Genomic DNA, 57671 nt, shown 5'->3' with positions numbered 1-57671 from the left:
CCAGGGTTCGAGTACCAGCTTTTTGGGCTGTCACCTGCCTTGCCAGAGCTGGAAAAACGCATCGCCTTGCGTGTGGAGCAGATGTTTCAGCAGGGTCTCATTCAAGAGGTTCAAACCGTGATGGCAAAACTGGGTCCAGCAGCACGCAGGCCCACCGCGTTGCAGGCCATTGGTTACAAAGAAGTTCTGGAAGGTCTGGAAGCCGGAGAGATCGAAAAAACCATGCAGGACAAGATCGCTCTGGCCACCAGACAGTACGCCAAGCGCCAGCTCACCTGGCTGAAAACCCAGTTGCACACAGAATGCCAGCCCTTTCCTGAAGTGGAAAAAGCTCTGGAATGGTTTTTGACAAGTTGGGTGTAAAACAGCAGTTTACAGGAGAAGACAGGGAACCCCTCTGGAATGGAGCAGAGGGGGTTCTCATTTTGGGATTCCTGATGCTGGGCGAGGCACGCCTCGCCCCTACATGTGTTTTTTTCACCAATGCAGATATGGTGTTGGTGCCCTCTCTTGACATGACCTGCTTTGGGCGCAGCACGCTGCGCCCCTACATGTGTTTTCCAGATTTCTCAACGCAGAGACGGTGTTTTTTGCCCTCGGCCCTCGGCTCTGGGCCCTCGGCAATGCCCATACCCTTCTGCCTTCTGCGCTACCCCACCTCCGCATGACCCAACCCTACTTGTGTCATTGTGTTATAGTTATGATACAATGACACAAGACAGGAGGTGATCCCCACAGCATGCTGCAACTCAGGGTGGACCCACACAGTGGCATCCCCATATACCTGCAAATCCTCAGCACCATCAAAGACCACATCGAGCATGGCATCCTGCGTCAGGGAGACACCCTCCCCACCGTGCGCCAGTTGGCCACCGAACACCGCATTGCCCCCAACACCGTCATGAAGGCGTACAGCGAACTGCAACGGGAAGGCATCATCGAATCCAGACCCGGTGTGGGCACCGTCATCACCGCATCCAGCAACCAGAGGCAAGACCTGCAACTGCAAAGCGCCAGACAGGCTTTTCAGGATGCTGCTTTGCGCCTCAAACGGCTCGGGGCCAGCCTTCCAGAGATCCATTCCCTGCTCACCCAAACCTTTTCGGAGGACGTATGACCCAACTTCTTTTGTCTGCCCGTGAATTTGAAACCCCATCCCAGAGCACGCAGGCATTCCTGGTCAGCCTTCAAGGGCTTTCGGTTCGGGACCGCAAACACCTGATTCTGGAAGACCTCTGGCTGGATTTGCCCGCCGGACAGACCACCGCTTTGCTGGGTCCCAACGGTGCAGGAAAAAGCACCCTGATGCACACCCTGATGGGCCTGATTCCTCCCAGTGCCGGGCAGGTTTCCCTGTTCGGGCATGACATCACCACACAAGGGATCGAAGCCCGCAAACGCACTTTCCTGATCAGTGACAGCATCGGATTGATGGAGACTTTCACCGCTCTGGAGCACTTCGATTATGGTCAGGATGTGCGCCCGACATGGGACCAGAGCCGGGCTCTGGAGGTGGCCAAGCAATTTGGTTTGCCGCTCCATCAACCTGCCCGCAAGCTCTCAAAAGGACAAAGGATGGGACTCAGGGCTGCATTTGCTTTTGGAGCACAGCCCGAGTTGCTGCTCCTTGATGAACCCACCAACGGCCTCGATCCAGAGAACCGCTCTAAATTTCTTTCCCTGATGGTGGATTTTGTTGCAGAGGGGGGCACCGTCCTGATTGCCACCCACATCCTCAGCGAAATAGAGACCATCGCAGACCGTCTGGTGATCATGAAACGCGGCACCCTCCTGATGCATTCGGAAATGGAAGACCTGCGCCAGCACCGCAATTTGCTGCACATCAACTTTGACCGGGAACTCGCGGAGCACGAACAGGTCCGTTTGCGCAACCTGCCCGGCGTGTACAAAACCACCCCCAGAGGTCGCAGCTTGACCCTGCACGTCCGTGGAGAGGTTTCCTTGCTGTGTCAGATGGTGGAGCAGGAATTTCCAGTCCTGAACCTGCACATTCAACCGCTCACTCTGGAACAGATTTACAGTGAAGCGATGGGAGGGCACCTGTGATTCGCATGAAACGCCACGAAATCAAACAAATACAACCTGTTCTGGTGATTGCTCTCGTGCTCATGGTCCTCGCGGGTCTGGGTGGATTCTGGACCATTGAGCCGTTTGGCACAACCCATTTGCAGCAACAGCAACAGGGATTCTGGATTCTGTCGATGCCGATCCTCTCCAATTGGTTTCATCAATTTGGACCCTTTTTGATGAACAGTCTGGCCATGGTTCTGGCTCTGGTTCTGAGTGCTCAAGTGGGTCAATTGCGTTTTCAGGTCATGCAACCCATTTCCAGAACGGATTTGTTGTGGGGTCAGGTGAAAACCATGGCTCTGGTGTTGGGGGTGATGGCCATCGTGGGGACATTGTGGTCGGTGATCGGTCAGGAGGGTCTCTTGAAATGGGGTCTGGTGCCTTTCAAGAGCATGGTTTTGTTGTGGATGACTTCTCTCACCTGGGGGGTTTTGACCCTCGGGGCTTTGGTTTCCTTGAAGTTCCCCCAATATGTGGGGTATGGCGTTTGCATGATGGGCATGGTGTTTTTTTACATGGTGGCCCAGAGCATGGATGAAATGTCCCTGTCTCCCATTTACCTGATGCAGGTGGTGGTGCCTCAAGAGGTGTATGGAGAGGGCCTCAAGCAAGAAGCCACCCTTGCCATTCTCGCGTCGGACGCATACAAACACAGCTTTGTGGGAGATGCGAAACTGTTGTGGGCTTTGCTTGCTCTGGGTGCAGCTTGTTTCATGGCCCAGTGGGGATTCAACCGCCGCAAACTGTTCTGAATGAAAGCATTTGACAGAGAAACAAGAGGTTGATGCTTGAGGTCGTGTTGTTTGAAATAGAAGGATTCTTTTGAATCCTTCTATTTCACTGTTCAACGCAGTAAAGCCTGTTGCCTATAACCAGAGGGGAATGGTCCCCTCTGGTTTTGATTTTGTTTTTCCATCTGTTTTCTGAGCAGAACAGAAATCTGTTATTGTGTTCTCAATGAAACAAATTCCAGACCCCGCATGGCTGTTCGGACGGGACCCCACACCCGGCATCGTCGGTGTGTGGGCAGACTGGAAAGGGCAGGCTCTGGTCTGGCAAAGGCATGCTCAGGGATTGCGTCTGGAAAGAACCACCTTCGCCCCATGGATTTATGCAGACCACTTGCAGGATTTGCAGCTCTCGGGTTTTCCCTTTGAAGAGGCCAGAGAAGAACGCCCACAAGGGCGAATCACTTTTGCAAAGCTGCCCGGTGCAGAAGGCAGCTCAAGGTTTTTGTTGCAGTGCACGGATGGTCGCACCTTGCGCAATGCCCTGTTGCAAGGGGCCTCCAGACGGCTCGGGCATGCGGTGCGTCACCTGTCCGACCTGCCCGATTATTACACCATGGCCCCTCTGGACCAGTACCTGATGCTCTCTGGGCGCACCTATTTCAAAGGGATGCAGTACTCGGACCTTCACCGCATGCAGATCGATCTGGAAACCACCAGCCTGAGTCCAGAGGACGGCCAGATTTTCCTGATTTCGGTCAAGGACACCAGAGGTCTGGAACAGGTGCTTGAACACCCCAACGAAAAAACCCTGATCGAGATGCTGAACCAGACCATCGTGCAGCACGATCCAGATGTCATCGAAAACCACAACCTGATGGGTTTTGATTTGCCTTTTTTGGTGCGCCGTGCAGAGAAACTCGGGGTGAAATTGCTGTGGGGCAGGGAAGGGGCACCTCCAGAGCTGTTTTCGTTCAGGCACATGGACAGCACCCGTTACAGTGTTCCGGGGCGTGAACTCATTGATACCCTTGATGCGGTGCGCAGGCATCAATTTGTGGCCCGAGACATGACCAGCCAGAGGCTCAAAGATGTGGCCAGGTATTTTGGGGTGGCTGGACCGGAACGGGTGTACATCGCTGGCGAGAAAATCCACCAGACCTACCTGACCGATCCAGAGCAGGTCCGCAAGTACGCTCTGGACGATGTGCGCGAAGTGGAGGCCATCTCCAGACACCTGATGCAGCCTGCTTTTGCCCTCAGCCAGATGGCCCCGAGGAGTTATGAAAGGGTGGCTTATGCCGGAACAGCCACTGGCATTCTGGAACCCATGATGGTCCGGGCTTACCTGCAAGAAAGCCGGGCGTTGCCCTGTGCAGGCCACGATCCCTCGGGTTCGTCCCATGAGGGAGGGGCTGTTTACCTGTTTCAGGCCGGTTTGGCCCGCAATGTGGTCAAGGCAGACATCTCTTCCCTGTACCCGTCCATCATGCGGCAGTTCAGGATTGGTCCACGTTGTGATGAATTGGAAGTGATGGCCTTTCTGGTGGATGAACTCACCCGCAGGCGTCTGGAGCACAAAGCCCTTTCCAGAGGGAATTCACCTGAGGCCCACAACCACCATGCTTTGCAGGCTGCCATGAAACTGGTGATCAATTCAGCTTATGGATACCTCGGGGCAGGGAAGATGGCCCGTTTTGCAGACCGTGAGGCCGCAGACCAGATCACCGCTCTGGGTCGGGAAATTCTGGGTCTGGTGCTGCAAGAACTCTCGGATCGGGGCATGGCCCTGATTGAAGCAGACACCGATGGGGTGTTTTTTTCCCTGCCAGAGCACTGGACCGAACAGGACGCAAGGGCTCTGGTCTCCAGCATCAGCGAAACCTTGCCAGAGATGATCCACCTGGATTTTGAGGGCTGGTATCCTGCCATGTTCAGCCATCAGGTGAAGAATTACGCTTTGCTCACAGCAAAAGAGGAGTTGGTGCTCAAGGGGGCCTCCCTGCATTCAGTGCGCTCTGAGGCTTACGGGTTTCATTTCTTGCAGCAGGCGCTCAGGGCGGTTTTGCAAGAAGATGTGCTGTCGGTGCATCAGGCGTACATGGATACCATCGAACAGTTGCGGGCCAGAAAAATCAAAACCCGCGATGTGGCCATGCGGGTGCGCCTCACCAAATCCGCCAAAGAGTACCTTCACAAACGCCATGAGCGCAAAGAATCCCCTTATGAAGCCATGCTGGCCTCTGGCCGGGAAAGCTGGAGCAAAGGAGAACGGATCCTGATGTACCAGAGTCAGGGCAAGGTGCCTCGGGTTTTGCTGCAAGACGATCCCCGAGATTACGACATCCCGCATTACACAGATGCTTTGCGCAAACATTACGCAGAAAGGCTGTCCAGTGCTTTCTCCAGAGAGGACTTCGAGGTGGTATTCCCCTCGGGCAGGCAGGGTCGGTTGTTTGAACGGGCTTTGCAGGATGTGACCGTTTTGCAGATTCCTTACGGATCTGTAACAGACGAATGAACCTGAATCAAAATGCACCTTCGCTTTTGTTTTTGCTGGTGGCCACAAAAGGATGCCTGAAAACCTTGTGAACAGTTCAACTTTTGATCGTGTTCGCTTTCCAAAAAGCAGGATGAGGCGCGAATATTCATGCACATCAATGGTCTTTTGTCCCCAGCAAACTCCTTGTACTTGGACCATGAAAACGCTATAATCCCTGCGATTGATGAAGAGAAGCCAGCGCACCATTCTGCTCACTGTCGGTGCACTTCTGGTCGGTGCAGGGGCGTATTATGCCATGAACACTGCACTGGACCTCTATGCACAGCGGCAGATTCAGGGCGACCTCTTCAACACCCTTGAGAAACAACGGATTTCCCTCGGGCAATTTCTGGTGCAGTGGGATGGCAGCAGCCTGAAAGTCACCCACGCTCTGGCCCCCGAGCGCACCCTGTTCTCCACCCTGCCCCATCAGGGCTTCATTGCTGCAGCCATCGGAGAGGAAACCGTCACCCATTCCAGAGGGTCTTTTTCCATCACCGACCAGCGGTTCAACACCTGCCGGGACCAGACCCTCAAGCAGGTGGTGCACAATGGCGGTTATGCCCTGTTTCAGGGGAAACTGCGCTGTGCTGGAGGCGGGCAGGTCCCCTACGAACTGGCCTTTGCATTAAAAAGCAACAGCCAGTTGGGATTCAGCATCAAAGTGCAGGACCCGAGGTACAACCGCCTGTATTTCACTTACGCATCAGAGCCAGACGAGCGGTTTTTTGGTTTCGGCGAGCAGTTCTCCAAACTGGACCTGAAAGGCTCAAGGCTGCCCATTTTTGTGCAGGAACAGGGCATCGGGCGCGGATTGCAGCCCCTCACTTTTGGGGCCAACACCGTGGCGGGTGCAGGTGGAACTTGGGATTCCACCTACATCAGCGTTCCGCACTACATCACCAGCAAAATGCGTTCCATGATGCTGGAAAACAGTGAATACATGGTGTTTGATCTGCGCAAAAAAGATCGGGTGCATGTGCAGCTTTTCTCTGGCGAGATGCACGGACAGATCCTGTATGGAGACACCCCCACCCAGTTGATCAAGGCCTACACGCATTTCATCGGTCACATGCGAGAGTTGCCTGCATGGCTCACCAAAGGGGCTGTGATCGGCATGCAGGGAGGCACCCAGAAAGTCCGTGAAGTCTGGGGCAAACTGAAAGCCATGGGCACCCCCATTTCTGCCTTCTGGTTGCAAGACTGGGTGGGCCAACGCAACACCAGTTTTGGCAAGCAACTCTGGTGGAACTGGGAGTTGGACCAGCAGCATTACCCGGACTTCAAATCCCTGACAGTGGACCTGAAAGCCTCTGGCATCCGCACCATGGGTTATTTGAACCCATTTCTGGTGGACACTTCCAGAAAACCGGGCGTGCAGCGCAACCTTTATCAGGAAGCCCTCGAAAAAGGTTATTTTGTGCGCAACGATGAAGGCGAGCCTTATTTGCTCCAACAAACCGACTTCAAAGCAGGTCTGATCGATTTCACCAATCAGGATGCCAACCGCTGGCTCATGGATGTGGTCCAGAAAAACCTGATCGATCAGGGCTTCTCAGGCTGGATGGCCGACTTTGGCGAAGGGTTGCCTTACGATGCCCGCATGTACTCGGGGTCCTCGGGCAAAGTGAACCACAACCTGTACCCCGTGATGTGGGCGGTGTTCAACCGTAACCTGATTGACCAGCAGAAAAACCCAGAGGAATATGTGTTTTTCACCCGCTCGGGCTTCACAGGCAGCCCTTACTTTTCTTCCCTGTTCTGGACCGGAGACCAACTGGTCAGTTGGGACGACAAAGACGGCATCAAAACCGCAGTGATGGGCCTCCTGAGCAGTGGATTCTCGGGTTTCAGTTTCAACCATCCAGACATCGGTGGATACACCACCATCAAAAATCCCCTCCAGAGCTACACCCGCAGCAAAGAACTGCTGTTGCGCTGGATGGAACTTTCGGCCTTCACCACGGTCTTTCGCACCCACGAGGGCAACCGTCCAGAGGACAACGTGCAGTTTTATTCTGATGATGAAACCCTCAAACAGTTTGACCGCATGGCCAAGGTGTACCGTGCATGGGGTTTTTACCGCAGCCAGTTGATTCTGGAAGCTTCCAGAACCGGGCTTCCAGTGGTGCGCCACATGTTTTTGCAGTTCCCTCAGGACCCCAAAGTGCTGGACATCACTTACCAGCAGTACATGGTGGGTCGGGATTTGCTGTTTGCTCCGGTCCTCAACCCCGGCCAGCAAGAAGTGGATGTGTACCTCCCTGCTGGAACCTGGACTGAAGTGTGGACCGGAGAGGTGTTCCAGTCTGCAGAAGGCCAGAAAGTGACCGTCAAAGCCCCACCCGGTTACCCTGCAGTGTTTTACCCTGCAGGTTCACGGGTGGGTGAAAAATTCCGGGCCAACCTGAGCAAGTTGAACCTGATGCCTCTGGAAGCCTTTCAGGACCCCTGTTTGTCGTCTACTCCGGTTTGCCTTCCCTGAGCCTTGCAATCTGGTAAGGGTTGGCCTCTTGAAGCTCTGGGGGCAAAAGGCTGTCCGGGAGGTCCTGAAAACAGCTCAGGCGCGTAAACCTCAAAATGGCCCGAGTGCCCACCGAAGTGCTTCTCGGGTCTGAAGTGGCGGGATGAGGCCCACCATGGACCATCGCAGCGCAGACCTCCACGCCCGTTGGGAAACCATTGACCACCACCCGTCCAGCCCGGTTTTGCAGTGCAGGCAAAAGGTGCTCCAGAGCAGGCAAATCTGCATCTGCAATGTGCGCCGTGGCGGTCAATTGGCCTTCCAGCCTATGCAGAATCTTTTCCACTTCAGCAAGATCCTGATAAACACACAGTACCGTGCTGGGACCAAAAACCTCGTTTTGCAGGCTGTCTTGCCAGTTTGCGGCCTCCACCAAAAACACCTGTGCAGCCACCTCACCTGCCCCTGAAGCCAGCACCTTCACGCCCTCCAATTGGCCATGGATTTGTGTGCCTTTCAGGTAATGGTCCTGAATACCAGAAGTCAGCAGATGATGGGCTCCAGAGCCTTCTACCAGCGTTTTCAGGGTGTCCAGAAACACCTGCGAACCTGCCGGAATGAACACCAGACCGGGATTGGTGCAAAACTGCCCAGACCCCAGCGTGAAAGATCCAAAAAGCCCCTGTGCCAGTTGCTCTGGCCGTTCATGCATGGCTTCAGGGAAAACCACCAGAGGGTTGATGCTGCTCATTTCGGCGTAGACCGGAATGGGTTCAGGGCGGCTCTGGGCCAGCTTCAAGAGGGAGAGTCCCCCTTGCCTTGATCCGGTAAAACCAATGGCCTTGACTGCAGGATGGGTGACCAGCTTTTCCCCGATCTGGTTGTCTGGTCCGTAAATCAGGCTGAAGACCCCCTCGGGCAGCTTGCATTTTTGCACTGCCCTTGAAATGGCCTGTCCGGCCAGAAATCCGGTTTTCGGATGGGCATTGTGGCCTTTGACAATCACCGGGCAACCTGCGGCCAGAGCACTTGCAGTGTCCCCACCGGCCACCGAAAAAGCCAGCGGAAAATTGCTCGCCCCAAACACCCCCACCACCCCGAGCGGCGTGTACATGCTGCGGATGTCCGGTCTGGGAGGATTGCGCTCTGGCAGGGCTGGATCAATGCGGGCATCCACCCAGCTTCCGTCTTGCACCAGATCGGCAAACATCTTCAGCTGGGTGGTGGTGCGGGTCAGTTCACCCTGCATGCGGGCCATGGGCAGGGCGGTTTCCAGATGCCCGCTGAGGGTGATTTCCTCGCGCAGGAGTTCCAGTTCTTCAGCAATTTGCCTCAGGAACTGGGCTTTCTGGTCTTTGTGCAGCTTTCCATAAGGCAGAACTGCGGCCCTGGCCCGTTCAAACACCTGTTCCAGTTCTGCTGCAGATGTGAAGGGAACCCCTTCCAGACGCTCCCCACTGACCGGGTTGATGCCGTGAATCACGCGCCCACCACAGGCCGGTTTTCCAGAGCGGTTTGCAACAGGCCTCTGGTGTATTCGGCCTCCTCTGGGGTGAGTTCCAGTCTTGGGGGGCGCACCCGGGCCGATCCCATGCCGACCTTCTCCTGCACAAACTTGATGTACTGCACGAATTTGAGCACGGTGTCCAGCCTCAGGAGGGGCAGAAACCATTCGTAGATTTTGCGGGCTTCCTCCCACTGGCCCTGCATCGAAAGGTCATACAGGCGCACGGATTCCTCTGGGAAAGCGTTGACCAGACCGGCAATCCATCCGGTGGCCCCTGCTGCGACTCCTTCCACCAAAAGGTCATCCACCCCCACCAAGATGGTCAAACGGTCTTGGAGCAGGGCACGGATGGCCGTCACCCGGCGCACATCTGCGCTTGACTCTTTGACCGCCACCAGATTGGGGTGGTCTGCACACAACTCCGCCATTTCTTCAGGCAGAAAGTCGGTTTTGTAGGCGATGGGGTTGTTGTACAGCATGCAGTCCAGAGAGGTCGCCCCAATCACGCTTGAAACGTGAAATTTCATCTCTTCCCACGAAGAGGAGTACACGTAAGGGGGAAGCACCATCAGGCCCTGACAGCCCACCCTTTCGGCTTCCTGCGCCAGTTGGACGGCTTCTCTGGTGGAGAGGGCCGCGATGCCTGCCACCACAGGTTTGTCTCCTGCAGCTTCCACACAGGCTTTGAGAATCTGCACTTTTTCATCAAAAGTCAGGGTGGCACTTTCCCCCAGAGAACCCAGAGCGGTGATGCCCGTGCAGCCTTTTTCCAGCATCCACTGGATGTGGGATTTCAGGAAATCAAAATCCACAGAGAGGTCTTCGTGAAAAGGGGTGGTGATGGCCGGAATGACGCCTTTGAAATTCATGGTTGTTCCTCCAGAAGCAAATCTTCAAGTGGGGTGGCGAAAAGGGGTGGGCGGATTTGCGGGGCATCGAAGCCCAGCAAGTGTTGGCAGATGGGTCCACAGGTGCGACCCTGACAGGCCCCCATCCCCAGACGGGTGTGAAGTTTGGCACTGCGCCAGTCGGTGTGTCCCTGCACTTCAGCAAGTCTTACATCCTCGCAGCGGCAAATGATGGTGTCTGAATCGGCCAGTTGTTGAAGCTCTGGCCTGAGGGCAAAAGCAGTTTTCAGGGTGCGAACAAAACGGTGTGAAGCTTGCAGCCTCGGGACCAGTGAAAAGATGGGCTGTCCAGTTGCAGCCAGACCTGCCACCTCACCTTCCAGAAGGGCTTTGTCCAGACCCCCAATCCCAGTGATTTCTCCTGCTGCGTGGATGTGGGCAACAGAGGTTTTTCCGGTGTCATCCACCTGCACGAAACCTTGATCCAGACGGCACCCGAGCTGCACAGCCAGTTCAAGATTGGGAACCAGGCCATATCCCACAGCCAGCAGGTCACACTCCAGTTCAAGGGTGCGTTCACCACTCTGGTATTGCACCTTCTCCAGTTTTTCAGTGCCCAGAGCGGCTTTCACGTAAGCATTGGAGGTGTACCTTGTGGCAGCAATTCGGCCCAGCCCGGCTGCCTGAAGCAGTTTGGAAGCGGTCAGGGACTTCAGGAAAGGGGCAAGCTGTTTTGGAGGTGCCTGCTCCAGAATCCGAACCACCTGTGCTCCTTTCTGAACGGCCAGAGCCGCAACCGCCAGCAGCAATGGCCCCGAGCCTGCAATCACAATGCGTTTTCCTGCCACATCCAGACCGCTTTTGATCATGGCCTGCAAGCCCCCTGCCCCGACCACTCCCGGCAAAGTCCAGCCCGGAAAGGGGAGAAGCAGTTCTCTGGCTCCAGTCGCCAGAATCAATCTCTCAAAATGCAGCTTTTGTCCTGCCACCAGCAGGGTTTTGTCATCCAATACACCTGTGATTGGAGCACCAGAGAGGACCTGAACGTTCTCTGGAAGCTTTAAGCCTTCCTTCTCGCGCCAGATCTGACCTCCAATTCGAGGATTGTCGTCCAGCAAGGTCACCTGACAGGCTCTGGAGGCGGCTCTTGCGGCAGCAATGCCAGCGGGTCCTGCGCCAATGATGAGGAGGGAATTTGTCGAGGGCAGAAGGCTGAAGGCAGAAGGGATAGAGCAGAAGGCAGAAGGCTGAAGGCCAAGGCCTTGCGGGAATTGCTTTGCTTGAGAAGAGGACCGGTTTTTTTCATGTGGCGAAAGCGTAAGCTCTTTTTTGCCTTCTGCCTTCTGCTCTCGGCCTTCTGCAACTTCCTCAAGCAATGTTTGGCTGCTCAGCGAATCTTTGCCTTCTGCTGTCTCCACCTCCATCCCTTCCTGCACTGTCACCTGACAGCTTTTCTGCACCCTCCCATCCACCAGACACCTGCACTCATAACAGACGCCCATGCCACACAAGGGGCCTCTGGGTTTTCCAGAGACACTGGTTCTGACGGTCCAGAGCCCCTGATTTTGCAGTGCCGCCAGCACAGAAATGCCAGCTCTGGAATGGATTTTATGACCATTCACACGCAGCTTAGGCATGGTGCACCTCTCGGGTCGGGAGGTAAGGGGCAGGGTTGATGGGGAAATTGGACTCGGTCACAAAGGCATGGACCAGTTCAGCGGTTCCCAGAGAAGTGGTGATGCCCAATCCTTCATGTCCTGTGGCCAGAATCAGTCCTTTTCTTGCAGGATATGGGCCGATCAAAGGAAGGCTGTCCGGGGTGGCTGCACGGTACCCGGTCCAGATGCGCGTCACCAGGGCTTGCCTGAGGTCAGGCATGAAGTGGGTGGCCCTTCGCAACATCCGGCCCAGAATGTCAAAATCCACCCGTTTGTCCGGGGCCTCAAACTGCCTGCTGGACCCGATCAACACCTGTCCGGTGCTTCTGGGCTGTACATTGAAAGCCACGCTGTCTCTGGAGACCCCGTGGGCACTTTTCAGGTAAGAAAGCTCGACCAGTTGATGGTGCACAAACCCTGACATCCGGTCGGTGATGGCCAGATGGCCCTTTCGGGGACGGATGGGCAATTCAGGAAACAGTTCAGCGCTTTTGACACCCGCAGCCAAAACCACATGACGAGCGTTCAGGGTTTCGCCAGAGGTCAATTTCACCCCATGGTCCAGCACTTCGGAGACTTCACAGGTTTTGACTTCTGCCCCCGACAGTTCCAGCAGGAAAGCGGCCATTCTGGGCGGATAGACCACGCTGTCGTTTTTCACCAGCAAGCCACCCTGAAGCCCAGAGCGCAGGTGGGGTTCGATGTTATGGAGCTGCTGGGCTCCAATCAAATCGGCCCTCAAACCCCGTTCCAGATAACCGGCCTGCTTGCGGGTTGCACCGTCCATTTCCTCATCGTCTTCGGCCACCCAGAGGGTTCCTGTGTGTACCCGCTCTGCGTCTTCAGGAAGGTCCAGACGGTCCCACAGCGTTTGCGAGAAATGGGTCAGGGCAAACTCGGGCACGTTGTCGTCCATCACCACAATGTGGCCCATTCCTGCAGCAGTGGCTCCGCCTCCCATGCAGGAGGCTTCCAGCACCAGCACTTTCAGGCCGCCTTGTGCCAGACGGTGGGCGCAGGCTGCACCCACGATGCCTCCTCCCACCACCAGAGCGTCCCACATCAGTTCAAAATCCCCCAGCAGAAAGGATCCAGTTCATCCAGCACCAGCACGCCTTTCATGTTCACAAAGGCGGTTCCGGTGATGGAGGGCATCACCTGACCGTCCTGCAAGCGGTAAGACCCTTCAAACACACTGCCGATGATGCTTTCCTGTTTCCAGATTTCTCCTTCTTGCAGTTTCCCATCGGCTTGCAAACAGGCCAGTTTGGCACTGGTTCCGGTCCCGCAAGGGCTGCGGTCATAGGCTTTTCCGGGGCACAGCACGAAGTTTCTGCTGTTGGCAAGATCGCTCGGGCCAAAAACTTCAATGTGGTCGATGGTGGCCCCATCCTTGCCAGAGATCCCGTGTTTTTCCAGAGCCTCACGGACTTTGCAGGTGAATTCGGTCAATTTTTCCAGATGTTGGAATTCCACTGCAACAGGGCTGTCAGAAATCAGGAAAAACCAGTTTCCACCGTAAGCCACATCACCAGTGATGGTTCCATGCCCTTCCACCTCCACTTGGACCTGTTTCTGGTGCCGATGTGCTGCAACGTTTTGCACGGTCACCCGTCCATCTTCATGCAGGATGGTGCGGACCTGCCCAACCGGGGTGTCCAACAGGTGGGTGCCCGGCCCAATTCTCCCCATGTGCTGCAAAGTGCGAATCACACCAATGGTCCCATGCCCGCACATCCCGAGCACCCCCACATTGTTGAAAAAGATCACACCTGCAACGGCTTTTTCATCTTCTGGAGGCAACAGCAAAGCCCCTACAAAAGTGTCAGAGGCTCGGGGCTCATTGCACACGGCACGCCGAAAGGGATCATGCTGGGTTTTGAACTGCTCGCGTTTCTCAAAAAGCGAACCTGTGCCCAGATCTAAAGGGGCATCCACAACCACCCGTGTGGGTTCGCCGCCTGTGTGGGAATCGATGAAAGCCACTTCCATTTGACCTGCCTCCTTGCTGTGCATGGATGTCGAGGACCATTGTAGGGGCGAGGCGTGCCTCGCCCTTGCCCAGAGTTCGCTGTCTGTTGTGAAATGTGAACCACCTGCTGACTGCTGATGGCTGACGGCTGCTTGAAGAACTGCTTCACATTAACCCTGCGATTGAGGTACTGTCTTGTAGAAAATGGACCCCAAAGTTCGTGGTTTGATACAAATCCCCCTCCCTGCACTTGAAGCGATTTTTGACCGCACGCCCGACACCGTGTTTTTCGTCAAAGATCCTCAGGGACGCTACCTGTCAGTCAACCAGACTTTGTTGGAACGGGTGGGATTTCGCTATCCGCATGAACTGATCGGCAAAACCCCCATCGAGGTGTTCCCGGCTTCTCTGGGTGCAGGTTTTGCAGAGCAGGACCAGCAAGTGCTCTCTGGCGAACCCCTGTTTGACCAGTTGGAACTCCACCTGTATGCATCAGGAGGAGCAGGATGGTGCATCACCCACAAGTTTCCCCTTCAGCATGAAACAGGGGAGGTTTGGGGAATGGTCGGGATTTCCAGAGACCTCGGGGTTCCAGACCTTTCAGGGAGTGTGTATGCAGAGGTGGCGAAGGCCGTGCAGCACATTCAGAACCAGTACATGGAGCCCCTGACCTTGCAAGACCTTGCCGATGTGGCAGGCATCACCGTGAACAAACTGGAACGCCAGATCAAAAAGATTTTTGGCATCGCCACCTATCAGCTTTTGTTGAAGGTCCGCATCGAACAGGCGGCCAGATTGCTCAAAACCACCAGAGACAGCACCGCACAGATTGCTTTGTTGTGTGGATTTTACGACCAGAGCGCATTTTCCAAGCAGTTCAAGGCAGCCCTCGGGATGACGCCCAGCCAATACCGTGCCCACCACGCCTGAAAGACTTTCTGAAACATTTGCAAAATCAAAACGCCTTGCGACCTCTGGAACAAGGTTGTATGATCTTTTAAGCTTTGTAACAAAATGGTGGGGGTAGACTCAAAACGTGGGCAAGAAACGCACCAACAAAGGACGCATCCGGGCGCATGTGTTCACCTTTCTCGGGATTTTCTCCGCACTGATTGGTGTGGGCATGCTGGTCACTGGTTATTACATTCAAGACGTGATGATGCTGTTTGGCGCAGCGTTTCTGGTGTGCTGTTATGGCATCATGCAATACCGCTCCTCAGATTACTGAGCCCAAATAAAACCAACATCAAAAAAACCGCTCTGGAAAATCCCAGAGCGGTTCTTGCTGATCAGGTGAATCAAGCTTTGATCACCGAGAGTTTGCCCCCTTCAACCTCGGCGACAAAGCCAGAGAGGTCGTCAGAGAAAGCCACGTCCACCGAGAGGGTTTCTTCTGAGATGGTGTCTTTGAAGGCTTGAGCAGCTTCCAGCATGTCTCCAGAGAAATTCAGGGTCAGTTTGATGCGGTCAGAGACTTCCAGCCCAGCGTCTTTGCGTGCGTTCTGTACACTCCGCACGATGTCACGCATCAGGCCTTCCAGTTCCAGTTCGCGGGAGATCTGGGTGTCAAATGCCACCAGATAGCCCTGATCTTCCAGAGCAGCGTAACCCTCTGGGGATTTGGCATCGACCAGAACCTCGTTGGGTTGCAGTTCAAAGCGCACCCCATCGGCCTCCACTTCAAAGGCGAGGTTGTCCCGGACCATGCGGGCCACGTAACTGGCGTCCGCCTGATCGAGGGCTTTTTTCAGCAGTGGCACCTGTTTGCCCACCTTCTTGCCCACCACAGGCAAGTTGGGTTTCAGGGTGTACTGCACGAGGTCGGCGTACTGGTCCAGCAACTCGACCTCTTTGACGTTCAGTTCTTCTTTGATCTGCTCGGCAAAACGGCCCAGAGAGGCGGTCTGGTCTTTGCTTCTGGCACGCAGCAGCACTTTGGGCAGGGGCTGGCGGTTCTTGATGTTGTTCTGACCCCGCACCGCACGGCCCAGAGCCACCACGCGGATCACAGCGTTCATTTCGTCCACGAGCTGGCTGTTCTTCAGGCCTGCATCGGCTTTGGGCCAGCTTGCAAGGTGCACGGACTCTGGAGCGTCACTGTTCACGGACAGCACAAGGTTCTGGTACAGCACCTCTGCGATGAAGGGGGTGAAGGGGGCGGTCAGGTGGGTCACGGTCACCAGAGCCTCATGCAAGGTGGCATAAGCGGCAAGGTCCACGCCGTCCGACTTCCAGAAACGGCGGCGGTTGCGGCGCACGTACCAGTTGGAGAGGTCCTCGACCACAAATTCCTGAATCAGGCGTCCAGCGGTGGTGGGGTCGTACCCGTCCAGAGACTGGGTGACCTTCTCGATCACCTCTTGCAGTTGCGCGATCATCCAGCGGTCCACCTCGGGGCGGTCCTGAACGGCAGGTGCATTTTTCAGGTCAGGCTGGTCCAGATTGGCGTACATCACAAAGAAGCTGTAGGTGTTCCAGAGGGTCAGCAGGTAATTGCGCAAGGCTTCTCCCACCAGACCCGGACCGAAACGGCGGGAAAGCTCGGGTGGGGCAGAGGTGTACATGTACCAGCGCACCGCGTCGGCACCAAAGCTGGAGAACATCTCCCACGGGTCCACGATGTTCCCTTTGCTCTTGGACATCTTGAAGCCCTTTTCATCGAGGATGTGGCCGCAGCAGATCACGTCCTTGTAGGTCACCGAATCAAACAGCATGGTGCCGATCTGGTGCAGGGTGTTGAACCAGCCACGGGTCTGGTCGATGGCCTCCGAGATGAAGTCTGCGGGGTAACGCTCATTGAAAACTTCTTTGTTCTCAAAAGGATAGTGGTACTGGGCAAAAGGCATGGCTCCAGAGTCGTACCACACATCAATCACGTAAGGGACGCGCTTCATGGGTTCGCCCGACTCGGGGTGGTACAGCACGATGTCGTCCACAAAAGGACGGTGGGGATCGAAGTCCGGGCTGTTGGGATCCACGGCACCTCTGGACAGTTCGGCCAATTCAGCGTAGCTGCCCACCACGTAATTCTTGCCGGATTCGGTTTCCCAGACCGGCAGGGGAGTGCCCCAGAAACGGTTTCTGGAGAGGTTCCAGTCCACGAGGTTTTCCAGCCATCCGCCGTAACGGCCATTTTTGATGTGCTCGGGGTGCCATCCGATGGTCTGGTTCAGCTCGATCAGGCGCTCACGGTACTTGGTGTTGGCGATGAACCAGCTTTCGGTGGCGTAGTACATCAGGGGCGTACCGCACCTCCAACAGTGGGGGTAACTGTGGTTGAAGTTCTGCAATTTCCACAGGAAGCCTTTCTCTTTCAGATCACGATTGATCTGGCTGTTGGCGTCCCGGAAGAACACCCCCTGCCATGGACCAAAGCGGTGTTTGCCTTCGTTGTCCACACCCACAATGACCGGGAATCCGTAGTTGCGGGCCAGACGCAAGTCGTCCTCACCGAACGCAGGTGCGGTGTGAACGATGCCGGTACCGTCGCTGTCTGAAACGTAGGTGTCCAGACCCGAGAACCACACAGGCTTGCCTTCTCCTTCTGCTTCGTAAGCTTCAGAGTAAGGTGCACTGTAAGCAATGCGCTCCAGTTCAGAACCTTTGAAGGTTTTGACCACTTCGGATTCTTCGCCCAGCACTTTGTTTTTCAGGCTGGCCGCCAGAATGACCACTTTTCCAGCCTCATCTTTGGCGGCCACATATTCAAACTCGGGGTGGATGGCCACGCCCACGTTGTAAGGAATGGTCCAAGGGGTGGTGGTCCAGACCAGAAAAGCCGAGCCCTCGGGCAGGCCCAGAGCATCGGGTTCTTTCAGGTCAAAAGTCAGGTAGATGGAGGGGTCCTGAATGTCTTTGTAGCCCTCGCTCACCTCGGCGTTGGAGAGGGTGGTGCCGTCTTTGGGGCAGTAGGGGGCCACACGGAAGCCCTTGTACAGCAGGCCCTTGCTGTTCAGTTCTTTTAAGGACCACCAGATCGACTCGATGTAGTCCTTGTTCAGGGTCATGTAGGGGTTGTCAAGGTCCAGCCAGTAACCCATCCGCTCGGTGAATTCGCGCCATTTGTCCTCGAAGACAAACACGCTGTCGCGGCATTCCTCATTGAATTTGGCGATGCCGTATTCTTCCACTTCGCGTTTGGAACCCAGACCGATGCGTTTTTCCACGCCCAACTCGACCGGCAGACCGTGGGTGTCCCATCCGGCTTTGCGGGGGACATGGTAGCCCTGCATGGTCTTGAACCGGGGAAACAGGTCCTTGTACGCCCGGGCCTGCACGTGGTGGATGCCGGGGGTGCCGTTTGCGGTGGGTGGCCCTTCAAAGAAGGAGTAAGTGGGCTTGCTGGGGTCTTCAACGGTTTTTTTGAAGACTTCTTTTTCCTGCCAGAACTTGAGGACACCTTCTTCAAGTCTGGGGAAACTGGGGTTGGATTCTACGGGTTTAAACATGTTGGGTTGCTCCTGTGAGGGGGAGATTTTGACCGAGGGCAGGCCTGAAAGGATTTGGTGCAACTGGGGGGTGAACAAAACAGCCAATGCTTGGACTTCTGAGGCTCTTGACTCTGGACCCTCGGCTAGTCCACGATGAACAATTTCGCTCCCTGTGGCGCTCGGGACTTGTGCGCTTCTGCCTGATCGGCCACCTGATAGCTCATGCCCGGGGTCAGGGTGAAGGTGCGACCATCTTCAAGCTCGGTGATGAGTTCACCTTCGATGACCAGCAAGATGTGGCCTTTTTTGCACCAGTGGTCAGAAACATAGCCGGGGGTGTATTCCACCATCCGCACGCGCACCTCTCCAAACATCTGGGTTCTCCAGAAGGCCTGGCCTGCCTCTGCAGAATGTTCGGTGGGGGAGAGGTCTTCCCATCTGGTGGTTTGAAAGGGCAAATTTTCGATTTTCACCTTGCCTCCTCTGGATGAACTGGAAGCCCGGAGCACAACAAAAATCCCGGCATTCCTGTCAAAGAAATGCCGGGACGCAAAGACAAACAAACCAATTGCGTGGTACCACCCGAGCTTCAAAAGTTGCTGTCAGCAAACTTTCCTCGTTGTTCCTCTGACGGGGGAGTTCCGTTCCGGTCTACTGAAAACCTTTGGGGCTTCTTTCTTCGGACAGCGTCACTGACAAGTGAAGTGAGGTGATTTTCGGCGGACCTCTGACCTGTCCGGCTTGCACCGTCCCGGACTCGCTTCAAGGAGAAAAACCGCGTACTCGTCTCACTGGCGCTTTTGGGTTGCAGGAAAATCCTTGAACCTCTGTTCAGGGCTTTTCACAAGGCTTATGGTAAAGGTCAACCCGCTGAAACGTCAATCCGCACAGTGGCTCAGCAGGGGAAAACGGTGCATTGCTCTGGGCAGGTTTCTGCGCTCCTGCCAGAAAAACGGTTCTTGCCTGAAAAACGAAACTGGCCGTCATTTCAAGGGGATGTGCCAGTTTGGGAGCAAACCATCCGCTTTCTGCTCTGGCTTCTTGCCTTTGTTTCTCCCATTGACGAACACCCGGCATCAGGTGATACCCTGAGATCAGCAATTCAAATCAAGCCATGTTGTTGTGCTGCAATTTGCAGTGTGACACTTGTCCATGCCCTTTCCTTTTGCAGGTCTTATGATAGACTCTGCATCAGGTGGCATGCATTGATGCCACAGAACCCCCATCAAATCGATCAACCCATGATCAGTCATCCACCACTGATTTCTTTTTGAAGCAGTTGAGGGTTGACTGAAGCAGAAGGAAACAATGAAAAAACAGCCCAAAACCGACGACAGCCTGAAATTCCAGGACCTCCAGAGCAAATTGCTGCCTGAATTGCACCTGCTTGCATCTCAGGTGGGCATCGACAATTACCGCAAGCTGAAAAAAGACGAGCTTGCCATCGCCATCCTTGAAAAGCAAGCCGAGCAGGATGGCTTCAAACTCGCCAGAGGCTTTCTGGAGATTTCGCCGGACGGGTACGGTTTTCTGCAGGACAACCTCCTGTCCACCGAATCCCGCAGTGTGATTGTCAGTGCTGGCCTGATCAAGCAATTTCAGCTTCGCACCGGAGACAAAATCCTCGGGCGTGCCCGTCCCCCCAGAGAAAACGAGCGTTACGGCACCCTGATGCGCGTGGAGGCCGTCAACGGTCTGGATCCCCTGACCGCTTCCCGCCGTCCCAAATTTGACGACCTGATCCCCACTTTCCCGGACCGACAGTTGGTGCTGGAAGACCCCACCATGGACGACAACCTTGCCCTCAGGGTGATTGACCTACTGGTGCCCATTGGTCTCGGTCAGCGTGGTCTGATTGTGGCTCCGCCCAAGGCCGGTAAAACCACCCTGATGAAGAAAATCGCCAACAGCATTGTGAAAAACTATCCGGAAATCACCGTGATGGTGTTGCTGGTCGATGAGCGCCCCGAGGAGGTCACCGACTTCCGTGAATCTGTGAAAGGTGCCCAGGTGGTGGCCTCCACCTTCGATGAGCCCCCACAAAACCACGTGCGGGTTGCAGAATTTGTTCATGAGCGTGCACGCCGCATTGTGGAAGAAGGCGGTCATGTGGTGATCTTGCTGGACTCCATCACCCGTCTCGCTCGCGCCAACAACCTGGTGACCCCACCCACCGGACGCACCCTCTCAGGGGGTCTGGATTCCAACGCTTTGCACTGGCCCAAACGTTTTCTGGGTGCAGCCCGCAACATCCGTGGAGGAGGCAGCCTGACCATTCTGGCCACCGCCCTTGTGGAAACCGGATCCCGCATGGACGATGTGATCTTCGAAGAGTTCAAAGGCACAGGCAACATGGAACTGGTGCTTTCCCGCCGTCTGGAAGAGCGCCGGATTTTCCCTGCTCTGGACATCCTCAAGTCCGGGACCCGCAAAGAAGAACTCCTGCTGGCCCCAGAGGTGCTCCACAAAATGTGGCTGCTCCGCAAAGTCATCAGCGACATGGACCCCGCCGAGGCCATGGACATGCTCCTCAACCGCATGTCCAAAACCCGCAACAATGCGGAATTCCTGTCCACTCTGGCCAGTGCAGGTTCCTGAAAACACCTTTTTACAGACCATGCCCCTGCAGTTTTTGATGTACTGCAGGGGTTGAATTTTGATGCTTTCTGCTTCATTCGCTTAAAAATTGAACCCAAATGGGCTGGAATTTTCCTGAAGCAAATCTGAAACAAATTTGTTGCCTGACAAAGCAAACAGCCACAGCCACACTTCAGTTCTTAAGGCATCCATTGAGATCCTCATGATGGATAAAATCTGTTCAGAACGATGTCGTTACAAAGTCGTGAAAAATGAAGCTCTCATGAGCTGTCATTGAAATTGCTTAACGCACAGCTTAGTATGGCTTCTGGGAGGAAGAGTTGAAGTCATTTTCGAACACCGCCCGTCGAATCACGGCGGCCGCGATAGCTTTACTGCTTCAGCAGGCGGTTGCAACACCTCTGGTGTTCCCCTATCACTTCCGCACTGCATCCAAAACCATCACCGTCAAATCTGTGGAATCCACGGTAGAACGTGGCTCTGCCATTGTGCGCATTCGCCCCGGAGATTCCCTCACCCAAATCGCAGACGACTATGGTGTGCGTGTCAAATCCATCATGTGGGCCACAGGCATCAAAAACGATCGCCTGAAACCTGGCATGCTGGTGCGCGTTCCCATTGTGGCTGTGGTCGAAAACAGCATCACCAAACTGCCGCCCGGCGTGACCGTGCATGAAGTGCAAGCAGGGGACACCCTGACCACCATCGCACAACGTTACGGGCTTTCGATCATTGAACTGATCAGTGCCAACCCCTACACCAGCAGTCTGGACCGCATGAAAGAAGGGGACCGCCTGATGATCCCCAGTGCCCAGAGGGGCCTGATTGTGCGGGTCAAACCCGGTCAGGATCTGGTGTCCATCTCTGAATTTTATGGTGTGGATGTGGGTCAGGTCGCCAAGGCTAACAACGTGACCCTGCCTTCTGATGTTGCAGAAGGGGATTACGTGCTGTTGCCCGGTGTGATGGCAGAAGGCACCTTGGAAGCGCTCAATGACCGCCGTCAGCGTGAAATCGAAAACCGCAAAAAGCGTGAAATGCTTGAACGTTACCAGCGTTATCTGGTTTTCGTGAAACGCAAAAAGCAGTTGCAATACGAGCGTTATCTGGCTTACCTCGAAGAGAAAAAAGAGCGCAAAGCCCGAGAAGCTGCCGAAGCTGCACGCCAGGAAATCATTGCCCGCGAACAGGCCAAAAAGTCTGCTGCTCTGGCAGCACGCCGTGCAGAACAGGAACGTCTGGAAGCCAAACAGGCCCAGCAAGCCCGAGCTGCACGCCGCACCACCGCCAGCAACAAAGTGGTTCGCACCTCATACGACTCCAAATCGGTGGCCAACACAGGTTTCCAGTGGCCCATGCGGGGTTTCACGATCACCAGTGGTTATGGCAGACGCGGTTTCTGGATCGGTTCCAGCAATTTCCACACTGGAATTGACCTCGGAGCCTCCACAGGAACGCCCATCTATGCTGCCTCATCTGGGCGGGTCACCGCTTCAGGTTGGGGAAGTTACGGCATCAATGTGTTTGTCTCAAATGGTAACATGAGGGTCATCTATGGTCACATGAGCCGCACTGCTGTCAGTGTCGGACAAACCGTGGACCGTGGAGATTTGCTCGGGTACGTGGGCTGTACGGGGATTTGCACCGGTCCTCACTTGCACTTCGAAGTTCAGGTGAATGGGCAGCACGTCAATCCTTACAACTACCTGCCCTGAGGTCTGCACCAAAACAATTCATGGGGTGACAATGCAACGCATTTTGCTGGTCGATGATGAAGAACAAATTTTACAACTGCTGGAAATGTTCCTGGAGATGAACGGGTACAAGCCAGCACTGGCCTTTTCAAGCCAAGACGCCTTGAAGCAGGTCTCTGGATCTGCGTTTGATCTTGCCATTCTGGATGTGTGTCTGGAAGATGGCAATGGTTTTGATCTGGCCCGCAAAATCAAGGCAGAACACCCCAAGCTGCCCATCGTCTTTCTGACCGGACTGAGTGCCGAATCCGACCGTGCAACCGGACTCAGCATTGGCAATGCCTATCTGGTCAAACCTTTCCAGCCGGATGTGCTTTTAAATGTCATCCAGCAACAGATCTCGGGCTCTCCAGCCTAAACTGGTACCTAAAAAAATACAAAACTGGTTCTTTTAGAGAACCAGTTTTTTCTTTATCATGCCAGACATGGAGAAAGGTACATTACCCATCAAAACCGGTTTCGCAGAAATGTTCAAAGGCGGCGTGATCATGGATGTGGTCACCCCCGAGCAGGCCATCATCGCCGAGCAGGCCGGAGCCACTGCCGTCATGGCCCTTGAGCGTGTTCCTGCAGACATTCGCGTGGCCGGAGGCGTGGCCCGCATGAGCGATCCCAAAATGATCAAAGGCATCATCGAAGCGGTGTCCATCCCTGTGATGGCCAAAGTGCGCATCGGTCATTTTGTGGAAGCCCAGATCCTGCAGGCCCTCGGTGTGGACTTCATCGACGAGTCTGAAGTGCTGACCCCTGCCGATGAGTCTTTCCACATCTTCAAGCACGACTTCAAAGTGCCTTTTGTGTGCGGAGCCAAAAACCTCGGTGAAGCCCTGCGCCGCATTGGTGAAGGTGCTGCCATGATCCGCACCAAAGGTGAAGCTGGAACCGGCAACGTGGTGGAAGCCGTGCGCCATGCCCGCACCGTGCTCGGAGAAATCCGCGCCATCCAGACCAAGCCCGTCGAAGAACTCATGACCGTGGCCCGAGACCTGCAAGCCCCTTACGAACTGGTGCGCTACATTCACGAGCACGGCAAACTGCCTGTGGTGAACTTCGCTGCCGGTGGAGTGGCCACCCCAGCAGATGCAGCCCTGATGATGCAACTGGGTCTGGACGGTGTGTTCGTGGGCTCTGGCATCTTCAAGTCTGACAACCCCGAGAAGCGCGCCAAAGCCATCGTGAAGTCGGTCACCCACTTCAATGATCCCGATGTGCTGGCCGAAGTCAGCGAAGACCTCGGTGCCCCCATGACCGGCATCGGCATTGATGAGCTGATCGAATCTGAAAAAATGGCCAAACGCGGCTGGTAAGACCCCTGCAGGCGCAGCACGCTGCGCCCCTACATCCGGGTGATCTTAATGTGAGGGCGCAGCACGCTGCGCCCTTGTTTGCTGGAGGAACCACATGAAAATTGGCGTGCTGGCCCTGCAAGGGGCATTCCGTGAACACAGACAGATGCTGGAAAAATTGGGCGCAGAGGTCACCGAAGTGCGCCTTCCCAAGCATCTGGAGGGTTTGCAAGGCTTGGTGATTCCCGGAGGGGAATCCACCACCATGGGCAAACTGATGATGGATTATGATCTCAAAGACCCCATCCAGAGGTTTCACCAGAACGGTGGAGCCCTTTTTGGCACCTGTGCCGGAGCCATCCTGTTGGCCACCGAAATTGAAGGTCAACCCAAGCACATGACGGGCAAACAGCCTTCTCTGGAGTTGCTGGATGTGACGGTGGCCCGCAATGCCTTTGGGCGGCAGGTGGACTCTTTCAAAGAGCCTCTGGACATTCAGGGTCTGGAAGGCCATTTTGATGCGGTGTTCATCCGTGCCCCCGTGATCACCCGGGTGGGAGAGGGCGTAGAGGTGCTTTGTGAGCATCAAGGACAGGTGGTGCTGGTGCGCTCGGGCCGTCTGATGGCTGCCAGTTTCCATCCTGAATTGACCCTTGATCCGAGGGTGCACGAACTGTTCCTCAAAACCTGTGTGGGGCTGTAAAACTTCAGGATTTCTCGTGCAGAGAGCCCGAGCTGTGGCTTTCTGCACATTTTTGGTGTTTGACCTGTCTAAATCCGTATAAATGTCCGTGTCGTGCTGTTCATGAAGCTGATACACTACTCACCGGGAGCTTGCAAAAACCTTTGAACAGCAAGGTGCACAGCAGGCTGTCGTGAAACATGAAAGCTGACACACTGCATTGAAGGGGCATGGCCCACTTCTCTGGCGGTTTTCAACGGGAGGTCTGGATGATTATCATGAAATTTGGTGGCACGCTGATGGGTTCAGCGCAGGCCATCCAACACTCGGCAAGTCTGGTGGCCCACTCCGTCCAGCAAGGTGAGAAAGTGGTGGCTGTGGTTTCGGCCATGTCCGGTGTCACCGACACCCTGATCAAAGTGGCTGGCAGTGCTGAAAATGGCGACATCGCTTTTGCCAACGATGAACTGGCCCTGCTCAGAAACCGCCACCTCAACACCGCACATGAACTGGGTGCTGCTCCTGACAGCCACACGGTGCTGGAAATCCGCGAACTGCTGGAAACCCTGCGCCAGACCGTGGTGGGTGTGTACCTGCTCCGCGAACTCAGCCCCAGAAGCCGTGACCTGATCGTGTCTTTCGGAGAGCGCCTTTCTGCCCCTCTGATGGCCATTGCCCTGCAACAACTTGGGGTTCACGCCCACAACCTGACTGGCGGACAGGCAGGCATCCTCACCGATCAGCACTTTGGCAACGCCAGACCCCTTCCAGAGGCTTTTGACCGCATTCCGGCCCGTCTGGAAGGCCTCTTTGGTGCAGACATCACCCCGGTGGTTGCTGGCTTCATTGGTGAAACCAGAGAAGGTGCCATCACCACCCTTGGACGTGGTGGCACCGACTACACCGCCACCATCATCGGAGCTGCCCTCAAAGCAGACGAAGTGTGGGCCTGGAAAGATGTGGATGGGGTCATGACCACCGATCCCCGCATGGTCCCTGAAGCCCAGAACATCCAGCACCTGTCTTACGCCGAAATCATGGAACTTGCCTTCTTCGGGGCCAAAGTGCTGCACCCTCTGGCTGTGACCCCTCTGCAAGAGCATGCCATCCCCCTGCGTGTGAAGAGTGCTGCTGATCCTGCCTTTGCTGGCACCCTGATCACAGGCAAGGCTGTGCGCAACAGACCCGTCAAAGCCGTGACCGCCATCCGTCAGGTGTCCATCATCACCGTTGGAGGTGCTCTGGTCGGTGTGCCTGAAACCGTCGCTGAAATCTTTGACACGCTGGCCAAAGCCCAGATTCCGGTCCTGATGATCTCCCAGAGCTCCAGCATGGCCAACGTGTCTCTGGTGATCCAGAATGCTTACGCCAAGAAAGCCATGGCTGAACTGAAAGCCGCTTTTGCCAAAGCCGATCTGGTGCGCGACTTCGAATTCACAGAAAATGTGGCCGTGGTGGCCATCGTGGGTGAAGGCATGCGCGGTGCACGTGGCATTGCAGCCAAACTGTTCTCTGCTCTGGCAGAGGAAGGCATCAACCTGCTGATGATCTCTCAGGGTTCCTCAGAGTTCAACATTTCTCTGGCCATTGAGGACCGTGATGTGGCCAAGGCTGTTCAAGCTGCCCACAAGGCATTTGATCTGGAAAAAGCCGACTGAGCAGAAGTTTACACCATACAGTTCACAGTTGAGAGTGAAAACACAGATGTTGGTCTGCCAGCATCTGTGTTTTCATTGCGGGTGCAGTTCTACCCTTGTGTTGAGCAGTTTCCTCGGGTCTTTGCACCCAGATGGTTTGCTGTGAAGTGTCTGCTGTGAAGTTTAGACTCAAAAGAATGAAGGCGGCAGGGAATCCCTCTGCCGCCCGGCATCATGCATGTGTATTGCAGGGTACTTAAGAAAATTTTCCGGTCTGAATCACTTGAACCAGCACCGGTGGCAGGTTCCAGGCAAGGATGTCGAAAGCTGCAGCATGGAAGTCATACACCACTTTGTGCATTTTGATTTTGACTTCCTGTTCACCGATGTCCATGATGCACACGTCTGCTCCGGGCTCACGGTTGAGGGTGAGGCCCACCGATCCAGGATCCACCACGTATCCACCGTTGCGCAGTTCACGCACCATGGGGATGTGGCTTCCGCCGCAGACCAGAATCTTGCAATTCAGCGAGGTGAGCATGTCTTCTAGGGTTTTGGTGCCCTGTGAGAGGTCAAGGCGTCCTTCTGGACTCAAGGGGCTGCCATGACAATAACGCAAGCGTCCGTATGGGGTCATCAGTCTTCCAGTGGGGCTGAAGGATTGCAGGTACAGCTTGTCGTCTTTGGAGAGCACACCCCGGGTCCATTCCAGAACCTCTTCGGAGATGCCTTTGCGTCGCTCGGCTTTGGCGACGCCTTCAAAGCTGACCCGCAGGTCGCTGCTTCCCAGACCGCAGGTGACGTTGTGGTTGCGCACAAACTCAATGCACTCTGCTGGACTGGCTCCGTAACCCACCAGATCACCCAGTGCGATGACCTGATCGACTCTGGAATCCTGGATCACCCTCCAGGCGGCTTGCAAGGCGTGGATGTTGGCGTGGATATCGCTGATGAAGGCCAGTTTCATGTTTCCATTCCTTGCATGATTTTACAATATTCGAAATTGCATGGTGGTGTGTGAAAATCATCTTCACCTGATGGGTGTTACAGCAAAATTACAATACCAGAGCGGATTTTTTCAAATCTTCTTTGTTGTGGAATGCGTCTCGAAGCCAATAAAATCTTGATGAATGCACCATCTGCCAACCGGAAACTGGAAAATTGTACCGAGTATAGATTTATCAGCCTTTTGTGGAAGATGAAGGTCCAGCAGTCTCAAGGATGCTTGTCAGGTTGTTGCAGGGTAAACGCAAAGTCTGAAGTTTGGCAGGCCGACTGAGAAAGCGGTCAGCAGTCAGCCATCAGTGCTCAGTGAAAAGCGGATCCAGAGGCCTTTTCTCTAGAAAACAGCAAGACCCAAAGGCAAAGCTCCATCAGGTTTGGCAAGCTCAACCGACTGGAAGAAGACTTTCCTTCTGGCTGACGGCTGAACGCTGAGGGCTGACGGCTCTTTCTGTTTGCATCGCCCGAACAGCGACTTTGCATTTACCCTGAGTGTTGATGGGACAGAACCTTTGCTTCTCAGAAAACTGCGTTAAAATTTGAGGGTGTTTCTTCTCCCTTTCATTCTGCTGGCCCTGAGCAGTTTACAGGTGGTGTGGGGCTTCCTCACCCCGATTTTTCTGGCATGGACATTTCAGGTTTTGATTGATGCACGCAGCCGTCGCGCAGCAGTGAGGCGTGGTTTCTGGGGCATGACGGTGTTTTTTGGCATTTTCCTTTACTGGTTACCCATCAGCTTTTCCAAACTGTATGGTCCTTTTGGTGCTGCAATGTTCACCCCTCTGTTTTTCATTGAGGGGGCTTTCTGGGCCCTCATGGTTGCAGTGGTCTTCAACCTCAGCAAAGACCGCAGTGCCCGTTTGTGGCTGCTGGCCTTTGGTTGGGTGGTTCTGGAATGGCTCAGGCACCTCGGGATGTTCGCGTTTCCGTGGGGAACGCTGGGTTACACCCTCGACACCCTGCCCATCATCCAGACCGCTGACCTTGGAGGGATTCTCCTGCTCAGTTTGCTGGTCACTGTGACTGCAGCGGCCATTGTGGAAGCTGTTTCTTCCAAATTTGCTCCCCTGCTGGTTTCGCTTTCCCTCTGGGCAGGCGGATGGGTGTATGGTCTGACCCGCACCCTTCCCACAGGCCCAGAGCATCAAGCCACACTGGTGCAGGGCAACATTGATCCCCTCAAAAAAGCTGCTGATGTGAACAACACACTGGGAACAGTGGACATCTACAACCGCCTGAGTCAGGGAGAAGGGCTTTTCATCTGGCCCGAGACCGCCATCAAAGACATGGATTTGCCTCTGGCGCAACCCTCACAACTGATCACAGGCGTTGCAGACCTCAGTGGAGGTCACAATCAAGTGCTGTCCAGAGAAATGGATCCACAGAAAAACGAATTCCATTTCACCTTCCACAACAAACTCAGGTTGGTGCCATTCGGCGAGTGGATCCCATGGCGACAGGAATTGGACGGCCTGTATGATCTGGTGGAACGCCAACTGGGCATCTACCTGATCAGCACCCAGCAGGGCACCACCGCCAAACCTCTGGAAATCAACGGGCAGAAGTTCGGGACGTACATCTGCTATGAGAGTGTGTATGGCTGGATGGCCCGCCAGATGGCTCTGGATGGGGCCAACGTGCTGGTCAATGTCTCCAACGACGCATGGTTTGGAGATGGGGCCGGCCTCAAGCAACACTATGCCATGGGGCGTATCCGTGCCATCGAGACCCACAGATACATCTTGCGTGCCGGCAACACGGGCATCACCTCTGTGATTGATCCGCTTGGACGCACTTTGGATCGCTTGCCCATCCAGCAAGAAGGGGCTTTGAAAGTCACCTACCAGTCCCTGAATGGGACCACGCTGTACATGCTCCTTGGAGACTGGTTGGTGCTGGGCATCTGCCTGTTTGGCAGTGTGTGGGTGATTTTTACAGGGTCCAGGAGAGCTCGAGGGCTTCTTTAAGCCCGTCATCGTCCACGTGGCCCACATGCAGGTCTGCGGCGGCTCTGGCCTCTTCGTCTGCATTGGCCATGGCCACACCGAAGCCCACAAAGCGCATGGCTTCGGCATCATTGTGACCATCGCCAACCATCATCACCCGGTCCACGGTGAGTCCAAGCCTGTTGGCAATTTTTTCAATGCCAGAGGCTTTGGAGACCCCTCTGCGGGTCATGGAAATGAACATGGCATCGGCCATGATGGGGCTTCCAGCAGGGGAGAGGGTCACTGCCTCGGGCATCAGGTCCATGCATTCGCGGGTCTGTTCGATGGGAACCACCCACTGTGCCCGAACAGGTGTACCCTTCAGAGCACTGAACGGCTTGGGATCAAAAGGCAACCCGAGCAGGTCTGCATGCTCTTTTGCAAACCGGTGGGTGTCTTCTACTGCATAATCGGTGTCGGAGTACAGTTCCAGCACCCAGTTTTTTTCTGCAGCCAGTCTTTCCAGCTCAGGCAAAAGTTCCATGGGAAAAGGGGAAGACAGGGTTTCTCCGGTGCCCACATGAAAGATGCTGGCCCCATTCTGGAAGATGTGCCATCCATCGGGATCCAGTTGTTTGGCGTAGCCCAGAGCCTTGCCAAAAGCGGGTCTTCCGGTGCACAACACCAGATGTTGCCCTTTGCTGCGGGCCTGTTCGGTGGCTTTCCAGACCGTCTCGGTGACGGTTCCGCTTGAGCCCACCAGTGTTCCATCCACATCAATGCATACCAGTTTCAACACCGCAACAGTTTAATCCATTCCGGTGAGGAAACGGTGGTGTTGTTTGGTCTGAATCATGAGCATCAAGAGTATGATGTGTAACATGCTCATATGGATCAATGGACCTTTTGGGGTGGGCAAGACCCACACTGCATTTGAACTGTATCGCAGGTTGCCGGGAAGTTGTGTCAGCGATCCCGAGCATCACGGTTTTGCCCTGTTCAAAACCATTCCTCCTTCACTCAGAGGGGATTTTCAGGATTTGCCCATCTGGAGAAAAACCACCTTTGAAACCCTCAAATACCTTTCAGAACACCATGCAGGACCTGTGATTGTTCCGATGGCTCTGGTGCAGCCAGCGTATTTCGAGGAAATTGTTGGCAGACTGAGGCAAGAAAACCATGATGTCCGGCATTTTGCCCTGCTGGCCTCCAGAGAAACCTTGCTCAGAAGGCTGAGAAAAAGGGGAGATCTGGCATCTTCGTGGCCTGCACAGCAGATGGAGAGATGTTTGCAGGCTTTACAGGATCCCCTGTTTGCAGATCACCTGAACACCGAACAAAAGTCCATTCCAGAGCTGGCAGAGCACATTGCGGGATGCTGCGGCCTTGATTTGCAGCCTCGCCTCTCTGGAATGGCAGCCACCCTCTACAGATGGAAAGTCACGTTGGGGCACATCCGATGAAAAGCCATCAAAAAACCCAGAGTTTCCTCTGGGTTCACAATGAACAAAAAACTCAAGCTTGAGCAGCAGGGACGTAGCCTTCGAGGCTGGCGTAGTCGTCCTGGAAGTGCATCAGGACACCGCTGAACAGCGTGTCAAAGGTGCTCTGGGGGAATTCGCACAGGGTGGGGTAGAAGCCCACGTATTCCAGCCACACGTTGCCATCGTCGTCGATGCTGCGGGAGAAGGCACGTTCACGGTTGCGGCCGTTCAGCATGGTGACCACTTCATCGCGTCGGTCAGTGTAGGTTTTCTGGGTGACGCAGGTGATTTCCAGACGGCTGGTGTCGTTGGGGCCGTCAGAAACGCTGACCAGTACGGCAGCATCACCCATTTCAAACTTCCAGCCCATGCGGATGAAGCGCTGACCGTTGTTCTCTTGCAGGTCGAGGTGCACTTCTTTCTCTTTCAGGTACTTCGCGATGGTATCGAGTGTCAGCAGAGCGACATCAGACATGATTTTTCCTCCTGGAATGGTTGGACAAAGCCTAGCACATCCTACCTGATTTTGCGAAGGAAACCCATGCATTTTGCCCCGAGAAAACAAGGGTCAAGCGCAATGGTTTTTCTTCCTCTGGGATGCTTATTGCTTGGAGACCACCCTCAGCTCGACAGGAGCCACCCCCTCAGAGATGATCCCGAGGGCCCGGGCAGCAGCGATGGACAGGTCAATGATGCGGTTTTTGTTGCCAAAAGGTCCCCGATCATTGATTTTCACCAGCACGGTTTTGCCCGTTTTCTGGTGCTTGACCTCCACCCAGGTGCCTTTGGGCAGCGTGGGATGGGCAGCGGTCATGTTGGTTTCACTGTCTTTGAGGCCATTGTAATAAACGGCATAACCGGTCTGCACTGCGCTGCTCTGGGTCATGCCCGAAATGGGGAGCACCAGCAGCAAAAAAGCCAGCAGATAACGCATTTACACCTCCGCGAATGGGGCGTGGCTCAACACCTCGGCCCCGGATTCGGTCACCAGGACCAGTTCTTCCAACCGCACGCCCCCCACACCAGAGATGTAGAGGCCGGGCTCGATGGTGATGATCATGCCTGCTTGCAAAGGCACATTGTATTGGGACATCTCGGGACGGAATTTGAACATTCTGGGCAGTTCGTGCACTGCCAGACCCACCCCGTGTCCGAGAGAGTGCAAAAAGTACTGCCCGAGCCCCACGCTGTCCAGATACCCTCTGGCGATGTGGTCGAGGTCACAGGTCATCATGCCCGGACGCACGGCTTCCAGAGCCAGATTCAGGGCGGTACGGGTGTGGCGGTACAGCTCTTTCAGCTGGGTGCTGATTTCACCAACTGGGAAAGCCCGGGTGCAATCGCTGTGATACCCCTGAAAGGTTGCACCCCAGTCGATGGTCACCAGATCTCCATCTTCCAGTGGACGCTCAGATGCAGTGCCGTGGGGCATGGCGCTGCGGTGCCCTCCAGCCACAATGATGTCAAAAGAACGGTCTTCTGCGCCGTTTTTGCGCATGAACAATTCGAGTTCCAGAGCCACATCGATTTCACGAACGCCAGGTTTCAGCATGGGCAGAACATGCTTCAAGCCTTCATCTGCGATGTGCTGGGCTTTGCGGATTTTTTCCACTTCCTCTGGGGTTTTGATGGCCCGTGTGCCTTCCAGAAGACCAACAGTGGGCACCAATTGGGTGGCCTGCAAGGCATCCAGGGCCTGCAGTTTCTTGACGGTGAGGGCATCGGCTTCAAAACCCACCACTTTGCCTTCCAGCAAAGGACGGGCATGGGCCAGCACGTCGGCATCACGGGCAATGTGTTGGGGAATGCTGCATTCTTCTTTCGCCTGATCGATGTAACGGGAATCGGTGTAAAGCAAAAGTCCGTCCCGGTGCAGGAGCACCGTGCCATCTTTGGGGGAAGAAAACCCACTCAGATACCTGACGTTTTCAGGAGAAGTCACCCACAGGGCGTCCAATCCGTGAGCAGTCAGCAAATCAACAAGTTGTTGCATAGGCTAGAGTATAACCCGAGCCCCCATGCATCCGTCTAGCCCCTTTCAGGGTTTTAACTGTCCAGCAGCCCATTTTACGGCATCGTTCAGGGTGGTGTTGGGTTCGTCAGGAACCACGCCCACCCCCTCCCAGGTTTTGCCAGAAAACGGTGCAAGCTGTCCTGAAGCCAGAAAAAGCATGCTCCCATCTTGAAAGCAGTAGGGATAAACCGCTTCAACGTTTCCTGCACTGGTTTGTCCGAAAACCCGAGCCCTGCCCACACGCTGCAACCCTCCACTGAAGCCTTCTGCTGCACTGTTCACATTCCGGTCAATCACCAGAGCCAGAGGGACCTGACCATAAGGACGGTTTCCCAGAGCGGGAAGGGGTAAGGGAAAAGAGCCTTTCAGGCGCATTCGCCACAAAAAACCACTCTGGAACAGGCCAGCGGTGCGCATCATTTCCACGGCCAAGCCACCCGGATTGCCCCTCAAATCCATCACAAAAGCCTTTGCTCCTTGCTGCGTCAAGGTGTCCAGCGCTTCTTGCACTCCAGAAGTGCGGTCAAAGCCTGCAAAATCTGCAATTTTGATCACCCCAACCCGGGCATCTTCTGCAGCAAGTTCATAGGTTACTTCTCTGGATGCTCTGGTGGAGGTCACGGCAAGGGTGTATTTCAGACACGGCAGGTCTCCATACACTTCTTTGATGTTCAGGGCCTGCTGTTTTCCCAGATAAACCGAGTGGTTGTCATCCAGCCAGTCCACCACTCCCCTTAATGCATCGTCAATGTTTGTGGGGTTCACAAGCACCTGATTGCGGTAAAAGGTTTTGACCTCTTCCCAGTTGTTGGATTTTGGAATCAGCTCTCTGGTGATCGTTGAGGCCGTACCGGACGGCAAAACCATGGGCAGTTTCAAGGTGGCAGGAGGGGTAAATCGGGACGTGTAAATGTATTTTTCTGTGATCATGTCGGTGATCTTCTGGAATTTGTCTAATTCTGGCGTCCCTACACCACTCGCGATCACGGCAGAAAGCGCTAAACTGGAGAACATGCTTTCAAGATAGCAGCAGAAAGCATAAGGAACATATATGAGTCAGAGTACAGATCTCCTTCTTTTAACTCCGGGCCCGACCCCCATCCAGCCCGATGCGCTCCAAGCCCTCCTGATCCCCATGGTTGGACACATGGATCCTGCGGTGTTTGCGCTGAACGCGCGCATTCAGGCGAACCTCAAAGTCCTCTATGGAGCAGCGGCGGATGCGTTCACGGCACTGGTGGCGGGCACAGGCAGTCTGGGGATGGAGACTGGATTCGCCAACCTCATCGAACCCGGAGACACCGTGGTGGTTGCCACCAACGGATCTTTCGGAGACCGCATGGTGGAAATGTGTGAGCGTTACGGCGCTCAGGTCATCACCGTGCGCGCCCCCATCGGCGAAGCTGTGCGCCTCGAAGAAGTCGAAAAAGCCCTTCGGGAACACAACCCCAAAATGGTCAGTGTGGTCCACGGGGAAACCAGCACCGGTGTGCTCAACCCCGCCCCCGAGATTGCCCGCATGGCCCAGGACATGGGCATTCTGGTGACCGTGGATGCCGTCACCACTGCAGGCATGATGCCCTACGAGATGGAAAAATGGGGCATCGACTACGCCTACACCGGCTCTCAAAAATGCCTTTCTGCCCCTCCCGGCGTGGCTCCAGTGGCCGTCAGCGCACGCGCCATGGAAGTGGTCAAAAACCGCAAGACCCCCGTCACCCTCTGGTACTCGGATTTTCTGGGTTTGCAAGCCTACTGGGACCACAAAGATTACCACCACACCGTTCCTGTGCAACTGCACTACGCTCTGGACGCTGCCCTTGCTGCTGCCCTCAAAGAAGGTCTGGAAGTGCGCGCGCAACACGCTTCTGAACTCAGCGTGGCAGTGGCCCGTACCCTCGAAACCATCGGGTTCTCCCACTTCGTGAAAAACCCCAGAGAACGCCTCCCCAGTGTGCTGTCCTTGCGCCTCCCCGAGGGCCTGAACGACGCACAGGTGCGCGGTGCCCTGCGTGAAAAAGGCATCTCCATCACCGGCGGTCTGGATGCCACCCGTGGCATGATCTGGCGCCTCGGTTTGATGGGTGAAGCTGCCCGCGTGGAACACTACCTGCGGTTCATGCGAACCCTCAATGAAATTCTGGGTCACAAGCACCTCGAAAACACCTTGCAGGAAAACCTGTCGGCTGTTCACGCCTGAGTTCCAACATAAAAATTCAACCCCTCCGGCTGCAGGCTGGAGGGGTTTTTGCTGTTTGGATTTTGTTTGGATTGCGATCAGGCCAGTTGCAACCGGGAAATCAGGGCATTCACAATGCTCTCGGGGGTGCCTTCTCGGGTGTCGGCCCACGACAGTCTGGCTTTGAGCTCGGGAAATTCTGCCAGTTGGGCAGGCAGGGTTTCTTTTTGCTCCTGATCCAGAATGAAAATGAACCTGCCATTGTCGAACCGGTATGCATGCAGGGTGCAGTTCCTGAGAACCCCAGAGACCTGCAAGAGCAAGTGATCGTAGAAAGCCTGAGGTTGTTGCAGGCCTTCGGACAGGTCTGCCACCTCCAGCAAACCCACGTGGTAAGACGAAAGCAACCGTCCATAGGCATCCAGTTGACGGTACAACTGGAAACGGTGGGGCAGGCCGGTCAACCAGTCCCGTCTTGCCTGACGGTCCAGTTCTTCTTGAAAAGCCGCCACTTGCACGCACAATTCAAAGTGTCTGAGCAGGCCTTCGAACCAGTTTTTTTCTTCTTCTCTCAGAGGCTGGGCCAGCCCGATCTGGTAACACAGGGGTTTAGGGGGTGCACTCAGGTAACCCCGATATGTCTTGTCATCTTGCCATCCTGTGGCGATGGGAGCGTGCTCTTCAAGGTGGAATTGACTGTCAGGCAAGAGGGTTGAGAGCACAACAGGAAATTGAGCCAGCACTTCTGCAGTGGAAAAGTGCTGCAAGGATTTGCACGCTTGAGCGTATTTGAGGGCGATTTCAGAGGCATTCTGCATGTGTGGACTCCATGGTGGTGTGTGGTCCTGGTCGGCGGTCAGGTGGACGGATGCAAGCAGTCCACCTGTGGATGTCTCACAGTATGACAGACGAACTCTGACACTTTTATGTTGTCCGATTTGTTAAAAACAGCCTGCAAAAGCCTGATCTTTGGAAGATTTTCCCCCCATCAGGAAAGGTGCTGAACTGAAAACGGCTCTTGGTCAAAAATCCGAAAGCGCTTTCGGAGACACCTTTGGATCTTCAAAATGGCTCTGGTAAGGCTTTAAGGTCAGCAAAGAACCACGAACCATAAAGCCCTTTGAGCCTCCCTGATCGGATTTTGTAAGTTTTGAGAGGCTCTGGTCCCTTTGGGAAAAACAAAAAATCAAAAACAAAGATGGCAGATCAAACTGCCATCTTTCACAAGGGAATTTTAAAGCATTTGACAGAAGATCAAGAGGTCATCTTTCTGGAAATGTTTTTGTGAAATAGGAGAATTCGTTTGAATCTTCCTATTTCACTGATAAATGCAGCAGGACTGCATTTTTTAAGTTTTATTTGAGGGCGTCCACCATGCCGGTCACTCCAGCCACCTGCAAGCTTGCGCCACCAACCAGAGCACCGTTGACGTTCGGCTTGCCACAGATTTCTTGAATGTTGTCTGGTTTTACGCTTCCGCCGTACTGCACCACGATTTGCTTAGCAAAAGCAGGATACAGTTCTTTCAGCACGCCACGGATTTCGGCGCACATGTCTTCGGCATCCTGAGCGGTGGCGGTTTTGCCGGTTCCAATGGCCCACACGGGTTCATAGGCGATGACCAGATCATCGGCAGACTGGATGGAAACCCCTGCAAGGCTGCCACGCAGTTGGTTGAGGGTGTAGCTCACCTGCTCACCCGCTTCACGCTCGGAGAGTTTTTCACCGACGCACACAATGGGCACAATGCCATTTTTGATGGCCTGTGCAGCTTTGGCAGCCACCACAGCATCAGACTCGAAGTGGTATTCGCGGCGCTCGGAGTGCCCGATCACAGCGTATTTCACCCCGAGGTCTTTCAGCATCGCAGCGCTGACTTCTCCGGTGTAAGCGCCAGAGTCATGCTGGGAGATGTCCTGTGCACCCAGTCCGACCTGAGAATCACCCAGCACGCCACTCAGGCCAGCCAGACTGACGCTCGGGGCCATGATGGCCAGTTTGATGTTGAGGTCTCCCAGTTGGCCGAGCAGGTCTTCGGCCCACTGCACAGACTCGGAGGGGGTTTTGTTCATTTTCCAGTTGAGGGCAAGGAAGGTTTGGGGTTTGGTCATGGTGTGTTCCTTTCAAAGATCCCCCTGCCTTTCACTTCGTTCAAGGCTGTCCCCCTTTAACTCAAGGGGGACAGTTCTGAGCACAGCGAGGAACAGGGGGTATGGTTCTTACTTCACAGCTTCAACGCCGGGCAGCTTTTTGCCTTCCAGCAACTCAAGGCTGGCTCCGCCACCGGTGGAGATGTGGCTGATTCTGTCGGCCTGACCGCTCTTGTTGATGGCACTCACGGAGTCGCCACCACCCACGAGGGTGTAAGCACCCTCAAGGCCGGCCACAGCAGCAGCAATGGAGTTGGTTCCATTGGCAAACTTGCTGAATTCGAACACACCCATGGGGCCGTTCCAGAACACGGTTTTGGCACCTTGCAGGGCAGTGGTGAAGGCTTCCACGCTGGCTGGACCGATGTCCATGCCTTCCCACTCGTCAGGGATGTTGAACACATCAAACACTTCGGTGTTGGCGTCGTTGCTGAATGCGTCACCGGCAAGGGTGTCGGTGGGCAGCACGATTTTGTCCCCGTAGGTTTTCAACAGTTCATTGGCTTTGTCCAGGAAGTCATCTTCGTGGATGGACTTGCCGATTTTGCCGCCCTGGGCTTTCACGAAGGTGTAAGCCATGCCCCCACCGATCAGGATGCGGTCCACTTTGGGCAGCAGGTTTTCAATCACCAGCAGTTTGTCAGAGACTTTGGCTCCACCGATGATCACCACGTAGGGGCGCTCGGGTTCGCCCAGCAGGTTGCCCAGAGCGTCCACTTCTTTCTGCAGCAGGAAGCCAGCGGCAGACGGGAGGATCTCGGCGACGCCAGAGACGCTGCTGTGTGCACGGTGTGCGCTTCCGAAGGCATCCAGCACGAAAGCATCTGCCAGTTTGGCAAATTTGGCGCTCAACTCAGGATTGTTTTTCTCTTCGCCGGGAGCAAAGCGCACGTTTTCAATCAGGGCCACTTCGCCGGGTTGCAGGGCTTGCACAGCAGCAAGGGTTTCCTCGGTCTCGGGGCTGCCTGCCACGAATTTCACGGGGCGACCAAGGTGTTTTTCCACCAGAGGGGCCACAGGTGCAAGGCTGTACTTGGGCTCGGGTCCGTTTTTGGGGCGTCCGAGGTGGCTGCACAGCACGAGGCTTGCCCCTTGATCCAGCAGGTATTGCAGGGTGGGAATGGAGGCGGCCACTCGGGTTTCGTCTTGGGCCACGCCATCTTTGATGGGGATGTTGTAATCGACGCGGACCAGCACGCGTTTGCCCTGTACATTGAGGTCTTCAAGTTTCATGATGACTCCTTTGTCTTTCTTGTCTTTGTGAAGAAAAACCCCCCTAGGCTGCGCCTATCCCCTCACACAGGTGAAGGGATGTCCATCGGACAGGGGGGTCAGAAAATCAGGCTTTGTTTTGAATCAGTTGAACGAGGTCGGCAATGCGGTTGCTGTAGCCCCACTCGTTGTCGTACCAGCTGAAGAACTTGACCAGGTTGCCCATGGTCATGGTCAGGCCACCGTCGATGATGGCGCTGTGTGGGTCACCCTGGATGTCGGTCAGCACGATGGGATCTTCGGTGTAGCTGATGATGCCTTTGTGGGAACCTTCAGCGGCAGCCTTGAACACAGCGTTCACTTCGGCAACGGTCACTTCTTTCTTCAGGATCACCACAACGTCACTGATCGAGCCAGTGGGGGTGGGAACGCGAAGGCTGGTGCCGTCGAATTTGCCTTTCAGGTTGGGGTAAACCTGAGAAACGGCTTTGGCTGCACCGGTGCTGGTGGGGATGATGTTCACTCCGGCAGCACGGGCACGGCGCAGGTCGGAGTGGGGCAGGTCGAGCACGCGCTGGTCGTTGGTGTAGCTGTGCACGGTGGTCATGATGGCTTTCTCGATGCCGAAGGCTTCGTCGATCAGCTTCATGGGGGCGCCCAGGGAGTTGGTGGTGCAAGAAGCGTTGGAGATGATGTTGTGCTTCTCTCCATCGTAGTCCTGCTCGTTCACGCCCATGACGATGGAGATGTCTTCGCCTTTGGCAGGAGCGGTGATCAGGACTTTCTTGGCGCCGGCTTCGATGTGCAGGCCAGCTTTTTCACGGCTGGTGAAGATGCCGGTGGACTCGATGACCAGGTCCACGCCGAGGTCTTTCCAGGGGAGTTCAGCGGGGTTTCTGACGGCCAGAGCAGCAATTTTGTTGCCGTTGACGGTCAGGGACTCTTCATCATATTCCACGGTGCCATTGAAACGGCCAGCGGTGGAGTCGTATTTGAGAAGGGTTGCGAGGGTTTTGTTGTCGGTGAGGTCGTTGATGGCAACAACTTCAATGCCGCGTTCGACGAGAATACGGAAGACCAAGCGTCCGATGCGTCCGAAACCGTTAATGCCTACTTTCATGGTCATTTCCTCCGCTGAGTAGTTTAACACCATTCCATCAGGACAAATACCCGACTTGTTTGGATTTTGGTGTCGATGTGACGCTAAATCATTTTGGGCTGTGCAGTTGGTGTATCAGCCCCTTCATCAGATTAAACTCCCCCATGTGATTTTTCTGAGAAAGCAGATGTATTTATACCAAGTCCAAGTAAATGATATATATTTCACGAACAAGAAAAAACAAAATTTTAGCAACACTTCCATGACATTTTGGCTCCCACACAGTACACTGCATGCTATGAAAAGATGGATCACCCTGTTGATTTTCGCTGGTGCAAGTTCTGCGCTGGCCCAGACCAGCCTTGGCATTGGTGCCTCATACAACTTCCTGACCGGTGGTGGCAACCTCAGCAACCAATCCTTTTCCGTTCATCTGGATCAGGGTGGGTTTCTGGTGGGCAGCCGCATTGAAGCAGGTTTACAGCAAGGCAACAATCCCGGCTTCAATGTGAAAGCCGCAGTGACGGCAGATGTGCCTGCCACCCTGGGCTTTAAGCTCAAAGTGGGTGCAGGTCCAGAGTTGCTCCGCGACACCAAAAACAACGGTTGGGTGGTCAGTGGGTACGTGTTTGTCAGCCCAGAGTTTGAGCTGGCCCTTGGCCTTTCTGCTTTTGCGGAGGTGGCTTACAGCAAAGTCCTTTTCACAGATTTTGCCACCCCTGACAACATTGGTGTGAAAGCCGGAGTCCGTTTCACCTTCTGATTCTTGATGTTCAAAACATTGCTTTTGACGGGAAAGCAACGGCTGGAGTGGGTGGAGGCACCTGCTCCAGCTCTTTTGCAAGGTTATGCCAGACTCCGCACTTTGAAAACGGCGGTCAGTGTCTCATCCACCTTGTCGGAATACCTCGGGAATGTGGATGTGGATTTTCCCAGAGCTTCGGGATACGAAAGCCTTGCCCGAATAGAGGAGACGACCGACCCTGAGCATTTTCCAGTGGGGTTGCGTGTTGTGGATGTTTATGGTCACTCAGATCAGGCGATCAGGCCATTCAGCCGTCTGATCCCGGTTCCCGAGCACATTCCAGATGAGGTGGCCTTGCTGTCCATTCTGGCCTGTGACGCTTTCAAAGGGGTTTACCGCTTGCGTCCCCTCAAAAACAGCAGAGTGTTGGTGGTGGGTGCCGGAGTGATGGGCTTGCTGTCCATCTGGAACCTGATCCAACTGGGCCATGAAGTGGATGTTTTTGATCCCATCTCAGAGCGGTTAAACCTTGCTGAACAACTTGGAGCCCGCAGTTTGCACAGAGTCCCATATGAAACCCACCGGTTTGCTCTGGAATGCAGTGGGCATCCAGATGCGTTTTTCTCCATGCAAAGGGCCATGGTGCAGGGAGGCAAAATTGGGGTTCTGTCAGATGGCAATTGGGGCCGTTTGCAGCTTGCACCTGAATTTCACTCCAGAGAATTGACGGTGGTGGGTTCCAGCGATGGGGTGCGTTATCAAGACCACGCCCGGATTTTTTTCAGGATGCCTCTGGAGCAGCAAATGCCTCTGGTGAAGATTTTTGATTGTCACATCAAGGCAGCGGGTTTGATTGCACTCTTCGAAAGCATGGCTGAAGGCCCCCGGCCTTTGAAGGTGATGGTGGATTGGACCTGAAAATGCCATTCAGGACTGAAGATTTTTCAGTTTAACCTGGATCTTAATCCAGAGTAAGGGAAGTCCCTTATGCAAAATAAGCGTCTTTTGCTAAAAAAAGCCTGTTTGTGAATCCATCCATCAAGCAAAACAGCAAAGCATGTCATCCAATGTCGTTGTCATGTGGTGTGTGGGATGGGACAAAAGCCAGAACAAACAGGAATTTCAGCTCGGATTCAGCAATTACACAGAATGAACTTACACGAATTCCGCAGGTTGAAAAAGCATTTTGGACATGACGGTGCTCACAACCGGTCAAACATCACCCGAGCATACTGAATCTCAAGATGAAACCTGATGCTGCCTCTTTTGATGCTTTACACCAACCTGACATGCAAAGTGCAAACCTTGCAGATTCAACCTCAACCCACCCTCGAACCCTGCCTTCCGAAGGGACCCTCAAATACCTTGCCAGCAAACGGGCGAGACAGAAACATGTGGGGCGTACCTGCCCCAAAACCTCCAGGGCAGGTGCAGTCAATCCTGACTTTTTGGCCCTTGGCTTGGGTGGCACCAACATGCTCGCCATGCTCTGGGCGGTGGCGATGGGGCGCCGTTCTGTGGGTGTGGAAATGCGTGGAGATCCTTTCCTGGGTGTGCACTGGAACATCCGGGAAGACCTGTACCACCAACTGGGTCTGATCGACCAGATGATGCTGGAAAGGTATGGTGAGGCAGGCATCCCCACCAAAGATGATGGATCTTTGATTCGTCTGGCCGATTGTTTCTACCACCCGAGCACCCGTGCTGGTGACATTGTTGCCGATGAAGTGATTGACGGCTACGACAAAGACCAGCACATTGTGGGCACCATCCACCATGTGGAATACATCGATGACCGTTGGAAGGATGGAATGCCCAACCGGGTGATCACCGAACTGGTGCCTCCTGTGCCACCCCGGCAACCCGATCCCACCAAAATCCGCAGTGACATGCAGGCTGTGTTGGATGGCCCCTCCACCTTTCAGGCTTCTGCGGTTTCCATTCAACTTCTGTTGCGCCGCTATCTGGAAAAGATCGAAGAGATGGACCTCAAAAAGGGGTGTGTGCCTCGGGTGCGCATTTTCAACCGTCACCGCGTGATTGCAACAGAAGGTGAGGGCTTCATCCGTCAACCCGATGGAAAAATGAGGGTTTGCATTGAAGAAGTGACCGAAATGGATTTCAAAGGCAAGTTGATGCGCATGCGCACGCCGGGCTCAGAGACCATGGATCTGGGTGTGCCAGAGTTGTTGTCCATTGCTCAGGGTTTTCACAGCAGCGACGCCGCCCGACTGGGATTCCAGCAGCAAGATGTGAAAGTGGACCATGGGGACGGTCGTGGTCCAGTGGTGGCACAGGCCGATTTCATTGCGGGTCTGGTGGAAATTCTGGTGGATGGTCGTTTGAGGCGGCGCATCGCTTCTGAATTTGATGCACAGGGCAACGAGTACTGGGTGCGCCAGATTGCAGTGGGCCACGAGAACGATCCGGAGGTGGGTTGGGTCTTGGTGCAGGTTCCAGACCACATGAGCTTCTGTCCCATCGAAGCAGGATTGGTGCCCGCAGGGACCTGCAAGAATGCTCCAGAGTATTTCTCGGCTTACCAGATTTTGCTGTATGACTTTTACATTGAGCAATCTGCTTTGATCCTTGAAGTGGAACCGGATGACCTTCGCAAAGTCCAGATGGTGTACGGCCCGAGGTTGTTCAGTTTGATTGAACGCATGGGTGACGATGCGAGGGTGGCTGTCAATGGGGTGATTGCCGGAGATTCTTTTGGAAATGGTCATTTCCTGACCAGTGCTGGCGCAATGGCTGGAATGATCGGGCATGCCTACCGCTTTCTGGAATACTGGCAACGGCGTGAAGCAGGCCTGTGCACCGAATCCAGCATCCGTTTGCTGGCAGACCGCATCAAACAGGACACAGAAGCCTGGCTGTCAGTGAGTGCCAAAGAGTTCAGTGAAGCCATTCCCATCAATTTTGGTGCAGAGCGTGGAGCCCAGATTGCTGCTGCCAGCGGCATTGATCCCACCAAGCATGCACACAGCATTGATGCAGGTCGCAGGCAGCGGCATTCCCTGTTGCCTCTGGACCCCTCCGATTGGAGAAGGCTTTTCCTGCGAAATGGTCGGGTGGTTTCTGCGGCATTGCCTCCCCTCAATCCCATCCACCCTGCCTTGCGCGATTTGGAAACGCTGCTCTCTGATCCGCCCTTTGACGTGCAAGCTGCTCTGGTCTAGTAAGCGGTTGAGCTTTTTCAAAATTCAAAAAGCCAGAGGGGCTGCATGTGCAGCCTCTGGGCGTCGTCTGTTCAAAGGCAAGGACATCAAGCCGTGTTTGTGGATGGGTGATTTCAAATTCAAAAGGATGGTTGTGTTGTGCACCTGACATTGATGTTTTTACAACTTGCTGTGATTGTGCTGGTCGCCCGTCTGGTGGGCTTGGCCATGCGGAGGTGGGGGCAACCTCAGGTGGTGGGCGAAATCTTGACTGGCATTGCTCTGGGCCCGTCTTTGTTCGGATGGTTGCTGCCCACATGGCAACACCAATTGTTTCCAGCCGCAACCGTGGACCTGTTGAAGGGCCTGAGCAGCATTGGACTGGTGTTGTTCATGTTTCTGGTGGGTCTCGAACTGGACGTTGCCCAGATCCGCAAAATGCGCCACAAAGCCCTTTCCATTTCATTGGGCGGACTGGTGTTGCCTCTGGTTTTGGGGGTGTTTGCAGGTGTTGTTCTGCTGGATACCCCCGGTTTTTTTCCAAACAACAGCAACCCGTGGGTGGGGGTTCTTTTCTTGGGGGTGGCCATGTCTGTGACGGCTTTTCCGGTGCTGGCCCGCATCCTGTCTGAATTTCGCATGACCTGTTCGAGGTTGGGTGGGCTTGCTCTGGCCAGTGCAGCCATGGACGATGCGTTTGCTTGGATGCTTCTGGCGGGGGTTCTGGTTCTGGCCAGAGGTTCCACCAGTGGAGTCCTTCAGATGACTGTGGGACTGGTGGTTTTGCTGGTGTTCAGTTTTGGGGTTCTGAAGCTTTTGCTGGCCAAATGGATGCAGCATCTTGAGGGAAAAGGAAAGCAGGTTTATGGTCTGCCTGTTGTTCTGGTCTTGTTGTTTCTGTATGCAGCGTTGACTGAAGCTCTGGGTTTGCATTTTGTGCTCGGGGCTTTTGTGCTCGGGGTCGTCACACCCAGAGGGTGGATGGTCAAAGAATGGGAAGAAAAAATGGTGCCCCTCACCACCCATTTGTTGCTGCCAGTTTTCTTCGTGGTGTCAGGACTGAACACCCAGATGCAATTGATTCAGGGATGGCACAGTTGGCTGGCAGCAGCAGGAATTGTGGTTCTGGCCTGTGCAGGCAAATTGTTGGGTTGTGGTTACGCCGCATGGCGTTCTGGAGAAACACCTGCTCAGGCCCTCAGTGTGGCGGGTCTGATGAATGCCAGAGGTTTGATGGAGTTGGTGGTTTTGAATGTGGGTTTGCAAATGGGCTTGATCGGTCCTGTGCTGTTCAGCATCATGGTGTTGATGGCTGTGGTGACCACCCTGATGGCCACCCCCATTTTTCGTCTGGGATTGCATTTGTCCCGTCAGGAAATTGGAAAGGTCCCTGCTCGATCTGCACAATCGGTTTGAAAGCGCCTTCAAAACATCCACATCAAGTTGGAAAACCATAACACCAGAGCCAAACCCAAGGGTTTGGCTCTGGTGTGTTCAGTCATTTCGGGAGGGCTTCAGGGGTACATGCGGGTGAGCATGCGTGGGAAAGGAATGGCTTCCCTGAGGTGGTCAATGCCAGTGATCCAAGAGACCAATCTTTCAAGCCCCAAACCAAAACCGCTGTGTGGCACACTGCCAAAGCGACGCAGGTCAAGGTACCACTCGAAAGCCTCCAGAGGCAGGCCATGTTCCTCGATGCGGCTTTTCAGCAGTTCATAATCGTGGATGCGTTCTGAGCCACCAATGATTTCGCCATAACCCTCTGGGGCGATCATGTCGTCACAGAGCACCACATCGGGGTTCTCGGGGTCAGGTTGCATGTAAAAAGCTTTGATGCTGGTGGGGTACTTCTCGATGATCACTGGACGGTCAAAGTGGTTGCCCAGCAAGGTTTCGTCTGGTGCACCAAAATCCTCTCCCCACGGGATGTCCCGACCATAGGTTTTGAGGATCTCCAGAGCTTCAGTGTAAGTGATGCGAGGAAAATTGCCTTCAGAAGCCGGCTTGAGCTTGTCGAGGTCCCGCTCAAGAATCTTGAGTTCTTCCTGGCACTGGTTCAGCACCCGCGTCAGAATGAAGCTGATCATGCGTTCCTGCAGGGCCATGTTGTCTTTGTGTTCTGCGTAGGCCACCTCGGGTTCGATCATCCAGAATTCCAGCAGGTGACGGCGGGTTTTGCTTTTTTCTGCCCGGAAGGTGGGACCAAAGGTGTACACCTTGCCAAAGGCCAGAGCTCCGGCTTCTCCGTAAAGCTGCCCGGACTGGCTCAGGTATGCTTTGTCTTCATCAAACAGGTTGATTTCAAAGAGGTTGGTGGTGCCTTCTGCTGCGTTGGGGGTGAAAAAAGGCGCATCAAAACGGATGAATCCTTCCTGATGAAAGAAATCATTGATGGCGGTTTGCACGGCATCCCGCACGCGGATGATGGCCCATGGGCGTTTGTGGCGCAGCCAGAGGTGACGGTGTTCCAGCAGGAAATCAATCCCGTGTTCTTTGGGGGTGAGGGGGTATTCGGCAGCGTTGTCTGCCACCACTTGAATGTCACGGACACTGAGTTCCACACCGCCCGGTGCACGATCGTCCAATCGGACCAGACCGGTGAGGGTCAGGCTTTCTTCCTGTTGCAGGCGTTTGGCGGTTTGAAACACTTCTTCAGAGACATCCCCTTTGAAGACAGTGGCTTGCATGAAACCCGAGCCATCCCTGATTTGCAGAAAATGAATTTTGCCGCTGGAGCGGATTCCTGTGAGCCAGACATTCAGGGTGACGGTCTGCTCGGCATGTTGTTTGAGATCACGAATGAGCGTCATAACGCACTGATTATAAGTTGTCCAGTCAATTTCTGGGAGGGTGAAGGTGAAGAACCTTCCCATGGCTTTTTTGACCGATTTCCAGAGCTTCAACCGACCTGCTTGATCCACCAAAAACTTTGTAAGCTTTTGGAACATTCCTGAAGTTATACTGAGAAAGCACAGGACAAAACCGGATGAAAACGCTTTCAGAACGCATTTTGATGCATTTCTGAAAAATTCTGAAAGGGGGCTTTACAGGCTGCGGGGATTCTGATACCTTTAGTTTGTTCTGAAAACTAAGTATGCTGTTTGAGCCGCAGACAGCATATGGTTCTTGCTTCAAGCCCACAGTTCATCACCACGCCCACCATGTTGCCGCCATGGAAGGGATGTCGGATCGTGCGGATGCAGGCATCACATCAGGACACTTAGGGAGGCCTTGACAGGTGCATTGGATGGAGTTACGGTTTGAGTAACAACATCACAATCTGATCAAGGTGGAAAGGGAGCAACCATGAAGAAAGTACTCGCCGCTGTAACCGTTTCGCTGCTGGCCGCCTCTGCTGCAGCCCAGTCCAAGCAACTGGAGATCTTCTCCTGGTGGGCTGGAGATGAAGGACCCGCTCTGGAAGCCCTCATCAAACAGTACAAAGCCAAGTACCCCAACGTAGATGTGCAAAACGCCACCGTGACCGGCGGGTCCGGTGTGAACGCCCGTGCAGTGCTGAAAACCCGCATGCTCGGTGGCGATCCACCAGACTCCTTCCAGGTGCACGCAGGTCAAGAACTGACCGGTACCTGGGTGGCTGCAGGCCGCATGGAAGACCTCAGCGCACTCTACAAAGAGCAAAACTGGAACAAGGTTTACCCCAAAGGCCTGCTGGACCTGATCAGCACCAACGGCAAACCCTGGGTGGTTCCGGTCAACGTTCACCGCTCCAACGTGATGTGGTACGTCCCCAGCAAACTCAAAGAGTGGGGCATCACCCCTCCCAAAACCTGGGATCAATTCTTCACGGTCTGCAAATCCCTACAAGCCAAAGGCGTAACCCCTCTGGCCCTCGGTGAAAACTGGACCCAGCAGCACCTGTGGGAAAGCGTGGCTCTGGGCACCCTCGGTCCCGCCGACTACCTGAACCTCTGGAACCGCAAACTGAAATTCAACAGCCCCAAAGCTGTGAAAGTCTGGGAAAACTTCGGTAAAGTGCTGGCCTGCACCAACTCCGATGCCTCTGGCCTCAGCTGGCAACAGGCTGTGGATAAAGTCGTCGCTGGCGACGCTGCCTTCAACATCATGGGCGACTGGGCTGCTGGATACCTCTCCACCACCCTGAAACTCGAACCCGGAGTGGGCTTCGGCTATGTGCCTTCCCCCGGCACCGGCGGTACCTTCATCATGCTGGCAGACGCCTTCGGCCTGCCCAAAGGCGTGAAGAACAAAACCGAAGTCATGAACTGGCTGCGCCTGATTGGTTCCAAAGCTGGACAGGATGCCTTCAACCCCATCAAGGGTTCCATCTCTCCCCGCAATGACTCTGACCTCAGCAAGTACAACAAGTACTCCCAGTCTGCTGCAAAAGACTTCCGCACCAACAAGATCGTGGGCAGCCTGGTGCACGGCGCTGCTGCCAACGAAGCTTTCATGAGCAACTTCGCCACCGTGATGGAAATCTACCTGTCCACCAAGAGCGCTTCCAAAGCTGCCAATGCTGCAGAAGCCATTGCCACCCAGACCAACCTGGGCAAGTAAGATTTCCCCACACAACTCCTAAAACTCCCGAGGGTCAGTTCACCGGAGGGTGAGCTGGCCCCTTTTCACAGGGAGACAGAACGTCTTCTTTCCTTCCTTCCCAAGAACAGGCAGGAATTTTTTGGCGTTCTGTGTTGTGTACACCATCAGGAGCCGCACCATGGCGAATGCAAAACAACCCATCCTTAAGAACACTCCGTCTCCCAAGACGGCCACCCGCAAACCACTGGACATGGACCGCATCTTTGCTGCCCTGTTGCTCATCCCGAGCATCATTCTGGTGGGCATTTTTGTTTACGGTTTCATTGGCCAGACCATGTACACCTCCCTCACCGACTGGGGGCGTGACCCTGCACAGGCTCTGGCTCTGGAGCCCCAGCTGAAGTACATCGGTTTTGAAAACTACAAAGAACTGTTCACTGGCCTGCTGGACCAACGTTTCCGTCAGGACCTGGTTTCCACTTTGTTCTTCACCGTCTTTTTCATTGCTGGCAGTCTGGGCATGGGACTGGTTCTTGCTGTGATGCTGGACCAGAATCCCAAAGGTGAAAGTTTCTTCCGCACCCTGTTTCTTTTCCCCATGTCCCTGAGTTTCATTGTGACCGGGACCATCTGGCGCTGGCTGCTGCAACCCGAGGGGGGCTTCAACCAGCTGTTCGGAACCCAATTCCAGTGGCTCAACTCCCGGGACCAGATTTTCCAGTTCAACTGGCAGGACATCCCCTTTTACACCGCTCTGGTGGTGGGACTGGTGTTCTTCTGGATTGCCTATCAGGCGTTCACCCAGCGCAACCAGACCCGCATGATTGTGGCACTGGTCTCCGCTCTGGTTCTGATCGTCTGGGGTTCCATCTGGGGCAGAGGAGCCGAGTGGCTGTATCCCCTTCCAGAGACCCACGGCTTCAACCTCGCTTTTGTTGGAATCATTATTGCTGCCGTGTGGCAAATGGCCGGATACACCATGGCCCTGTACCTTGCAGGGATCCGCGGTGTGCCCGAGGACCTGCGTGAAGCTGCACGTGTGGACGGCTGCACAGAAATTCAGATTTACCAGAAAGTGATCTTCCCCTTGCTGACCCCCATCACCCTGAGTGCCATCATCATTCTGGGTCACATCAGCCTGAAGATCTTCGACCTGGTGTTTGCCATGGCAGGTGCAGACAATGCCACCACCGACGTGCCTGCCCTCTTGATGTACCTGACCAGTTTCCGCAGCAACCAGTTCGCCAAAGGTGCCGCCATCTCCATGGTGCTCCTCGTGATGGTTGCCGCAGTGATCGTGCCCTACCTGTACACCTCTTTGAGAAAGGACCGCAGATGACCAAGGCTGCCCCTCAGGCTGCTGCCCACGGCAGTGCCCACAAATCCCTGATTCCGCTTCCTGTGGTTTACGTGGTGCTCGGGATCACCTCCTTGTTCTTCCTGATCCCCATGTACATGGTGGTGATCACTGCGTTCAAAGATCCGGCCAACATCAATCTGGCCACAGCATGGATTCCTCCCACCGTTCCCAACTGGCAGGGTTTTGCAGAAGCCATGAACCTGTTCCTGCCCAAATTCCAGAACAGCCTGATCCTGACCATCACGGCCACCTTGCTGTCTGCCATGCTGGGCTCCCTGAACGGCTACATCCTTTCCAAATGGAAATTCTGGGGCAGCGATCTGCTGTTTGCCCTGATGCTGTTCGGGATGTTCATTCCTTACCAGAGCACCCTGATTCCCATCTTCCAGACCCTGAAAAGCCTGGGATTGTACGGCTCCATCTGGGGACTGGTGCTGGTCCACGTGATTTACGGGATTCCCATCACCACCCTGATCTTCAAGAACTACTACTCTGAAGTGCCCGACGAACTGATGGAAGCCGCCAAAATCGACGGTGCAGGCTTCTTCCAGGCGTACCGCAACATCATCCTGCCCATCTCCATTCCGGGTTTTGTGGTGGTGATCATCTGGCAGTTCACCCAGGTCTGGAACGAGTTCCTGTTCGCTGTGACCCTCACCAACATCGACTCCCAGCCGATCACGGTGGCTCTGGCCCAACTGGCCGGTGGCGAGGCCGTCAAATGGAACCTCCCCATGGCCGGAAGCCTGTTGGCTGCCCTGCCCACCCTGCTGGTGTACATCTTCCTCGGCAAGTACTTCATCCGTGGACTCTTGGCCGGTTCGGTCAAAGGTTAAGCACACCTTCTTAAGCACTCTGGCAATGTTGCCAGAGTGCTTTTTTGTTTAGGATGTTCCCATGGACACTGCTTCTGAAATTCAGCATTTTTATGCCACTGGAAATGAATTTGCTCGTCTGTCCAGAGGGATTGGACCTCTGGAACACCAAAGAACCCGCGAAATGGTCTTGAAACATGTGCCAGAATGCCCTGCTTTCATTGCGGATGTTGGAGGAGCCCATGGGGTTTATGCCTTCTGGTTGGCTGCTCTGGGACATCAGGTGCATTTGCTGGACCTCTCACCAGAGCACATCCATGAAGCTCAAAATCTGACGAACGCTGAAGGGGTGCCTGCTCTGGCCTCCATTCAGGTGGGAGATGCCCGTGCTTTGCCTTTTGACAGTGCCTCCATGGACGTGGTGTTGTTGCAAGGCCCCCTGTATCACCTGATGGAACAGGGTGACCGACATCAGGCCCTGACAGAAGCCTTCAGGGTGTTGAAAACCGGAGGGAAAGTGCTGGCGTGTGGCATCACCCACACGGCCTCCCTGATGGTGGGAATTCATCGGGAATGGCTCTGGGATCTGGATTATTTTGAGATGGTGCAGCAGGAAGTGAACACGGGACTGCACCACAAGCCCGAAAGCTGGCCCAATTTGTTCATGGATGCTTTTTTTCACCATCCAGAGCACATGAAGGCCGAACTGGAGCAGGCTGGATTTCAGGTGCAAGAGATGCTCGGGATTGAAGGGCCGGCATGGGCCATTCCAGATTTCGAAATGGCTTGGCAGGATCATGGAAAACGGACTCGCATTTTGGAAACGGCCCGTCTGGTGGAAAAAGACCCCATTTTGAGCCCTCATTTTGTTGCGGTGGGCATCAAACCCTGAAAAAAGCCTGCTGGATCAGACCCATTCGGGGTTTTGAAGGCCCCCTCTGGCTCATGTGATCTAAGGACACGTTCAAGAAAAGAGGATAGAATGTCAGTCGTGTACGTAAACCGTCGTGCGAACTTCGAGTATGAAATTTTGGAGCGTTATGAGGCTGGCATCGTCCTGACCGGAACGGAAGTGAAAAGCATCCGTGCTGGAGGCGTGGATTTTCGTGACGCATTTGCCCGTCTGGAGAATGGCAACATTGAACTGGAAGGGCTTTACATCCCCATTTACGACAAAGGCTCTTACAACAACCACGAGCCGCGCCGCAAGCGCCGTCTGCTGCTCAACCGTTCAGAGATTGTCAAGCTGAGAAAAGCTCTGGTGCAAAAAGGCCTGACCCTGATCCCCACCAAGTTGTATTTCAAAGGCCAGTACATCAAAGTGGAGGTGGCGGTGGCCCGAGGCAAAAAGCTGCATGACAAGCGCCGTGCAGAGGCAGAAAAAACCATGAAACGGGAACTCAGGGAATTGTGAAACGTTTTGTTGTCCTCCTGTTGCTGTTGCTCCAGACCGCTTTTGCCCAGTACACCCTGCAATCTCTGGGCATTGGGGACCAGCGGGTCCAGAGCATCAGTTACTACGGGGTTGGCTATGTGAGGGCAGAATTTCTGAGCCCTTACTTTCTGGTTTCTGTGGACCGCAGCACCGTGCGTGTGCGTTACGGAAAAAACACCCTGACGTTGCCCATCGAAACCAACCCTGTTGCAGGCATCACCCAGAACTATTACGTGCAGGTCAACGACCAGACCACCACCGGGTTTCCAGCCATTCTGGTGAACCGTGGGGTTTTTGTGCCTGTGCAGCAGGTGGCCTCTGCCTTGCAAATCAGTTACTCGGGCAACCAACTGGTGATTCCCAGAGCCACGCTGGGCAATGTCGCCTCGAAAGTGGATGCCAAAGCAGACCGGGTGGTTTTTGAAATCGACCAGAATGTGCGGGTGCTCGACCAGTCCAGCAGCACCGAAGTCAAATTGCTGGTCAAAAACATCTCCGGGAAAAGCACCACTTACACCACCACTGGCAAATTCCTGCCCAAAATCAAGGCAGAAGTGGCCGGAAATGACCTGCTCATTCAGGCCCCCTTGCCCAAAGGTGCGGGTTACCAGTTTTACTTCTCGCCGCTTTCCGACAAGAAAGCCCGACTGGTGCTGGATGTGGGGACCTCGTTCCAGAGCAAGCAGACCGCTCTGGAACAGCGCCTCCTGAAGCCCGTGATCGTGCTGGACGCTGGCCATGGAGGCAACGACACCGGAGGCACCCGAGGGGTCATCGAAAAAGAACTGACCCTTGAAGTGGTGCGTCGCATGGGACAGGCCCTTTCCAAAGCAGGCTGGACCGTCAAATACACCCGCACCAATGATGTGGCGGTGTCTCTGACCGAACGTGCAGCTCTGGCCCGCACCAGTGATGCTTTTGTCAGTGTGCATCTCGGGTATGCCCCCGGAAACAACCAGACAGGCGTGGTCCTGTCCTACCAGTCTGGCGATGAACACCTCGAATACATCCGGCAGATGCGAGGCGAAGCCCAGCCGTCTCTGGGCGTGACCAGCACAGAATCCCTGAAAACCTTTGGGGACACTGTACGGACAGAACTTTCGCGGGTCAAAATCGACACCCGCCTCAGGCCCACCCGTGACCTGTACCTGCTGGCAGAGGCCCCCAAGGCTGCCCTGATGGTGGAAATTGGCTTTCCCGAGAACCCTCAGGACCTTGCCCGTCTGAAAGACACCTCCTATCTGGACACCCTGTCCCTCGCGCTTGCCAGAGGCATCACCGTTTACTTGACCCCCAAAGACCAGAAAGCCACCGAAACCCCCAACAAGGACCCCAAGCCATGAACAAAGTGCTGACCCCTGTGAACATCATCTGTTTGCTGTTGCTGGCTGCAGCCGGGATTTTCTATTACGTGGTGACTTTGCCCCCCAAAGTGCCCGAGTATGAATTGAACACCGGGCCAGCCACCGTCAGCAAAAATGTGCGCCTGTACTTCAACGATGCGGCTCTGGAAAAGTACCGCACCGAAGAGCGCACCATCGAACTTGCTGTGGACAATGAAACCACCTTTGCCAGAACGGCCCTGAAAGCCCTGATGGATGGCCCCAAGGCCGAAGGCAGCGTGTCCACACTTCCCAAAACGGGTGAAGTGCCAGATGTGTTCACCCGCGAAGGGCATTATTATGTGAACCTTCCGGCAGCATGGAAAAACCAGACTTTTGGCAGCACTTCGGAGTTGCTGTTGGTGTGCACCATCACCCGCACCTTGCTGGACCTGAACCCCAACAATCTGGATGTGGCTTTCATGGTGGATGGAAAAACCGTGGAAAGCCTGGCAGGCCACGTGGACCTGCGCAACGCGTTTAACCGGGAGAGCTGTCCTTGAGAATTGAATCCATCAGCCTGCAAGGCTTCAAGAGTTTCGGAGAAAAAACCCGCATTGAATTTGTGTCTGGCATCAACGCTGTGATTGGCCCCAACGGCAGCGGAAAAAGCAATGTCATCGAAGCGATCCGCTGGGCCACCCACACCGCCAGAGTGCGCGAACTCCGGGCTGGCAACGCCACCGAGCTGATTTTTCACGGCAGTCAGGGCAAAAGTTCCCTCGGGCTGGCCGAGGTGATGCTGGAGCTCTCGGGAATGCACCGCAGCAACCTTCCCGAGCGCCTCAATCTGGCCCGTCGGGTGTACCGGGATGGAGACACCGAACAGGAACTGCTGGGCAAAAATGTGCTGGTCCGGGACATCCAGAATGCCCTGAGGGGCAGCGGTCTGGGTCCCGGTGGCCTCGCAGCCATCGGTCAGGGGGAAGTCTCCGGGGTGGTGACCGCCGACAGCAAGACCCTGCTCGGGTATCTGGAAGAAGCGGCAGGCCTGAGCGCCCTCACCCACCGCGAAAAACAAACCCTTGACCGCCTGATCGAGGTGGAAAAGCATCTGGAACAACTGGAGTTGCTGGCCTCGGGGCTCCGTGAACGCACCGAACAGCTTCACAAAGAAGCCGAAGCCGCCCGCAAGCACCACCAGTACACCCAAGAACTTCAACTGCTTTCACAAGCGGTGCAGTGGTCCAAACACCAGAGCCTCAGCCGAGAACTGCAAGAATTGCAGCAGCAAGAACAGCAACTGCAAACCGACGTGAGAGCCGCAGCAGAAGGCTTCTCTGGCATCCAGACCCGTCAGGAAACTTTGCGTCTGGCCTTGCAGGCTGCTGGTGTCGAACGGGCGGAATACGAAAGCACCCTGCGCCTGATCAAAACCGCAGAGGAGCGGGTTCGGGACACCGAAAAGTATCTGGATTTGCTTCAGCAGGACCAGCAGCATGTGCTGTCTGAAATGGAAGCTCTGGAAGGCTTGCCTGTTCCAGAAAAACCACAGGAAGATGCCGTTCAGATCGAAGCGTCCCTGAGGTCCCTGAAGGTGCGTCTCCAGAGTGCAGAGCGCCGTTTGCAGGCCGCAGAAAACGAATTGAAACAGGCCTACACCCGTGCTCAAGAAGCCGCCAGAGAAGAAGCCCAGCACGTCACCCTTCAGCAGGAAGCCGAACGCCTGCAAGCCCAGATTGCAGAAGATCAGCAGGCTCTGCACACCGCTGAGCATCAACTTTTGGAACTTCGCCAGACTGTTACCTCCACCGAAGAGCAGTACCGGAACACGCTGGATGCTTTTGAAACGGCACGCAAAGACCTGCAAACCGCCAAAAACGACCTCTCCAGAGCCAACAACGAAAAAGCCCCACTGGAACGGGAACTCAAGCGTCTGGAAGTGGTCCTGAACAGCTACGCAAGGTACGGAGAAGGTTCCAGAAATGCCCTGAACAGCGACATCGACGGCATCATTGGCAGCGTCGCAGACTGCCTGAACGTTCCAGAAGAATACGAAACCGCCATCACGGCTGCTCTGGGACGCCGTCTTGAACAGGTGGTGGTGCAAAACGCACAGGTGGCCCAGCAAATCATTGAACACCTGAAACGCGCAGGAGGAAGGGCCACCTTCCTGCCTCTGGACCTCATCAAATCGAGGGTGCGTCCGGACCAGCGTTTGCTCTCCGAGCGTGGCGTGCTGGGATACGCCCACAACAAATGCCCCAGCGATCCCCCCTTGATCAGCGAACACCTGCTCGGGGACACCCTGATGGTGCAGGACCACCCCACCGCCACCCGACTTGCCCGCAGTTACCCCCAGAGGCCCCGATTGGTCACCCTGGACGGTGAAGTGATTGAAGCCACCGGAGCCGTGACCGGAGGAAAACTCAAGGACTCGGGTCTGACCGTGCTGGCAGACCAGCGCCGTTACCACGACCTGCAAGACGAACTTGATGAACTGGACCGCAAGGCCGACAAGGCCCGCAAGCAGGAACGCCACATCGAAGACCTGCTGAAAAGCCTCGAAGATCAGGTGCGAACCTTGCGCCTGAAACACCAGCAGGAAAAAGGACAGGAAGGGGCTCTGGAGCGCACCGTCACCCAGCTTGCTGCCCGCAGGGATGCTTTGCAGGCCCAGCTCAGAAGCCTGAGTGGGCGCATGGAGTCCACTTCCTCTGGACCTGCCTTTGAGGGTGTAGAGGTGCTGGAGGCCAGCATTACAGGCATCCGTCAGGACATTGAAAACATCCGCCAGCAAGAACAACAGGGTCTGTCCAGACTGCACGAAGTGCGGGAAAAGCACACCGCTTACCAGCACCACCTGCAAGAACAACAACGCCTCATCACCGCCCGAGAAAAACACAGCAGGCTGACCGGACAGATTCAGGGGTACCTGCTCAATCTGGACAACCACCAGCGTGAACTGCAGGTGCACCAGAGCAAACTGGCCGCCCTGAGCCGTCCTGAACTGGCCCCTCTGGAAAAAGAATACCAGCAGCTCAACGAGCAACACGCTGCCCTGACCCGCAGAACCGCCGAACTGCAACGCGCACTGGAAAACACCCGCCTGAACCTCGCACGCAAAGAAACCCAGCGTCAGGACCTCGGTGAAGTGCAGGAACCCGAAACCCTGCCTGCCGGAGATGCACGGCTCTGGACCTCCCGCATCCAGACCCTTGAACGCATGCTGCTGGACCTCGGGGCCATCAACGCTCTGGCCGAACAGGAATTTGAGCAGGAATCGGCCAAGCTGCAGACCATGGAAAAAGACATTTCGGATACCCGTCAGGCCATTGAACAGATCCGAAATGCCCTGCGCGACCTGAGGCAAGACATCCACCAGAAACTGTTTCAGGCTTTTGAACGGGTCAAAACCGCATTTTCCAGTTATGCACAGGAACTGCTGGGTGGCCTTGGAGAACTGCAACTCGATCAGGACGAAGCCGGAAAGCCTGTGGGCATGAGCATGGTGGTGCAACCCCGCAGCAAACGCACCCGGAACATCCACCTGCTCTCGGCAGGGGAGAGAACCATGGTCGGTCTGGCCTTCCTGTTTGCCCTCTCAGAAGCCCCAGAGGACCAGCGTGGCCTGCCCATCGCCATCCTTGATGAAGTGGACGCCCCTCTGGACGAGGCCAACATCCGCAGGTTCACCCACTTCCTGAAGCTGCTGGCATCCAAAGGCAGCCAGTTCATTCTGGTCACCCACCAGAAAGCCACCATGGAAATTGCCCACGCGCTCTGGGGCGTCACCACCGATGCCAAAGGGGTGTCGAGGACCTTCAGCATCAAAAACACCGACATTGAAGCGTTTGTGCAGTGAGAAGGCCGAAGGCCAAGGGCCGAGAGCCGAGAGCCGAGAGCATCGTGTGATCCGTATAAAATATTGTCAAGGGAAATGTAGGGGCGAGGCGTGCCTCGCCCCTACATATGCTCTCAGTCACACGTCCTCTAGTGCCCGAGGATCTGACTCAAAAACAACTTGGAGCGTTCATGCTGCGGGTTATTATAAAAATCCTCTGGGGTGGCCTCCTCCACAATCGCTCCCTTGTCGAAGAACACCACCCGGTCCGCCACCTCCCGAGCAAAACCCATCTCGTGCGTCACCACCAGCATGGTGATCCCCGAGTGCGCCAATTCTTTCATCACGTCCAGCACTTCCTTGATCATCTCTGGATCCAGCGCACTGGTTGGCTCGTCGAACAGCAGAATCTTCGGTTCCATTGCCAACGCTCTGGCAATTGCCACCCTCTGCTGTTGCCCTCCAGAGAGTTGCGCGGGGAATTTCTCGGCCTGTTCGCGGATGCCCACCCGGTCCAGCAACTCGTAGGCTTTCTGTTCGGCTTTCTTTTTGTCCCACTTCCTCACCCGAATGGGGGCCAGAGTGATGTTCTGCAAGACCGTCAAATGGGGGAACAGGTTGAACTGCTGGAACACCATGCCCACATCCCGGCGAATCTGGTCGATGTTCTTCACGTCGTTGTTGAGTTCGATGCCATCCACCACGATCTTGCCGCCCTGATGCTGCTCAAGGTGGTTGATGGTGCGGATGAACGTGCTTTTCCCAGAGCCGGAAGGCCCAATGATGACGACAACTTCACCTTGTTTGACGTTGATGCTGACGTCACGGAGGGCATGGTAGCTGCCGTAATGCTTGTTGACCTTGTCGGCGATGATGATGTCTTTGGCGCCCTGAAGTCGGGCCGGATGTGTGTAACCCATGGTTTTACCTCTTGCTGCGGTTCAAGTTGGCTTCGATCCTGCGGCTGGCTGCGGCCATCGGAATGGTGAAACACAGGTAAATCACCGAAATGCCGATGAACACCTCTTTGTTCAGGCCGATGTAATTGCTGTTGTTGGTGATGCTGTACCCCACCCCGAGCATGTCGGTCAGGCCGATGATGGTCACCAGGGAGGTGTCTTTGAACAGGCTGATGAACTGACCCACAATGGCCGGGACCACCGATCGGAGGGCTTGGGGCAACACAATCAAGAGCATGGT

General features: G+C 55.0%; 49 protein-coding genes (1 of these 49 running past the window's edge). 29 read left to right on the top strand and 20 right to left on the bottom strand.

The genetic code is table 11. The features are described from left to right. The 6 genes from miaA to Q371_RS00225 all read left to right on the top strand — a co-directional run. Positions 1 to 363: the end of a tRNA (adenosine(37)-N6)-dimethylallyltransferase MiaA gene (miaA, locus tag Q371_RS00250; RefSeq protein WP_034334643.1), read on the top strand. 540 nt of this gene lie to the left of the window's left edge; 363 of the gene's 903 nt are visible here — the last part of the coding sequence; the start codon falls outside the window, past its left edge; its stop codon occupies positions 361 to 363. Between the two features lie 376 nt (positions 364 to 739). Beyond that, a complete protein-coding gene (locus tag Q371_RS00245) occupies positions 740 to 1117 on the top strand; it encodes a GntR family transcriptional regulator (RefSeq protein WP_034334640.1) in 378 nt (125 codons plus the stop codon). Next, on the top strand, positions 1114 to 2067 hold the full coding sequence (locus Q371_RS00240; RefSeq protein ID WP_034334639.1) for an ABC transporter ATP-binding protein: 954 nt from the start codon (positions 1114 to 1116) through the stop codon (positions 2065 to 2067). Before Q371_RS00245 ends, Q371_RS00240 begins: the two co-directional genes overlap by 4 nt. 5 nt (positions 2068 to 2072) lie before the next feature. Beyond that, entirely contained in the window at positions 2073 to 2843 is a 771-nt protein-coding gene (locus Q371_RS00235) for a hypothetical protein (RefSeq protein ID WP_157442414.1), read from the top strand. A 205-nt stretch (positions 2844 to 3048) separates the two neighbouring features. Next, positions 3049 to 5340 (top strand): DNA polymerase domain-containing protein, encoded by a 2292-nt coding sequence (locus Q371_RS00230; RefSeq protein WP_034334636.1) that lies wholly within the window; start codon positions 3049 to 3051, stop codon positions 5338 to 5340. A 205-nt stretch (positions 5341 to 5545) separates the two neighbouring features. Next, a complete protein-coding gene (locus Q371_RS00225) occupies positions 5546 to 7846 on the top strand; it encodes an alpha-glucosidase (RefSeq protein WP_051963015.1) in 2301 nt (766 codons plus the stop codon). Here the strand turns inward: Q371_RS00225 and Q371_RS00220 are convergent. The 5 genes from Q371_RS00220 to Q371_RS00200 are packed head-to-tail and all read right to left on the bottom strand — an operon-like array spanning position 7824 to position 13854. Further along, complete coding sequence (locus Q371_RS00220; RefSeq protein ID WP_211253782.1) at positions 7824 to 9308, bottom strand: aldehyde dehydrogenase (NADP(+)); 1485 nt, start codon at positions 9306 to 9308, stop codon at positions 7824 to 7826. The two genes, Q371_RS00225 and Q371_RS00220, sit on opposite strands and share 23 nt — an antisense overlap. Continuing rightward, on the bottom strand, positions 9305 to 10201 hold the full coding sequence (locus Q371_RS00215) for a dihydrodipicolinate synthase family protein (RefSeq protein ID WP_034334633.1): 897 nt from the start codon (positions 10199 to 10201) through the stop codon (positions 9305 to 9307). Before Q371_RS00215 ends, Q371_RS00220 begins: the two co-directional genes overlap by 4 nt. After that, the gene (locus Q371_RS00210; protein WP_084571134.1) at positions 10198 to 11817 is read right to left on the bottom strand and encodes an FAD-dependent oxidoreductase; all 1620 of its coding nucleotides are present in this window, start codon (positions 11815 to 11817) and stop codon (positions 10198 to 10200) included. Before Q371_RS00210 ends, Q371_RS00215 begins: the two co-directional genes overlap by 4 nt. Continuing rightward, positions 11810 to 12901, bottom strand: a complete 1092-nt coding sequence (locus tag Q371_RS00205) for an NAD(P)/FAD-dependent oxidoreductase (RefSeq protein ID WP_034334631.1) — start codon at positions 12899 to 12901, stop codon at positions 11810 to 11812. The genes Q371_RS00210 and Q371_RS00205 overlap by 8 nt, the downstream gene beginning before the upstream one ends. Further along, the gene (locus Q371_RS00200) at positions 12901 to 13854 is read right to left on the bottom strand and encodes a proline racemase family protein (RefSeq protein WP_211253781.1); all 954 of its coding nucleotides are present in this window, start codon (positions 13852 to 13854) and stop codon (positions 12901 to 12903) included. Before Q371_RS00200 ends, Q371_RS00205 begins: the two co-directional genes overlap by 1 nt. A gap of 160 nt (positions 13855 to 14014) precedes the next feature. Between Q371_RS00200 and Q371_RS00195 the strand changes: the two genes are divergently transcribed. Both Q371_RS00195 and Q371_RS00190 read left to right on the top strand, forming a co-directional pair. After that, the gene (locus Q371_RS00195) at positions 14015 to 14740 is read left to right on the top strand and encodes a helix-turn-helix domain-containing protein (RefSeq protein ID WP_051963014.1); all 726 of its coding nucleotides are present in this window, start codon (positions 14015 to 14017) and stop codon (positions 14738 to 14740) included. Positions 14741 to 14846: 106 nt separating this feature from the next. After that, positions 14847 to 15038 (top strand): hypothetical protein, encoded by a 192-nt coding sequence (locus Q371_RS00190; RefSeq protein WP_034334627.1) that lies wholly within the window; start codon positions 14847 to 14849, stop codon positions 15036 to 15038. Between the two features lie 70 nt (positions 15039 to 15108). On the opposite strand, the gene ileS is transcribed toward Q371_RS00190, so the two are convergent. Beyond that, the gene (ileS, locus tag Q371_RS00185; RefSeq protein ID WP_034335217.1) at positions 15109 to 18258 is read right to left on the bottom strand and encodes an isoleucine--tRNA ligase; all 3150 of its coding nucleotides are present in this window, start codon (positions 18256 to 18258) and stop codon (positions 15109 to 15111) included. Positions 18259 to 18383: 125 nt separating this feature from the next. After that, on the bottom strand, positions 18384 to 18713 hold the full coding sequence (locus tag Q371_RS00180; protein WP_034335215.1) for a DHCW motif cupin fold protein: 330 nt from the start codon (positions 18711 to 18713) through the stop codon (positions 18384 to 18386). Between the two features lie 835 nt (positions 18714 to 19548). Here Q371_RS00180 and rho point away from each other — a divergent pair. The 6 genes from rho (at position 19549) to Q371_RS00145 (ending at position 26218) form a co-directional block, all read left to right on the top strand. After that, on the top strand, positions 19549 to 20838 hold the full coding sequence (gene rho / locus Q371_RS00170) for a transcription termination factor Rho (RefSeq protein WP_034334623.1): 1290 nt from the start codon (positions 19549 to 19551) through the stop codon (positions 20836 to 20838). A 320-nt stretch (positions 20839 to 21158) separates the two neighbouring features. Beyond that, on the top strand, positions 21159 to 22553 hold the full coding sequence (locus tag Q371_RS00165; protein WP_084571133.1) for a peptidoglycan DD-metalloendopeptidase family protein: 1395 nt from the start codon (positions 21159 to 21161) through the stop codon (positions 22551 to 22553). 31 nt (positions 22554 to 22584) lie between these two features. Continuing rightward, positions 22585 to 22950, top strand: a complete 366-nt coding sequence (locus Q371_RS00160; protein WP_034334621.1) for a response regulator transcription factor — start codon at positions 22585 to 22587, stop codon at positions 22948 to 22950. Positions 22951 to 23008: 58 nt separating this feature from the next. Beyond that, complete coding sequence (pdxS, locus tag Q371_RS00155) at positions 23009 to 23899, top strand: pyridoxal 5'-phosphate synthase lyase subunit PdxS (RefSeq protein WP_034334618.1); 891 nt, start codon at positions 23009 to 23011, stop codon at positions 23897 to 23899. 94 nt (positions 23900 to 23993) lie between these two features. Continuing rightward, entirely contained in the window at positions 23994 to 24581 is a 588-nt protein-coding gene (gene pdxT, locus Q371_RS00150; protein ID WP_034334615.1) for a pyridoxal 5'-phosphate synthase glutaminase subunit PdxT, read from the top strand. A 248-nt stretch (positions 24582 to 24829) separates the two neighbouring features. Further along, positions 24830 to 26218 (top strand): aspartate kinase, encoded by a 1389-nt coding sequence (locus tag Q371_RS00145; protein ID WP_034335210.1) that lies wholly within the window; start codon positions 24830 to 24832, stop codon positions 26216 to 26218. Positions 26219 to 26453: 235 nt separating this feature from the next. Here Q371_RS00145 and Q371_RS00140 read toward each other — a convergent pair whose 3' ends face one another. Then, positions 26454 to 27164, bottom strand: a complete 711-nt coding sequence (locus Q371_RS00140; protein WP_034334612.1) for a metallophosphoesterase family protein — start codon at positions 27162 to 27164, stop codon at positions 26454 to 26456. Between the two features lie 580 nt (positions 27165 to 27744). Here Q371_RS00140 and lnt point away from each other — a divergent pair. Then, entirely contained in the window at positions 27745 to 29166 is a 1422-nt protein-coding gene (gene lnt, locus Q371_RS00135; protein ID WP_051963012.1) for an apolipoprotein N-acyltransferase, read from the top strand. On the opposite strand, the gene Q371_RS00130 is transcribed toward lnt, so the two are convergent. Next, positions 29132 to 29926 (bottom strand): Cof-type HAD-IIB family hydrolase, encoded by a 795-nt coding sequence (locus Q371_RS00130; protein ID WP_034334610.1) that lies wholly within the window; start codon positions 29924 to 29926, stop codon positions 29132 to 29134. The genes lnt and Q371_RS00130 overlap by 35 nt on opposite strands. Before the next feature lie 82 nt (positions 29927 to 30008). On the opposite strand from Q371_RS00130, the gene Q371_RS00125 reads away from it, so the two are divergent. Continuing rightward, entirely contained in the window at positions 30009 to 30590 is a 582-nt protein-coding gene (locus Q371_RS00125; RefSeq protein ID WP_034334607.1) for an AAA family ATPase, read from the top strand. Between the two features lie 52 nt (positions 30591 to 30642). On the opposite strand, the gene Q371_RS00120 is transcribed toward Q371_RS00125, so the two are convergent. The 4 genes from Q371_RS00120 to Q371_RS25005 form a co-directional block, all read right to left on the bottom strand. Further along, entirely contained in the window at positions 30643 to 31086 is a 444-nt protein-coding gene (locus Q371_RS00120) for a type III secretion system chaperone family protein (protein ID WP_034334605.1), read from the bottom strand. Between the two features lie 126 nt (positions 31087 to 31212). After that, positions 31213 to 31545: a septal ring lytic transglycosylase RlpA family protein gene (locus Q371_RS00115; protein ID WP_034334603.1), complete on the bottom strand. Its 333-nt coding sequence runs from the start codon at positions 31543 to 31545 to the stop codon at positions 31213 to 31215. Further along, positions 31546 to 32604 (bottom strand): M24 family metallopeptidase, encoded by a 1059-nt coding sequence (locus Q371_RS00110; protein ID WP_034334601.1) that lies wholly within the window; start codon positions 32602 to 32604, stop codon positions 31546 to 31548. A 45-nt stretch (positions 32605 to 32649) separates the two neighbouring features. Then, complete coding sequence (locus tag Q371_RS25005; protein ID WP_084571131.1) at positions 32650 to 33639, bottom strand: S41 family peptidase; 990 nt, start codon at positions 33637 to 33639, stop codon at positions 32650 to 32652. 133 nt (positions 33640 to 33772) lie between these two features. Here Q371_RS25005 and Q371_RS00100 point away from each other — a divergent pair, with 133 nt between their 5' ends. Continuing rightward, complete coding sequence (locus Q371_RS00100; RefSeq protein WP_342668483.1) at positions 33773 to 34825, top strand: aminotransferase class V-fold PLP-dependent enzyme; 1053 nt, start codon at positions 33773 to 33775, stop codon at positions 34823 to 34825. A gap of 77 nt (positions 34826 to 34902) precedes the next feature. On the opposite strand, the gene Q371_RS00095 is transcribed toward Q371_RS00100, so the two are convergent. The 4 genes from Q371_RS00095 to gap form a co-directional block, all read right to left on the bottom strand. After that, positions 34903 to 35622, bottom strand: a complete 720-nt coding sequence (locus Q371_RS00095) for a GGDEF domain-containing protein (RefSeq protein ID WP_034334598.1) — start codon at positions 35620 to 35622, stop codon at positions 34903 to 34905. A gap of 537 nt (positions 35623 to 36159) precedes the next feature. Further along, positions 36160 to 36915, bottom strand: a complete 756-nt coding sequence (gene tpiA / locus Q371_RS00090) for a triose-phosphate isomerase (protein WP_034334596.1) — start codon at positions 36913 to 36915, stop codon at positions 36160 to 36162. A gap of 108 nt (positions 36916 to 37023) precedes the next feature. After that, complete coding sequence (locus Q371_RS00085; protein ID WP_034334594.1) at positions 37024 to 38187, bottom strand: phosphoglycerate kinase; 1164 nt, start codon at positions 38185 to 38187, stop codon at positions 37024 to 37026. A 106-nt stretch (positions 38188 to 38293) separates the two neighbouring features. After that, positions 38294 to 39286, bottom strand: coding sequence for a type I glyceraldehyde-3-phosphate dehydrogenase (gap, locus tag Q371_RS00080; RefSeq protein ID WP_034335203.1), 993 nt, complete (start codon positions 39284 to 39286; stop codon positions 38294 to 38296). 277 nt (positions 39287 to 39563) lie between these two features. Between gap and Q371_RS00075 the strand changes: the two genes are divergently transcribed. The 4 genes from Q371_RS00075 (at position 39564) to Q371_RS00060 (ending at position 44587) form a co-directional block, all read left to right on the top strand. Then, complete coding sequence (locus tag Q371_RS00075) at positions 39564 to 40028, top strand: hypothetical protein (protein ID WP_034334592.1); 465 nt, start codon at positions 39564 to 39566, stop codon at positions 40026 to 40028. A 6-nt stretch (positions 40029 to 40034) separates the two neighbouring features. Then, on the top strand, positions 40035 to 40928 hold the full coding sequence (locus tag Q371_RS00070) for an MDR/zinc-dependent alcohol dehydrogenase-like family protein (protein ID WP_034334591.1): 894 nt from the start codon (positions 40035 to 40037) through the stop codon (positions 40926 to 40928). A gap of 326 nt (positions 40929 to 41254) precedes the next feature. Continuing rightward, positions 41255 to 43192, top strand: coding sequence for a hypothetical protein (locus tag Q371_RS00065; RefSeq protein WP_051963010.1), 1938 nt, complete (start codon positions 41255 to 41257; stop codon positions 43190 to 43192). A 138-nt stretch (positions 43193 to 43330) separates the two neighbouring features. Further along, on the top strand, positions 43331 to 44587 hold the full coding sequence (locus Q371_RS00060; RefSeq protein WP_157442413.1) for a cation:proton antiporter: 1257 nt from the start codon (positions 43331 to 43333) through the stop codon (positions 44585 to 44587). Positions 44588 to 44685: 98 nt separating this feature from the next. Here Q371_RS00060 and asnS read toward each other — a convergent pair whose 3' ends face one another. Continuing rightward, on the bottom strand, positions 44686 to 45981 hold the full coding sequence (gene asnS / locus Q371_RS00055) for an asparagine--tRNA ligase (protein ID WP_034334586.1): 1296 nt from the start codon (positions 45979 to 45981) through the stop codon (positions 44686 to 44688). A 496-nt stretch (positions 45982 to 46477) separates the two neighbouring features. Here asnS and Q371_RS00050 point away from each other — a divergent pair, with 496 nt between their 5' ends. From Q371_RS00050 to smc, 8 genes are all read left to right on the top strand, one after another. Next, positions 46478 to 47713, top strand: coding sequence for an ABC transporter substrate-binding protein (locus tag Q371_RS00050; protein ID WP_034334584.1), 1236 nt, complete (start codon positions 46478 to 46480; stop codon positions 47711 to 47713). Positions 47714 to 47873: 160 nt separating this feature from the next. Next, positions 47874 to 49034, top strand: a complete 1161-nt coding sequence (locus tag Q371_RS00045) for a carbohydrate ABC transporter permease (RefSeq protein WP_084571130.1) — start codon at positions 47874 to 47876, stop codon at positions 49032 to 49034. Next, a complete protein-coding gene (locus tag Q371_RS00040; RefSeq protein ID WP_084571129.1) occupies positions 49031 to 49891 on the top strand; it encodes a carbohydrate ABC transporter permease in 861 nt (286 codons plus the stop codon). Before Q371_RS00045 ends, Q371_RS00040 begins: the two co-directional genes overlap by 4 nt. A gap of 61 nt (positions 49892 to 49952) precedes the next feature. Beyond that, positions 49953 to 50762, top strand: coding sequence for a class I SAM-dependent methyltransferase (locus Q371_RS00035; RefSeq protein ID WP_034334581.1), 810 nt, complete (start codon positions 49953 to 49955; stop codon positions 50760 to 50762). A 33-nt stretch (positions 50763 to 50795) separates the two neighbouring features. After that, a complete protein-coding gene (gene smpB, locus Q371_RS00030; protein ID WP_281174262.1) occupies positions 50796 to 51284 on the top strand; it encodes an SsrA-binding protein SmpB in 489 nt (162 codons plus the stop codon). Next, entirely contained in the window at positions 51281 to 52648 is a 1368-nt protein-coding gene (locus tag Q371_RS00025) for an N-acetylmuramoyl-L-alanine amidase family protein (protein ID WP_034334577.1), read from the top strand. Before smpB ends, Q371_RS00025 begins: the two co-directional genes overlap by 4 nt. After that, positions 52645 to 53190, top strand: a complete 546-nt coding sequence (locus Q371_RS00020; protein ID WP_034334574.1) for a GerMN domain-containing protein — start codon at positions 52645 to 52647, stop codon at positions 53188 to 53190. Before Q371_RS00025 ends, Q371_RS00020 begins: the two co-directional genes overlap by 4 nt. After that, complete coding sequence (gene smc / locus Q371_RS00015) at positions 53187 to 56492, top strand: chromosome segregation protein SMC (RefSeq protein WP_051963009.1); 3306 nt, start codon at positions 53187 to 53189, stop codon at positions 56490 to 56492. Before Q371_RS00020 ends, smc begins: the two co-directional genes overlap by 4 nt. Positions 56493 to 56620: 128 nt before the next feature. On the opposite strand, the gene Q371_RS00010 is transcribed toward smc, so the two are convergent. Together Q371_RS00010 and Q371_RS00005 are read right to left on the bottom strand one after the other, a co-directional pair. After that, on the bottom strand, positions 56621 to 57391 hold the full coding sequence (locus tag Q371_RS00010) for an amino acid ABC transporter ATP-binding protein (RefSeq protein ID WP_034334573.1): 771 nt from the start codon (positions 57389 to 57391) through the stop codon (positions 56621 to 56623). 4 nt (positions 57392 to 57395) lie between these two features. Beyond that, positions 57396 to 57671: ABC transporter permease subunit (locus Q371_RS00005; protein WP_034334571.1), on the bottom strand; the 276-nt coding region annotated here is incomplete at its 5' end.

Source organism: Deinococcus misasensis DSM 22328 (assembly GCF_000745915.1).
In the GTDB taxonomy this organism is placed as follows: Bacteria; Deinococcota; Deinococci; order Deinococcales; family Deinococcaceae; genus Deinococcus_C; species Deinococcus_C misasensis.
This window is presented reverse-complemented; position numbering and strand designations above follow the sequence as displayed.

Excerpts from the sequence above, each read along its gene's own strand:
- Q371_RS00100 (WP_342668483.1), top strand. The coding sequence starts at position 33,773 with ATGGATCCTGCGGTGTTTGCGCTGAACGCGCGCATTCAGGCGAACCTC.
- gap (WP_034335203.1), bottom strand. The coding sequence starts at position 39,286 with ATGAAAGTAGGCATTAACGGTTTCGGACGCATCGGACGCTTGGTCTTC.
- ileS (WP_034335217.1), bottom strand. The coding sequence starts at position 18,258 with ATGTTTAAACCCGTAGAATCCAACCCCAGTTTCCCCAGACTTGAAGAA.
- Q371_RS00070 (WP_034334591.1), top strand. The coding sequence starts at position 40,035 with ATGTTCAAAACATTGCTTTTGACGGGAAAGCAACGGCTGGAGTGGGTG.
- Q371_RS00110 (WP_034334601.1), bottom strand. The coding sequence starts at position 32,604 with ATGCAACAACTTGTTGATTTGCTGACTGCTCACGGATTGGACGCCCTG.
- Q371_RS00040 (WP_084571129.1), top strand. The coding sequence starts at position 49,031 with ATGACCAAGGCTGCCCCTCAGGCTGCTGCCCACGGCAGTGCCCACAAA.
- Q371_RS00235 (WP_157442414.1), top strand. The coding sequence starts at position 2,073 with ATGAAACGCCACGAAATCAAACAAATACAACCTGTTCTGGTGATTGCT.
- Q371_RS00145 (WP_034335210.1), top strand. The coding sequence starts at position 24,830 with ATGATTATCATGAAATTTGGTGGCACGCTGATGGGTTCAGCGCAGGCC.
- asnS (WP_034334586.1), bottom strand. The coding sequence starts at position 45,981 with ATGACGCTCATTCGTGATCTCAAACAACATGCCGAGCAGACCGTCACC.
- Q371_RS00045 (WP_084571130.1), top strand. The coding sequence starts at position 47,874 with ATGGCGAATGCAAAACAACCCATCCTTAAGAACACTCCGTCTCCCAAG.
- rho (WP_034334623.1), top strand. The coding sequence starts at position 19,549 with ATGAAAAAACAGCCCAAAACCGACGACAGCCTGAAATTCCAGGACCTC.
- Q371_RS00020 (WP_034334574.1), top strand. The coding sequence starts at position 52,645 with ATGAACAAAGTGCTGACCCCTGTGAACATCATCTGTTTGCTGTTGCTG.
- Q371_RS00225 (WP_051963015.1), top strand. The coding sequence starts at position 5,546 with ATGAAGAGAAGCCAGCGCACCATTCTGCTCACTGTCGGTGCACTTCTG.
- Q371_RS00115 (WP_034334603.1), bottom strand. The coding sequence starts at position 31,545 with ATGCGTTATCTGCTGGCTTTTTTGCTGCTGGTGCTCCCCATTTCGGGC.
- Q371_RS00160 (WP_034334621.1), top strand. The coding sequence starts at position 22,585 with ATGCAACGCATTTTGCTGGTCGATGATGAAGAACAAATTTTACAACTG.
- Q371_RS00085 (WP_034334594.1), bottom strand. The coding sequence starts at position 38,187 with ATGAAACTTGAAGACCTCAATGTACAGGGCAAACGCGTGCTGGTCCGC.
- Q371_RS00245 (WP_034334640.1), top strand. The coding sequence starts at position 740 with ATGCTGCAACTCAGGGTGGACCCACACAGTGGCATCCCCATATACCTG.
- Q371_RS00200 (WP_211253781.1), bottom strand. The coding sequence starts at position 13,854 with ATGCACAGCAAGGAGGCAGGTCAAATGGAAGTGGCTTTCATCGATTCC.
- Q371_RS00035 (WP_034334581.1), top strand. The coding sequence starts at position 49,953 with ATGGACACTGCTTCTGAAATTCAGCATTTTTATGCCACTGGAAATGAA.
- Q371_RS00210 (WP_084571134.1), bottom strand. The coding sequence starts at position 11,817 with ATGCCTAAGCTGCGTGTGAATGGTCATAAAATCCATTCCAGAGCTGGC.
- Q371_RS00075 (WP_034334592.1), top strand. The coding sequence starts at position 39,564 with ATGAAAAGATGGATCACCCTGTTGATTTTCGCTGGTGCAAGTTCTGCG.
- Q371_RS25005 (WP_084571131.1), bottom strand. The coding sequence starts at position 33,639 with ATGTTCTCCAGTTTAGCGCTTTCTGCCGTGATCGCGAGTGGTGTAGGG.
- Q371_RS00140 (WP_034334612.1), bottom strand. The coding sequence starts at position 27,164 with ATGAAACTGGCCTTCATCAGCGATATCCACGCCAACATCCACGCCTTG.
- Q371_RS00125 (WP_034334607.1), top strand. The coding sequence starts at position 30,009 with ATGCTCATATGGATCAATGGACCTTTTGGGGTGGGCAAGACCCACACT.
- Q371_RS00120 (WP_034334605.1), bottom strand. The coding sequence starts at position 31,086 with ATGTCTGATGTCGCTCTGCTGACACTCGATACCATCGCGAAGTACCTG.
- Q371_RS00095 (WP_034334598.1), bottom strand. The coding sequence starts at position 35,622 with ATGCAGAATGCCTCTGAAATCGCCCTCAAATACGCTCAAGCGTGCAAA.
- Q371_RS00230 (WP_034334636.1), top strand. The coding sequence starts at position 3,049 with ATGAAACAAATTCCAGACCCCGCATGGCTGTTCGGACGGGACCCCACA.
- tpiA (WP_034334596.1), bottom strand. The coding sequence starts at position 36,915 with ATGACCAAACCCCAAACCTTCCTTGCCCTCAACTGGAAAATGAACAAA.
- Q371_RS00240 (WP_034334639.1), top strand. The coding sequence starts at position 1,114 with ATGACCCAACTTCTTTTGTCTGCCCGTGAATTTGAAACCCCATCCCAG.
- Q371_RS00050 (WP_034334584.1), top strand. The coding sequence starts at position 46,478 with ATGAAGAAAGTACTCGCCGCTGTAACCGTTTCGCTGCTGGCCGCCTCT.
- Q371_RS00215 (WP_034334633.1), bottom strand. The coding sequence starts at position 10,201 with ATGAATTTCAAAGGCGTCATTCCGGCCATCACCACCCCTTTTCACGAA.
- Q371_RS00195 (WP_051963014.1), top strand. The coding sequence starts at position 14,015 with ATGGACCCCAAAGTTCGTGGTTTGATACAAATCCCCCTCCCTGCACTT.
- Q371_RS00065 (WP_051963010.1), top strand. The coding sequence starts at position 41,255 with ATGAAACCTGATGCTGCCTCTTTTGATGCTTTACACCAACCTGACATG.
- Q371_RS00010 (WP_034334573.1), bottom strand. The coding sequence starts at position 57,391 with ATGGGTTACACACATCCGGCCCGACTTCAGGGCGCCAAAGACATCATC.
- pdxT (WP_034334615.1), top strand. The coding sequence starts at position 23,994 with ATGAAAATTGGCGTGCTGGCCCTGCAAGGGGCATTCCGTGAACACAGA.
- Q371_RS00205 (WP_034334631.1), bottom strand. The coding sequence starts at position 12,901 with ATGTGGGACGCTCTGGTGGTGGGAGGAGGCATCGTGGGTGCAGCCTGC.
- pdxS (WP_034334618.1), top strand. The coding sequence starts at position 23,009 with ATGCCAGACATGGAGAAAGGTACATTACCCATCAAAACCGGTTTCGCA.